Source organism: Paeniglutamicibacter psychrophenolicus (assembly GCF_017876575.1).
Classification (GTDB): Bacteria; Actinomycetota; Actinomycetes; order Actinomycetales; family Micrococcaceae; genus Paeniglutamicibacter; species Paeniglutamicibacter psychrophenolicus.
In genome coordinates, this window is record NZ_JAGIOE010000001.1 from 4,682,429 (window position 1) to 4,739,382 (window position 56,954).

Below are 56,954 nucleotides of genomic sequence, written 5' to 3' on the forward strand. Positions count from 1 at the left end.
ACGATGTCCGCCCCGGGAATCCGTCGGAGCCGGTTTCCGGCCAGGACGGAGGGCACTGCGATCCCATCGCCCATCTCGGGGCTCGGTTCGGAGGCAACGACGATGCCGTCGACCCGCATGGCCAAAAACCCCTCCAGCGGCGAGGCATCCACATGGGCGTTGAACGACCTGTCGGACACCGCCACCCGGATGCCACGTTCGGCCAGCACTTCCTGCACGCCATGCAGGAAGTCGACAAACCACAGGTTCCGGTAGTCGTCGATGATGACCCCGATGGTACCGGTGCGGCTTCCAGCCAGCGCCGCGGCAGCCCGGCTGGGCCGATAGTTCAGTTCGGCAATCGCCGACTCCACGGCCGCGCGCCGTTCCGCCGAGACGTTGGGCGAGCCGCGCAGCACCAGGGACACCAGCGACTTGGACACCCCTGCCCGCTTGGCAACGTCGTAGATGGTGGGACGCTGTGCTTCCCGGGGTCGGGCAGATGCGGCGGTTTCGGTCATTTTCAAACCCTTCGGGGAAAAAGATTGACAGGACATATGGACAACCGTAACGTTCATATGGAGCGCTCCAACAGTCTAGGGCATCATCAGCAAATGTCACCACCATCCCCCGCTTTTTAGTTTCCAAGGAGACACCCAATGTCGAATGAAATCAGGGTTGCCGTCATCGGCGCAGGCATGGCCGGCAAGGCCCACGCCGCCGCCTTCCGCAGCGCCTCCACGCTCTACTCCCCCGTCCTGCCGCCCATCAGGCTCGTGTCCATCGGGGACATGAACCCGGAATTCGGCTCGCTGGCCGCGCGCCGATTTGGCTACGAACGCACGGACAGCAGTTGGCAGGCCATTGCCGAGGCCGACGACATCGATGTTGTCAGCGTCGTCATCGCCAACTCCCTGCACCGCCAGGCCGTCGAGGGACTGCTGGCGGCCGGCAAGCATGTGCTGTGTGAAAAGCCGCTGAGCGACACCATGGAGGACGCCCGCGCCATGGCCGAGCTCGCCTCCAAGGCCAGCGGGATCGCACGCGTCGGATTTACGTTCCGCCGCACCCCCGGCATCGCCTACATCCGCGACCTGATCCGCACCGGCGTGCTGGGCGACGTCCTGCACTTCAGCGGCCGCTACTGGACCGATTACGGATTCGATGCCGCAGCACCCATGAGCTGGCGCTACAAGGGCGGGGCCGGTTCGGGCGCCCTGGCCGACGTGGGAAGCCACCTGGCATATGTCTCCGAGTTCCTCTGCGGCGACATCACCGCCGTCAGCGGCGGACGGCTGAGCACCGTCATCAAGGAACGCCCCCTGCCCCTGGGCGCCGTCATGGGCCACGACCATACCCCGGTCAGCGACACGTTCGAACCGGTGGAAAACGACGATTACGCCGCCTTCTCCGCGGAATTCGCCAACGGCGGCTCCGGCGGCTTCGAGGTCTCCCGCGTCGCCGCGGGCCACGCCAACTCCCTGATCTTCGAGGTGTTCTGCGCCAATGGGTCGGCCCGGTTCGACCAGCGCCGGCCCGCGGAAATCGAGCTCTTCCTCAACGAGGGTGCCAGCGCACAAAACGGCTACCGCCAGGTCATCCTCGGCCCGGAGCACCCCTACCTGGCCGGCGGCCTGCCCATGGATGCCCCCAGTGTTGGATTCGGCCAGAACGAGGCCTTCGCCTACCAGGCGCGCGCCTTCCTCGAAGAGGTTGCCGGAGTGTCCGAGGCGGAGTCGCTGCCGCGCTGCGCCACTTTCGAAGAGGGCGTGCGGAACATGGAGGTCCTGGCCGCGGTCGCCGCTTCGGCGCAGGCCAACGGAAAGCTCGTCACCATCTAGAACGGCCCCGGTCCCCGCGGCGGCGGGCGCAGGACCCGGCCCGCCGCCGCGAACCAACACATGACAGGCGCCAGGGCCACTGCAAACACCGAAGGGGAAGTGCCACCGGAAATGAGCGAAGAACCCGATGTCCGCATTGGACTGGTTGGCTACGGCTGGGGAGGAAGATACTTCCACGCCGCCGTCATCGAAGCCGCCGCCGGCGCCGTGCTGGCAGGTGTCGTGACAACCTCGGCCGCACGGCGAGCAGACCTGGCGATCGAGCACCCCGGGGTCCGCGCCCACGACTCCCTTGAATCCCTGGTGGCATCGGGCATCGATGTCCTGGTGCTCTCGGTGCCCGCCCCCGGGCGGGAAAAGCTGGTCAGGGAGGCCTTGGGCTCGTGCGCAGTGGTGATCCTGGACAAGCCCTTTGCCATGGATGCCGGCCAAGCAAGGGAGTTGGCCGCATGCGCCGAGGCTTCCGGGGCACGCCTTGGCGTCTACCAAAACCGTCGCTGGGACACCAACATCGCAACGCTGGGCGCGGTGCTTGCCGAGGGCCGGCTCGGTCAGGTGCAGAGCCTGGAATCGGTGTTCGACCAAAACGAACCACGATCCGTCGAATCGGCCTCCAGCGGAGGAGCCCTGCTGGATCTGGGGAGCCACTTGGTGGATCAGGCGCTGTGGCTCTTCGGCCCGGTCGACAACGTCGCGGCCGGCATGACGTGGACGCCCACCTCGTGGGGAGTCAACGACTCGGCATTCACCATTCGCCTGGACCATGCCAGCGGCGTCACCAGCTGGCTGTCCGCGAACAAGCTGGCGGATCAGGGGCAACGCCTGCTCCGGGTCCAAGGCGAGGACGGCCTGCTCACGCTCCGGGGCAACGACATCCAGGCCGAGGCCCTGCTGGAAGGACAACGCCCCGCGGACAACCCCGGCACCTGGGGCTTCGACCCGGTCGAAGCCACGCTGGTTACCGGCGGCCGAACGACGGCGGTTGCCTCGGCCCAGGGAAGGTACCACGCCTACTACGAGTTGCTGGTCGAATCCGTGCGCCACCGGACACCCTTGCCGGTGTGCGCCTGCGAGGCCGTTGCCTGCCTGCGGGTTTTGGATGCCGCCCGGCTCAGCGCCACCCTGGGCGGAACCGAGGTCCCCGTTCCCAAGGCGGAAACCCAACCATGCCTGCAGTGCTGACCCACTGACCTGAACCGACGGGGAACCAGCCTCCTCCATGAGCATCTGGGCTGCTATGCTCAACTCAAGTTAGAATGTCTTGTCAAACTATTCGTGCGGAATGCCAACGGGTTTCATGGAGGAAACAATTGAGCGTGGACCTGAATATCCAGATTGATCGTTCGTCCCCCGTGCCGCTTTACCACCAGATCGTCCAGGGCATCGAGACCGCCATCCACGACGGAACGCTGGAAGCCGGCAGCCGCCTGGAGAACGAGATCGATCTGGCGCAGCGCCTGAATCTTTCACGCCCAACCATGCGCAAGGCCATGGACGAACTGGTCCGCTCGGGGCTGTTGGTGCGCAAGCGCGGCGTGGGAACCCAGGTCGTCTCCAGCCAGGTGCGTCGGCACCTGGAGCTTTCCAGCCTCAACGACGACCTTGAACGTTCCGGGAAGACTCCGACCACCGAATCGCTGAGCTTCAGCCACGGCCCTGCCGACAAACGCGTGGCCGACCTGATGAAGCTCCCGGCCGGGGTGCAGGTCTACCACTTCACGCGCCTGCGCAGCGTGGACGGCAGCCCGCTGGCACTGATGGAAAACTGGGTGCGCGACGACATCGTCACCATCGACGAGCAATCGCTCAACGAGCGCGGGCTCTACCAGATCCTGCGTGATGCGGGCGTGAATTTCCGGCTGGCGAACCAGCGGATCGGCGCCATGATCGCCAACGACTACCAGGCCCCGCTGCTGAAGGTCGCCGAGGGCTCTGCGCTGGTGACCATGGAACGCACTGCTGTCGATGACACCGGCCGCAGCGTGGAGACCGGCAGCCACGTGTACCGGGCTGATTCATACAGCTTTGAAATGACTCTCGTCCAGCGCTAGAAATGCCGGGCACCAGGAACCTCGAAAGGGCAGAACCTTGACAGATTGGGTATATCCGGCCGGAACAGCCACCGACGGAGCATGGCAAACATCTATCGGCGCAGTTGATTCAGAACTGGATGTTCCCGGTTGGGCGCACACCGGCATCAAGATCGCGGTCCTTGCACCCGGCGAATCGCTGTCGATGCCTGCGGCGGCGGAGGAACGCATCATCGTCCCGCTGCAAGGGGCCTTTAACGCCGCGGTTGACGGCCAGGACCATGAACTTGCCGGGCGCCCCTCGGTGTTCAACGGGCCATCGGACGTCCTGTACACCGGCATCGACACCGCTGTGACGGTCTCCTCTGCGGCAGGTGGCCGCTTTGCCGTGGCGCTGGCACCGGCCCGGGCCGCCTACCCCACGCGGCTGGTCACGGCTGCCCAGACACCGGTTGAACTTCGCGGAGCGGGCAACTGCTCGCGCCAGGTCCACAACTTCGGCACGCCCGCGGCGCTGGAGGCCGACCGCTTCATCGTCTGCGAGGTCATCACCCCGGCAGGCAACTGGTCTTCCTATCCCCCGCACAAGCACGACGAGGAGAAGGACGGGGAGTCCAACCTCGAGGAGATCTACTACTTCGAGACCCGCGTGGCCAGGGATTCTCCCGCCCCCGAGGAGAGCGATCCGGTGGGCTACGCCCGCGTCTACGCCTCCGATGAGCGCCCCATCGACGTGAACGTCGAGGTGCGCACCGGCGACGTCGTGCTGGTTCCCTACGGCTGGCACGGGCCCGCCATGGCGGCACCGGGCTACGACCTGTACTACCTCAATGTCATGGCCGGGCCGGGCAGTGTGCGCGAGTGGCTGATCAGCGACGACCCCCACCACGGCTGGGTTCGAAGCATCTGGGACCAGGAGTCGATTGATCCTCGGCTGCCTTTCACGTCCTAGTCAAGCTGCAGGCTGGTGCCGTATCCGGGATTCCCGGATACGGCACCAATGCGTTAAAGCCCGCTGAGGCCATTGATCGGTAATGCACCGGGACGAAGGCACCGCCGCTGCGCATGGACTCGACCATGGCCTCACCGACGAGCGAGGCCATGGGGCACCGCCCGGATCATGGATGGCCGGTGGACGATGGCGAACCGCCTACCGGTGCGGCCCGGCAGGCATGTTGTACGGGGTGATCACGTCGATGGGCGTGGACGGGGGCGCCCAGGTCCCGGGCAGCGCCCCGTGAAAATGCATCAGCGCCCGGCAGGCCGAATGCATGTCCCCCTGCAGGTTGTGGTGCAGCACGACGCTCAGGGTTCCGTCGGAGAGCAGGAGTGCGTTTTCCGGGTTCAGGTCATGCCCGATGAACACCTTGGGCAGGTGCCCCGATTCCCGCCAGGCCCTGGCCAACCCGGGGTTTCCTCCGCCGGGCGAGTAGAGCCCGGACAGGTCCTGGTGTTCGGCGAGCGCCGCGCGCATGACCTCGTAGGCGGTGCCGTCCAGTCCGTCCGAGGCCGGCAGGTAATGCACCTCGCGCCGCCCGCCCAGGGCACGCATCGTGGAACGGAAGCCGGTCTCCCGTTCCTCCTCGCCCTGGAAGATCCCGTTGCTCAGGGTCACGGCCACCGACCCGTGGCGCCCGGCCAGCCATGAGTGCATCAGGTATGCGGCCGTGGCACCGGCGGCACGGTTGTCCATGCCCACATAGGCCAGCCGCGGGCTGCCCGGCACATCGGTGACGAAGGTGACCACGGGAATCCCGGCCCGGGCCAGTCGCTGGATCGCGGCGGCGATCTCGGGCGTATCGGGTGCCTTGAGCAGCACCCCGTGCGACCCCCGCCGGGCAATCGCATCGAGCTGCAGCACCAGTGATCCCGAACCCCAGCGCTCTCGCATGTGGAAGCGCGCCCGGAATACTGCCGGGCGAAGCAACGGCAGTTCGGCCTCCAACGCACGTCGGGCCGCCATGTGGAACCTGGCCGGGGCATCGACCACCACGTCGATCATGAACCGCCGCCCGGAGAGCTCAAGCTGCGTACTTTGCGCCTCCAGGTCCGCGATGGCCTGCCTGACCAGGCCGATGGTCGCGGGCCTGACGCCGGGCCTGGAATGGAGGACGCGGTCCACCGTGGCGTCGCTGACCCCCGCCTGCCGGGCAACTTCCCTGATGGAGAACCGGTGCGCCATGTTCCTGGCCTTCCTGAGGTGTTTTTGATGGATTCTTCCCTAGTATCCCACCGCCGCACTTCCGGAGAATAGGTGGTACCGGGAAGACCACTGCAACCCCGCCGGCCGGCACGGCACACGGCGGCGAACTTGAGGGGTTCCTGAGGTACCCGATTCGCACCGGAGCGCTTTGCGCACCGGCTTTCCGAAAGGACAAAAACATGACCACCACCTCGACCTCGGCAGGCGCCGCACGCTGGTTCCGGACCGAAGACTGCAATCTGGAGGACTTCGCGCAGATCGTCTCCACCCAGACCCTCATTCAGGACTACCCGTATGCCGACGCCGTGGAACAGAACGTGCTCATCTACGGCCCGCGGCTGCACTCCTACCTGGACGACCCGGCCGAGCGCGCCGACGTCCAGGCCGAGTTGGCCCGTGCACTCACCGAGGGCCCGGGCATCGTGGTGTTCAAGGGTGCCTTCCCCGATCTGGGCGTCGTGGACCGTGCCACCGGCGCCTTCAACCGCCTGATCGCGGCACAGAAGGCCGCAGGGGTCACCGGCGGGGACCACTTCGCCAAGCCGGGCGCCAACGACAGGGTCTGGGGTGCGCTGGACAAGCTGGCCCTGGCCGAACCGGAGGTCTTTGCCGAGTACTATTCCTCGGACGTGCTGGCATTGGTGTCCGAGGCGTGGCTGGGCCCCAACTACCAGGTGACCAGCCAGGTCAACGTGGTGAACCCCGGCGGCGGCGCCCAGCGCGCACACCGCGACTACCACCTGGGCTTCATGTCCGCCGAGCAGGCCTCCGCCTACCCTGCCCACGTCCACCTGCTCACCCCGGCGCTGACGCTGCAGGGGGCCGTCGCACACTGCGACATGCCCCTGGAATCGGGTCCCACCCTCTACCTGCCGCACTCCCACAAATACGCCCCGGGCTACGTGGCCTTCCACCGGGAGGACTTCACCGAATACTTCCAGGCCAACCACGTCCAGCTGCCCCTGGACAAGGGCGATGCCGCCTTCTTCAACCCGGCGCTGTTCCACGGTGCCGGAAGCAACGTCTCGACCGACATCAAGCGCATGGCCAACCTGCTGCAGGTCTCCTCGGCGTTCGGGCGGGCCATGGAAACGGTGGACCGCACCGCCATGGGCAAGGCCCTGTACCCGGTGTTGCTGGACCTGAAGGCCGCGGGAATCCCGCAGGCGGTCCTGGACAACGTCATTTCCGCCTCTGCCGAGGGCTATGCGTTCCCCACGAACCTGGATTCGGACCAGCCCATCGGCGGCCTGGCACCGCTGTCGCAGGCCGATGTGGTCCGCGAACACCTGGGGCGCGACGCGGCCCCGGAAGAATTGAACCAGGCCCTGGACGCCCAGGGCTCCCGACGAATGACGGAGGCAAAGTAAGTGGAAAAGCGCATATTGAGGGTCGGGCTGCTCGGCTCGGGCCGCATCGGACGGGTCCATGCGGCCAACCTGGCCGCCCACCCCGGGATTGACTTCGCCTGGGTGGCGGACCCGATGCTCGATTCGGCCCGTGAGGTCGCCGCCCTGCACGGGGCCACTGCCACCGCCGATGCGGCCGGTGTGCTGGAGGATCCGGCCCTAGACGCGCTGCTGATCTGCTCGCCCACCTCGACCCACGTGGATTTGATCATCGAGGCCTCCCGGCGCGGCATCGCGGTGCTCTGCGAAAAACCGGTCGACCTGGACCTGGCCCGCGCCCGGGCCTGCCGCGAGGCGACCGCGGGTGCCACCGCACCGATCATGATGGGCTTCAACCGCCGCTTCGACCCGTCCTTCAAGGAGGTGCGCGAGGCGGTGGAAGCCGGGGAGATCGGCACCCTGGAAAACCTGGGCATCACCAGCCGCGACCCGGCACCGGCACCGCTGGGCTACCTCGAGTCCTCCGGCGGGATCTTCAAGGACCAGTCCATCCACGACCTGGACATGGCCCGCAGCTTCCTGCCCGACATCGTGGAGGTCACCGCCCACGGATCAAACCTGTTCGACGAGGGCATCGCCGCCCTGGGCGACTACGACACGGTGCTGATCACCCTGCGTGCCGCCTCCGGCGCGCTGGTCAGCATTTCCAACTCCCGGCATTGCGCTTCCGGGTACGACCAGCGGCTGGAGGCCTTCGGTGCCTCGGGCATGTTGGAGGTCGCGAACATGACCGACACGATGGTGCGGCGCTCCACCGCCTCCGGCACCGGCACCGCCGGCGCGTTCCAGCCCTTCTTCCTGGAACGCTATGCAAGGGCGTATGCCGAGGAGCTGGACTACTTCGTGTCCTGCGTGCTGCGGGGCACCGCTCCGGTGCCCGGGCTCGAGGACGGGATCGCGGCCCTTGAGCTGGCCGAGGCCGCGTTGCTCTCGGTGCGGGAAAAGCGGACGGTGGCCGTGTCCGAGATCCGCCGGGGCGGTGGTTTCCCGGTGAGCCTTCAGAACCTGCTCGCCGGCAAGGTCCTGCTGGTCTCCGGCGGCACCCAGGGCCTGGGCGCAGCCATCGCCCGGGCCGCCGCCGCCCAGGGAGCCGAGGGCATCACTGTCACCGGGAGGAGGGCCGAGCCGGGGCGGGCACTGGCCGCCGAGCTCACGGGCGCGGGCACGCCCACCGAATTCATCGCCGCGGACCTCGCCGTCGTGGCCGAGGCACGGGCCACAGTCACAGGGACCATCGAACGCTTCGGGCGCGTGGACCTGGTGGTCAATGCCGCGGGCCTGACCACCCGCGGGACCATGCTGGACACCGACGAGGCGCTCTTCGACGCGCACGTCGCGGTGAACCTGAGGGCCCCGTTCTTCATCATGCAGGAGGCCATCGCGCACCTGGTGGAACGCGGGGCCGGCGGGAACATCGTCAACATCGTGACCATGTCCGAGCACGGCGGGCAGCCCTATCTGGCACCCTATGTGGCGTCCAAGTCCGGGCTGGCGGGGTTGGTGCGCAACGCGGCCCATGCCCACCGCTGGGACCGGATCCGGATCAACGGGCTGAACATCGGCTGGACCGCCACCGAGGGCGAAGACGCCATCCAGCGCCGCTTCCACGGAGGAGGAGACGACTGGCTGGCCAAGGCCTCGGCCTCCGTACCGATGGGCAAGCTCGGCCAGCCCGACGAGATCGCCGACTTCGTGGTGTTCCTGCTCTCGGGGCGCTCGGGGGTCGTCACCGGTTCGGTGATCGACTGGGACCAGAGCGTTCCCGGGGCCCACGATTAGGCGAATGCGTTCCTGAAACCGGCGAGGGCGGCCTCCGAGTCGCCGGAGGCCCACCCTTCAAGGCCCACGGTCCCGGTGTAGCCCAGGGCACGCAGCGCCGCGGCGATGGCCGGGTAGTTGATCTCCCCGGTGCCCGGTTCACAGCGCCCCGGAACGTCGGCCACCTGAACCTCCCCGAGGTGGTCGATCGAGTCGCGCAGCAACGCGATCAGGTTCCCCTCCCCGATCTGCGCGTGGTACAGGTCAAGCATCATCTTCACGTTCGGGTGCCCGACCCCGGCCACCAGGGCCAGGGTGTCCTTGGCCCGGGCCAGCGGGATGCCGGGGTGGTCCAGGACGGTGTTCAGGTTTTCCACGGTGAACACCAGGCCGTGTTCGGCCCCGAGCTCGCCGAGCTTTTCCAGGGTGCGGGCCGCGGTCAGCCACATCTGGCCCGTGGCCCGGAACAGCGGCCGGGCCGCCTGTCCGTCGATGAGTTCGGCCGGGTGCACCACCAGCCGTTCGATGCCCAGTTCCAGTGCGGCGGGGACCAGTTCGGCGGCGGTGCGCAGCACCTCGCCGCAACTGTCCGGGTCGATCAGGGAACCGGCGCTGTAACCGGTCATCGAGGAGAAGTTCGCGCCGGTGGCCGCCAGCGCGGCGATGTCCTTGGTGCGCGAGTCCCACATTTCCACGGCAAAGCCCAGCTCGTGGATCTTCTCGACCCGCTGGGTGAATGGCAGGTCAAGGAACACCATCTCGGCGCAGACGGCCAGCTCCAGGCTCACAGGGCACCGCCGGCGGTTTCGCGGACCAGCCGGACCGCTTCGCCGGTGCGCACGGATTCAACGCAGGCCAGCGCGATTTCCAGGGCATCACGTGCCGCCTGGGCCCCCGGGGTGGGAACGGCAGGGGCCTCGGCGTGGCCGTTGCGGGCCGCGATCAGCTGGGCAAAGTGGGCAAGTTCCGACCGGTACGCCCCGGCAAAGAGCTCGATGTTCAGCCGCTCGGTGGGGGCCTGCGCACCGGCCGCGGTGAATGTGCCGGTGGCCAGCTGCACCGGGTTCCCGGCGGTGGCCATGCCGGCGGAACCGAAGACCTCCCCGCGCACGTCATAGCCGTAGAGGGCGCTGAAGCTGGCCTCGGCCACGGCGATCGCGCCGTTGTCGTAGCGCAGGGTCACCACGGCGGTGTCCAGCAGTCCCCCGCCCTTGAAGGACGGTTCCACCAGGGCATCGGCCATGGCACGCACCTCGGTGACCCGGGCGCCCTCGTTGAACCAGTTCAGGGTGTCAAAGTCATGGATCAGCGTCTCCAGGAAGATGGTGTTGGGCTTGATGCGTTCCGCGTGCCCGATCCCGGCGGCGGTGCCCGGGTCGCGGGTCAGCGAACGCATGAGCTGCACGCTTCCGATGTCCCCGGCGTTGATGCGGTTCTTGGCTTCGGCGAAGTCGGCGGCAAAGCGGCGGTTGAAGCCGATCTGGAATTCGACACCGGCGCGGTCCACGGCATCCAGCGCACCTTCCAGCTCCACCAGGTCCAGGCCAGCGGGCTTTTCGCTGAACACATGCTTCCCTGCGGCGGCGGCCTGGGCGATCAGCGTGGCGTGGAAGGCGGAGGGCGCGGCAATGAGCACCCCGTCGACATCCGGGTCGGCGAACAGATCCGCCGGGTCTGTGGTGTGCTTGGCGATCCCCAGCTCGGCGGCCAGCGCCGCGGCAGCGCCGGGCGCCGGGTCGGCGACGGCTTCGAGCCGCACTCCGGGCAGGTGGCCGGCGAGGGAGCGGGCGTGGAACGCGCCGATCCAGCCGCAGCCGATGACCGCGATGCGGATGGGTTCCGGGATTGGCGGGGTGTTCGGGGAATAGGCCATGTGGTTCACGATCCTTCTAGAACGTTCTAGTTTCTGCTGTCCCGGCAACTATGCCACACTGTTAGTCAGTCGTCTAGATCGTTCTAGAAGAACTCCCGGAAGGCCCGAAATGAATCAATCCGCCCCGCCCCCACGCCGCACCACCCTGGCCGATGTCGCCAGGGAGTCGGGGGTGTCGGTGGCCCTGGCATCGATCGTGATGCGGGGGGCCGAAGGCGCCAGCGAAGCCTCCCGCCTCAAGGTCAAGGCCGCCGCCCAAGCCCTTGGCTACAGGCCCGACAGCCGGGCCCGGGCCCTGCGTTCGCTGCGCTCAGGCCTGCTGGGGGTCTCGCTGCGACTGGACGAACCGTTCCATGCCGAGCTCGTTGACGAGATCTATGCCGCCGCCGAGGAACACGGCTACGAGGTCGTGCTCGGGGCCGTCGGGAAACACCGAAGCGAGGCCAGGGCGCTGGAGGGGCTGGCCGATTCGGGGTGCGAGGCCATCCTGGCGATCGCAGCCTCCGGCACTCGTGCGGAACTCGCCGCGGTGGACGCCAGGCTCCCGCTCGTCAGCCTGCTGCGCGAGGTTCCGGGAATCGACTCGGTGTGCACCGATGACGCATCGGGGGTGGACCAGGCCGTGGCCCACCTGGTCGGCCTCGGGCACCGAAGGATCTTCCACCTGGACGGCGGCGGTGCGGTGGCCTCGGCCGAACGCCGGAGCGCCTACCTCGCGGCCATGGAGCGCCATTCGCTGGGCGATCTGGCACGCGTGCTGCCGGCCGGGGCGGATGAACGCGAGGGTGCCGCGGCGGCTGGACGCCTGCTGGCCGATCCACGGCACCCGGCGCCCAGCGCCCTGGTGGTGTTCAACGACCGCTGTGCGCTGGGGGTCGTGGACGCGCTGGAGCGCGCAGGCCTGGCGGTTCCTGCCGACATCTCCGTCGTGGGGTTCGATGACAGCCAGTTTGCCCGGCTGGCGCACATCGGGCTCAGCAGCGTGCGCCAGGACGTGGCGGCCCTGGCCCGCGCGGCCATCGAGCGGGCCGTGGCCCGGCTGGCGGGCCAGGGGCCGGGGCTGCAACGGCATGCCCCGGCACTGGTCGTGCGCAACAGCACCGGCATCGCACCGGCTTCCTGACCCTCGCTCCCCGCCCGGGGCCGTGGCCAGCAATGGTCAGGAGACTTCGGCGCCCTTGAAGTGCTGCTCGAGTTCCTCCAGCGTCTTGCCGCTGGTTTCGGGCACGGAGCGCTTGACCCACACGATGGCGATGACCTGCAGCGCCACGAAGATCAGGAAGGTCGGGGCTATCCCGATCCCGGCAACCAGCTGCGGGAAGAGGAAACCGACCAGGAAATTCACGATCCACAGCACGAACACGCAGATTCCCATGCCGACCCCGCGCACGTGCATCGGGAAGATCTCGGACATCGTCAGCCAGGTCACCGTGCCGATGCACGACTGCATGGAGGCCAGGAACGTCACCATGAACAGCAGCACCAGGAAGCCGCGCAACAGCCCCTCGTCCACCAGCAGGGACACCAGGGCGATGGCCGTCAACGAGATCGCGGTGCCGGTCAGCCCCATGACCAGCATCTTTTTGCGCGGCAGCCGGCTCATCATCCAGATTCCGGCCAGCACCGCCAGCACGCTGGTGACCCCGTTGAGCACATTGGCAATCAAGGCGCCGCGGTCCCCGAAACCCGAGGACGAGAGGATCGTGGTGCCGTAGTACATGATGGCGTTGATGCCGCTGATCTGGTTGATCACGGCCATGCCCAGCCCGATCACGAAGATCCGCCGCACCCACGGGACCATCAGGTCCTTGAACCCGCCCATCTTGGACTGGTAGTCCTCGCGGGCGGCCTGCCGGACCTCCTCGAACTCCCCCTTGACGTCCTCGGCCCGCCGCGTGCGGCCCAACACGTCCAGGACCGCGTCGTAGCGTCCGGCCGAGGCCAGCCAGCGCGGGGATTCGGGCAGCACCAGCATCCCGAACCACAGCACCACGGCCGGCAGCGTGGCAATCACCAGCATGTAGCGCCAGATGTGGTTCGCCTCGGGGAACATGTTCCCCAGCACCGCGTTGAAGGTGAAGGCCAGGAACTGGCCGGTGACGATCATCAGCTCGTTCTGCGTGACGATGCGCCCGCGTTGGGCCGCGGGCGACATCTCGGCCAGGTACACCGGGACGATCACCGAGGCCCCGCCCACCGCCAGTCCCAGCACGGTGCGTGAGAGCACCAGCAGCCCGACGGTCGGGGAGATCGAGCACCCGATCGTGGCCACCGCGAAGATGATCGCCAGCCCCATGATGGTCTTTCGCCGGCCGTAGGTGTCGGAGAGGCGTCCGGCAAACAGGGCCCCGAAGGCGGCGCCGAGCAGCAGCGTGGAGGTGACCAGTCCCTCGGCCATCGGGCTGAGCCCCAGGTCGCGTTGCATGAACGGCAATGCCCCGTTGATCACCCCGGTGTCGTAGCCGAAGAGCAGTCCGCCGAAGGTGGAGAACAATGCGACCTTGCGCATGAATTTCTTGGGGTTGGCCTCCGCCTTGGCAGCAATTCCTGCCTTCACGGTGGCTTTCATCTCTGTCATCATCCGAAAATCCGCTTTCACCTTCGCCCCGCGTCTACAGGGTGCTTGAAACGTAGTCCTGCATGGTGCGCAACTGGTACTTTGCGACTTCCTTGGCGTTTTCGTTCTCCGCAAAGACACACGAGACCATGACGGTTTCGTCGCGTGCGGTGAAGCCGTTTTCCGCCAGGCCGCCGAAGAACTCGTCCCAGTTCACATCCCCGTCACCGATCTTCAGGTGCTGGTGCACGCGCACCGCGTTGCCCGGCGGGTTGGTGATGTAGCGCAGCCCGTGCGAGGCCTGGTGGTCCATGGTGTCCGCCACGTGCACCACACGCAGCTTCTCGCCGACCGCCGCCATGATCTCCAGCGGCTCGTCCTTCATGTGGAAGGTGTGCGCCGCGACGTAGGCGAAGGACAGGTTCGGGGAGTTGACCCCGCGGATGACCCGCCAGCAGGCCAGTCCTTCCTCCACGAAGTCGTCCGGGTGCGGGTCGAAGGCCACGTTGATGCCCTCGGACTCGAAGAGCGGGACCAGTTCCTCCATGGAGCGGTAGAACGCGGCCTCGGATTCCTCCGGCTGCTCCGGGCGGCCGGAGAACTCGGTGTTCATCTGGTTCACGCCCAAATCCACGGTGATCTGGATGGCGCGCTTCCAGTAGCGCACGGCGGCCTCGCGCAGCACCGGGTCCGGGGAGGACCACTTGTGCACCGGCAGCACCGAGGCAACCTCGACACCGGCCTTCTTGCACGCGGCCTTCAGGTCCGCGACCAGTGCGTCGTCGGCCTTCGGGTGCTTGAAGAAGGGCAGCAGGTCCTGGTGCGGGGTCAGCTGCAGGTACTTGTAGCCGAGTTCCGCGGCCAGCGCCGGAAATTCTAGCAGCGAGTGCGTGTGGTGGAACGGTGTCGGGTCAAGGGCGATCTTCATTCTCTGGCTCCTGGGGTCTGGTGGCTAGCTGTACAGGGAGGGCTTGGCGTTCAGTTTCACGGCGACCTTCTGCCCGGTGCGCTGGGCCTCGACGCCGGCCTCGCAGCAGGCGGCGGTGGCGTAGCCGTCCCAGGCGCTGGGGCCGCCCAGCTCACCCTTGGCCGCGGCGTCGACCCAGGCCTGGATCTCGGTGTCGTAGGCGGCGCCGAAACGTTCCTCGAAGCCGGGGGTGACGTTGCCGCCCCACTTGCCCGCGGTGCGTACGTAGGGGCCCGAATCGTTGCCGATGGACACGATGCCGGTCTCGAAGGAAGCCTGGGTGGCGACCTCGTAGCCGAAGAGCGCGTTGACGTAGATCTCCACGTCCGCCAGCACCCCGGATTCGGTCTCGATCAGCACGTGCTGCGGGTCGTGCTGGCCCGCCGGCGCGTTCTTCGTGGCCTTGCCCAGGCGCACCTGCACCGAGGTGATTTCCTCGTTCGTGAAGAAGCGGATGGCGTCGAATTCGTGGACGACCGAGTCGTTGATCAGCATCTCGTTGGTGAAGCCGGCCGGGGTGTCGGGGTTGCGGTGCTGGTGGTGGAGCATCAGCAGCTCGCCCAACTCCCCGCCGGCGACCAGTGCGCGCAGCTGCGCGTATTCGGCGTCGTAGCGGCGCATGAAGCCGACCTGGATGCGCTTGCGGCCGAGTTTGGCCTCGGCCTGCACGATTTCCCAGGACGACGCAGCGTCGGGGGTCAACGGCTTTTCGCACAGGATCGGGATGTCGCGTTCCAGGGCCTTGAGCAGGATGTCGTGGTGCAGGAAGCCGGGGGTTGCGATCAGGAGCGCGTCCACGTCCGGGGAATCCAGGGCGGCCTGCGCATCGGTGAGCGCCACGGCGCCTTCGATGCCGGCGATGGCCGCGTTGGCCCGGGCCTCGTCGATGTCCACGACGGCGGCGACCTCGGCCCCGGAAATCCTGTGGTGCAGGCGCTGGATGTGGTCGGCTCCCATGCGTCCGGCCCCGATGACCGCTACGCGCAATGTTGGACTCATGCTGGTGTTCCTTTTCTGTCCGGCCCGCGGGCCGCGATGCCTGGTGGGGTGGGGTTTAGCGGACGCGGGTGCGCGAGCCGCAGGAAAGCAGGTGGGTGGCGGTGCGCTTGGCGATGGGCATCGGCACCGAGAAGTCGGCGACCGGGTACATGTCCTGTTCCACGATCCCGTAGATCGGGCGGTTGAGTTCCTCGACGGCCTCGATGACCGCGCGCAGGTCCGGCAGCCCGTTCGGCGGCTCAACCATGACCCCGGCCAGGTTGGCCGCGGCCCAGGTCAGGTTCTGCTCACGCACCGTGGCCAGCACCTCGGGGTCGATCTGCTTCAGGTGCAGGTAGCCGATGCGCTCGGGGTGCTTGCGGATCAGCTCCAGCGAGGACGCCCCGCCGTATTCGGCGTGCCCGGTGTCCAGGCAGAGGTTGGCCAGCGCCGGATCGGTGTGCTGCAGGAACCGTTCGATGTCCTCCTGGGCGCAGACATGGGAGTCGGCATGGGAGTGGAATTGCTGCTTGAGCCCGAAGTCCTCGGCCAGGATCTTCCCCAGCCGGTCGTGGCCCTTGAACAGCGCATCCCAGCCCCCGTCGGAGAGGTGCTCGTCCTCCACGGCTTGGCCGGTGACGTCGTCGCGCCACATGGCCGGGATGACCACGATGTGTTCCCCGCCCATCGCCGCGGTCAGTTCGGCGACCTTTCGTGCCGGTTCCCAGGCCTCGTCCCAGGCCGCGGCGGAGCCGTCGAGCCCGCGGTGGAAGGCGGTGAACACGGTGCCGGCGCAGACGTTCAGGTCACGGGCCGTCAGCTCGTCGGCCAGCCGGGACGGGTCGGTGGGCAGGTAGCCGTAGGGGCCCAGTTCGATGGTCTTGTAGCCGGATTCGGCGACCTCGTCCAGGAAGCGCTCCCACGGGGTCTGCTTCGGGTCGTTGGGGAACCAGACGCCCCAGGAGTCCGGCGCGGTGCCGATGATCAATTTGTTCGGTGTGTCCGGCATCAGGCGGACCTTTCTCTTCCGGGGCGTGCGGGGGTGTGGTGCCAGGTGGTGCGGCGGCGTCGGCGGCGGGAAGGCTTCCCGCCGCCGGCGCGGTTGCCGCGCAGGCGGCGGTGGTGCTAGTTGGACGGGAACGCGAAGGAGGCGTTGGAGTCTTCCTTGTGTTCGGGCCAGCGCTGGGTGACGGCCTTGCCGCGGGTGTAGAAGCGCACTCCGTCCGGGCCGTAGATGTGGTGCTCGCCGTAGAGCGAGTTCTTCCAGCCGCCGAAGGAGTGCCAGGCCACCGGCACCGGCAGCGGGATGTTGACGCCGACCATGCCGACGTGGACCTTGCGGGTGTAGGTGCGGGCGTCGGCGCCGTTGGAGGTGAAGATCGCGGTGCCGTTGCCGTACGGGTTGGCGTTGACCACCTCGATGGCCTCGGCCAGGGTGTCGACGCGGATGACGGCCAGGACGGGTCCGAAGACCTCCTCGGTGTAGGCGGTCATTTCGCGCTTGACCTTGTCGATGATGGTCGGGCCGACGAAGAAGCCGTTCTCGTGGTCGGCGACGACCAGGTCGCGGCCGTCGACGATGACCGCGGCCCCGGCTTCGGCGGCCTCGCCGACGATCTTTTCGATGCGGGTCTTGGAGGCCGGGGTGATGACCGGGCCCATGTCCGCCTCGGCGTCCAGGCCGTGGGAGACCTTGATGTCGTTGGCGCGGGCCACCAGCTTGTCCACCAGCACATCGGCGGCCGAACCCACGGCGACGGCCACGGAGATGGCCATGCAGCGCTGTCCGGCCGAGCCGAAGGCTGCGGCGGTGAGGTGGTCGGCGGCCAGTTCCATGTCGGCGTCCGGCATGATGACCGCGTGGTTCTTTGCCCCGCCAAGGGCCTGGACGCGCTTGCCGTTGGCGGTTGCCGTTTCGTGGACGTACTTGGCGATCGGGGTGGAGCCGACGAAGGAGATCCCGTCGATGTCCGGGTGGTTCAGCAGCCCGTCGACGGTTTCCTTTCCGCCGTGCAGCACCTGGAACACGCCGTCGGGCAGGCCGGCTTCCTTGAAGAGTCGGGCCATGAAGACCGCGGCGGAGGGGTCGCGTTCGGAGGGCTTGAGGATGAAGGCGTTGCCCGCGGCGATGGCGACCGGGGCCATCCACAGCGGGACCATGACCGGGAAATTGAACGGGGTGATGCCCGCGACCACGCCCAGGGGCTGGCGGAAGGAGAACACGTCGATGCCGGTGGAGACCTGGTCGGAGAATTCGCCCTTGAGCGACTGCGAGATGCCGCAGGCGTACTCCACGACCTCGATGCCGCGGCCGATCTCGCCCGCCGCGTCGGAGAGGACCTTGCCGTGCTCGGACGTCACGATGCGGGCCAGCGCGTCGGTGTTGGCCACCAGCAGTTCGCGGAACTTGAAGAGCACCGCGGTGCGCTTGGCGATGGAGGTGTCCCCCCAGGAATCGGCCGCGGTGCGGGCCGCGGCGACGGTTGCGGCCAGGTCGGCGGCGGAGGCCAGGGCCAGGTTGGCGGTGACCTCGCCGGTGGCGGGGTTGTACACCGGCTGGGTGTTGCTGCCCTCGCCGGCGGTTTCGGTCCCGTTGATGAAGTGGTTGATGGTGGTCACCGCGGTGGCCTGGGTGGTGGTGCTCATGTCGGCTTTCCTTCTGTGGTGGGGGGGAAGTTCGGGTGGGGCTGCTAGCCCAGGAAGTTGCGCTGGCGCGCCTTGTGACCGGTGTAGGTTGCGTAGGCGGCCCGGGTGGATTCGAGGTCGGATTCGCCGGAAACCGGCACGTCCCACCAGGACTCGGAGTCCGGGGCATCGAGCAGCGGGTCGGATTCGACGTGGATCAGGATCGGGCCGCTGCCCTCCGGTGCGGCCTTGGCCGTGGCAACGGCCGCGGCGAGCTTGTCGATGGCGTCGGTGCCCGGTTCGATGCGGATGACCTTCACGCCCAGGGACTCGGCGTTGGTGGCCAGGTCAATGGGCAGCTTGGCACCGGCGTCGAAGGAATGCGTTGCCGCGTCCAGCTGGCGGTATTGGGTGCCGAAGCGCTGGGATCCCAGGGATTCGGAGAGCGAGCCGATGGAGGCGTAGCCGTGGTTCTGGATCAGCACCGTGATGAGCTTGATGCCCTCGGCCACGGCGGTGACCAGCTCGGTGTGCATCATCAGGTAGGACCCGTCCCCGACCATGACCACCACGTCGCGGTTCTCAGCTGCGCCGCGGGTTGCCTCGTCGATGACCGCGCGCTTGACGCCCAGGCCGCCGGCGATCTCGTATCCCATGCAGGAGAACGCGTATTCCACGTGGTAGCCGTGGGCGTCCTTGATCCGCCACATCTTGTGCAGGTCCCCGGGCAGCGAGCCGGCGGCGCAGATGACCACGTCGCGTTCGTCCATGGCCCCGTGCACCGCGCCGATGATCTCGTTCTGGGCCGGAAGCGGGTTGTGCCGGGTGGAGAAGGCGGCATCGACGGTTGCATCCCAGCGCTGCTTCTGGGAGGCGATCGTGGTTTCCAGGTCTGCCCCGACGCGGTACCCGCCCAGGGCGGTGTTCAGCGCCACCAGGGCCTTGCGGGCATCGGCGACGATGGGCAGCGCGGTGCCGTGCTTGTAGGCGTCAAGCGGCGCGACGTTGATGTTGATGAACCGCAGCTCAGGGTTCTGGAACGCGGTGCGGGAGGCGGTGGTGAAGTCCTCGTAGCGGGTGCCGATGCCGATGACCAGGTCGGCCTCTGCGGCCAGCGCGTTGGCGGCGGTGGTGCCGGTGGAACCGATGGCGCCCAGCGAGTGCGGCGAGTCCCAGGCGATGGTGCCGACCCCGGCCTGGGTGTAGGCGACCGGGATGCCCGTTTTCTGCGCGAGTTCCAGCAGCGCGTCCTGCGCGAAGGAGTACAGCACCCCGCCGCCGGCAATGATCAACGGGCGCTTGGCGGCCTTGATCTGCGCCGCGGCGCGGGCGATGTCATCGGCCTCGGGCTCGGGGCGGCGGATCCTCCACTCGCGTTCGGCCAGGAATTCGCCTGGCACCTCGAACACCTCGGCCTGCACGTCCTGCGGCAGCGAGATGGTCACCGCGCCGGTTTCGACGGGGTCGGTGAGCACGCGCAGCCCGTTCATCATCGCGGAGAACAGCTGCTCGGGGCGGTTGACCCTATCGAAGTACTTGGACAGCGGGCGGAAGGCGTCGTTGACGGTGATGTCGTAGCCGTGGGAGTGCTCGAGCTGCTGCAGCACCGGGTCCGCCGCGCGGGTGGCGAAGGTGTCAGACGGCAGCAGCAGCACCGGAAGCCGGTTGGCGGTGGCCAGGGCGGCGCCGGTGAGCAGGTTCGAGGAACCCGGGCCGATGGAGGTGGACACCGCATAGGTGGCCCGGCGGCGGGTGTGCCGGGCGTAGCCGACGGCCTGGTGCGATTGGGCCTGTTCGTTGCGCCCCTGGTAGTAGGGCATCAGGGCGGGGTCCTTGGACTGGTACTGCTTCAGGGCCTGGCCGACGCCCGCCACGTTGCCGTGGCCGAAGATGCCGAACATGCCCGGGATCAGCCGTTCGCGGTAGGTTTCCGAACCGATGTTGTCCACGGTGTACTGCCTGCCCAGGAATTCCACGACGGCCTGGGCGACCGTCATTCTGCGTGTAGCCATTGCTTTGCGGTGCTCCTACTCGGCGGGGATGGTGTCGTGGTTCAGCAGGGAGGCTGCGGTGGCCACCGCGGCGGCGACGTCTCCGTCGGCCGGGTAGAGCAGCGTGCGCCCCACCGTCAGGCCCTGGACCCCGGGCAGCGCCAGTGCGGCCTGCCAGGAGGCGAAGACCTCGTCCGGGGAGCCCGTGGGATCCCCGCCCAGCAGCACGGTGGGCAGCGTGGTGGAGGCCATGACGCGCTCCATCTCCGGGACCACCGGGAGCTTCATCCAGGTGTAGGCGCTGGTGCCGCCGAGCCCGGAGGCGATGCCGACCGATTTGATGACGGCATCGGGGCTCAGGTCGTTGCGGACCCGCCCGTTGTGCCATTCGGAGAGGAACGGCTCGACCATGGCGTAGAGCTTGCGTTCGGCCAGCTCGTCGATGGCATGGGCGGTGGCCTCGAGGGTCACCGCTGTCGCCGGGTCGCCCAGGGCGATTCGGGTGAGCATCTTCCCGCCGTCCGCGCCGATGTCCACCAGCGCCTGGGCGGTGTGCCCGGTGAAGCGGTCGTCGAACTCGTTGACGTATCCGGACAGCCCGCCGCGGTTCATCGACCCGAAGACCAGCTTGTGATCCAGCGCGCCCAGCAGCAGCAGGTCATCGAGGATGTCGGGGCTTGCCAGCACGCCGTCGACGGCGGGGTTCTGCAGCGAGATGCGAAGGCGGTCGAGCAGGTCGCGGCGATCGGCCATGGCCAGCTGGTTCTCGCCGACCGACAGCGCGCCGCGGGCCGGGTGGTCCGCTGCGATGATGAAGTTCTGTGCTCCCGTGCGCGCCCCCTCGTGGCGGATGCGGGTGGCGGCCGCACGGGCCACGGCTCCCGGATCCTCCAGGCGGATACTGGTCAGGTGCGCGTAGCGGCGCGGGTCCTCGCGGTCGATGGATGGGCCGTTGCTCATGGGGAGACCTCGATGGTTGCTGGGCCCGGTACGGTGCGGCCGCGTTCGGCCAACAGCGCGTTGACCTCTGATGGGGTGGGCATGTCGTCGGAGCAGGCTAGGCGGGAAGCGACGATGGCGCCGGCGGCATTGGCGTAGTCCAGGATTTGTTCAAGCGGCCATCCCGAGAGCAGCCCGTGGCAGAAGGCGCCGCCAAAGGAGTCCCCGGCACCGAGTCCGTTGACGGTCTGCACGGGAACCGGAGCGGAGACCACCCGTTCGGTGCGGGTCTTGGCCATGACGCCGTCGGGTCCGAGCTTGACCACGGCGATTTCCACGCCGACGGCCAGCAGCCGGTCGGCCTGTTCGTCGGGGGTTCCCTCGCCGACAGCCACCGCGCATTCCTTGTCGTTGCCGATGGCGACGGTGACGTGGGGAAGGACCTTGGCCACCTGGGCGCGGGCCGCTTCCTCGGACTCCCAGAACATGGGGCGGTAGTCCAGGTCCAGGATGGTGAACTGGTTTGCCGCGAGCGTGTCGCGGGACCGCAGCTCGTGCGCGGCGATGTGGGCGCTGGCGCTTGGCTCCTGGCTCAGCCCGGTGACCGTGGACCAGAAGATCCGCGAGCTGCGGATGGCATCCATGTCCAGTTCGTCGGTGGCGATCTTCCAGTCCGGTGCGGTGGGGAAGCGTCCGTAGAAGTACAGCGGGAAGTCTTCCGGGGGCATGATGGCGCAGAAGGTGACCGGCGTCTGGAGCCCGGGGACGCGGCTGACATGCTTGCGGTCGACCTGGAACTTGTCCAGCTCGCGCTCCAGGTAGCTGCCGAACTCGTCGTCGCCGATCCGGGTGATGACCGCGGTGCGGCGCCCGTGGCGGGCTGCTGCCACCGCCACATTGGTTGGCGAACCACCAAGATACTTGCCGAAGCTGTTAACCTCGCTAAGGGGAACACCGATGTCGTTCGGGTAGACGTCGACGCTGATGCGTCCGATGGTGAGTACGTCGTGGGTCACGCGGATCGACGTCCTTTCTTGTCTGGTTCCTGGCTGGGCAGTTGCGCATCAGCCCCGAAGGTCTCGCTGCTGTGAGTCAAGCCACAGGAAATACTCTGCACCATAAACTTTGTCCTGTCAAAGGTTTGTACTGTCATATTTACAACGGAAGCAATATGACGACGACCGGGGTCGCCCGGCCCCGGGTCATGAAGCGTTCCGGGTATCGGGTGTGGCCAATTCGCCGGTGGAGTACTGGGCCCGGCCGAATCCGAACGACCAGTCCTCGGCGCCGTTTTCCACGTAGCCGATAAAGACATCCTCACCGGCCACGCCAACGCCCTGCAGCTCGCGTGCGATCGCGGCAAACAGCGCAGCCTTGGCCTCCCCGGAACGCCCGCGCTGGGTGAAGACCTGGATCATCACCACGCCATCACTGCGCTCGAACCCGAGCCCGGCATCCAGCGCGACGACCTGCCCGCGCGGATGCTCGGTCACGACATGGAAGTAGTCGCCCTCCGGGATGCGGTATTCCCCCACCACCGCGGCATGGATCGCCTTGCTGACCGCGGCCAGATCTTCGGGCGTTCGCCCCTGGGTGACATCAATGCGAATCATCGGCATGGAACCGACACTCCCTTCCTGTTCAGCCTGGGCGGCCCGCCGAGATTCCGGCGGGTCCTGAAAACAGTTTGTCCTGACATACTTACAAAGTCAAGGGAAGGCCACCGGAGAATCCCGAAGGCCCCGTCCCGCGCCCGTGGCGGAAGGGAATTTTTCCGTCGGAAACTTTGTATGGACAACTTGACCTTGTGTGGATATATTTTAGGTGCGCCACCATTTGGAGCGCTCCAAGAACTCGGTGCGGCCCCACGTCCAGTGTCACAGGCCGACCTCGCCACGAACCGTGGAATGCCCTTCTCCATCCAAGAAAGCAAGGAAAGCCATGAAACTCGGTGTCTACAACGCCATCCTGCACGACCGCCCACTGCCCGAGGCGCTTGTTGCCATCGCCAAGGCCGGATTGACCGGCATTGAGATCAACTCCGGCGGATTCCTTCCCCCCGTGCACATCCCGACCTTTGACGACATCCTGGCCAGCGACGTCGCCCGCGACGAATACCTGGGGATCTTCGAAGGCACCGGCGTCTCGATTGCCGGGCTCAACTGCAACGGCAACCCGCTGCACCCCAATCCCTTGATCGGCGATGCCCACGCCGAGGACATCCGCCGCTCGATCCGGCTGGCCGAACGCCTGGGCCAGGACCGAGTGGTCACCATGTCCGGTCTGCCCGGCGGGGAGCCGGGGGCCACCACGCCGAACTGGATCGTCAACGCGTGGAACTCCGCATCGCTGGATGTCCTTGACTACCAAATGGGCGTGGCCGCCGATTTCTGGAAGGACATCGACAAGCTCGCCGTCGACCACGGGGTGAAGGTTGCCCTTGAGCTCCACCCGCAAAACGTCGTCTTCAACCCGGCAGGCATTCGCGAACTGGTCGAACGCACCGGCGCCACCAACGTGGGTGTGGAGCTGGATGCCTCGCACCTGTTCTGGCAGCAGATGGATCCCGTGGCCGTCATCCGCGATTTGGGCCCGCTGGTCTTCCACGCCGCCGCCAAGGACGTGCGGGTGAACCCGTCCGCCGCGATCTACGGGGTGCTGGACAACCGCTTCCGCAAGCTGGATCCCTCCGAGCCGCGCACGAACCTGGGCGGGGACGAATGGGCCAACGAGTGGCCCAAGGATGCAGCCTGGGACTTCGTGGCCCTGGGCAAGGGACACGACACCGCATACTGGACCGAGTTCCTGCGCGCCCTGCATGAAGTCGACCCGCAGATGTGGGTCAACATCGAGCACGAGGACGTGTCCCTGGGCCGCATCGAGGGCCTGGAAGTGGCCTCGGCCGTGCTGCGCGAAGCCAACGACGCACTGGGGGTTTCGGTCCGTTGATCGCCTGGGCGCGCTACCCGTACGACGGCCAGGTCGTGCTGGTCACCGGTGCCGGGTCCGGAATCGGGCGCGGCATCGCCCAGGGGTTCCTCGAACAGGGCGCCACGGTGGCGGTGCTGGGCCGGACCGCCGACTCGTTGCGCACCACGGTCCGGGAGCATCCGGAAGACCGGTCCCTGGTACTGGCCTGCGACGTGACCGATCGCGCCGACGTCGAGCGGTCGGTGGCCGAGCTGCTGGCACACTTCGGCCGCCTGGACATCGTGATCAGCAATGCCGGCTGGTGCGAGCCCAGCGCTCTTGAGACCTTCGAGGACGATGCCTGGGCGCGGATGCACGCGGTCAACGTCGACGCCTTCCTCATCCTGGCCAGGGCAACCCTGTCCGCGCTGAAATCGAGCGCCGGCAACATCGTGGCCATTTCCTCGGTGTCGGGCATCCGCGGGGACTGGAACCAGTTTGCCTACAACGCCACCAAGGGCGCGCTGAACGCCATGGTCCAGAGCCTGGCCCTGGACCTGGGTGCCCACGGGGTGCGGGTGAACGCCGTCGCTCCCGCATTCACGGATACGCAGCTGACCCGCCAGCGGCTGGAGGATCCGCTGTTCGCCGCCCGGTTGCTGGACAGGCTTGCCCTGGATCGGCCGGCGACCCCGGCTGACATCGCCCGGGCGGTCCTGTTCCTGGCGAGCCCCGATGCCGGCTACATCACCGGTGCCATCATTCCGGTCGACGGCGGCACGACCGCCTCATCGGGAACCCCGCGCCCGCTCTAGGACACCGTTCCGGATTCCGGCCGGGTGCTGCGCCTGCGCGGCACCCGGCCTTCGGCGTTTGGGCCCCGGCAGCGTCAGCCGCGGGGCAGCCGGGCCAGGTCCGCGGCACCGACCAGGCCGGCATCCGGGCCCAGCTCGGCCCGCGCAATTTTCGCAAAGGGCCGGTACCCGCGCCCGCTCAGGGCCTTTTTGTAGGCAGCCTCTCCCACCTCGATCAGGGTGGGAGAGGCCGAGCCCAGTCCCCCGCCGATGACCATGATTCCCGGGTCCAGCACCGCGGCCAGGTTGGCCAGGCCCAGGCCCAGCCATTCGCCGGCCTCGGCGACCAGGTCGGAACACGCCGGGTCCCCGGCCTCCGCCAGGCGCGTGACCATTTCCCCGGTCACCGCGGAGGCGTCCCCGTTGGTTTCGGCCCGGAGCGCGTGGGCCACCGGCGAGTTCGAACCGGCCAGGGCCCGCCCCTCGCGTCCCAGCGCGTTGCCCGAGGCATATTGCTCCCAGCACCCGCGGTTTCCGCAGGCACAGCGGTGGCCGCCCGGCACCAGGGTCTGGTGCCCGAATTCCCCGGCCACGCCGAACCTGCCGCGCTGCAGCTTCCCGCCCAGCACGATGGCGCCGCCGATCCCGGTGCCCAGGGTCAGGCACAGCATCTCGTTCTCGCCGCGGGCCGCCCCGAAGCGGTGTTCGGCCCAGCCGGCCGCGTCGGCGTCATTGCTCAGCATCACGCTGCGCCCCAGCGCGTCCTCGAGGCGCGCACGCAGCGGCTCGTTGCGCCAGGCCAGGTGGGGGCTGAAAAGCACGGTGCTGCCGGTCGAATCCATCCATCCCGCGGCGCCGACCCCGACCGCCGCGCGCGGGGCCCGGGCGCCGAGCAGCGTCACCAGTTCGACCACCGTCGCCTCGACGGCGCGCGCATCGTGGCCGGGCGTGGAACGGCGGAGCCGCCCGAGGACCTTGCCCTCGGGGGTCACCAGGCCTGCCGCGATCTTGGTTCCACCGATGTCGACGCCGATGGCTAGTTCTTCCGCTGGCATGTGCCCTCTTCGGTCAATACGTGTGCAACTGCCTCGCGGGGACGGCCCGTTCTGGCGGGCAGGGCTTTTCGCCAAGGACATGTCGCGGATGTGGGGGAAATGATCTTCAATATCCTATCCGGTGCGCACCTCCCCGTGCGGCGTTCAGGCCAGTCCCCGGACCCCGGAGATCGAGCCGTCGTTGAGCTCCACCAGGATGCGCACCGCCTCGGCCGCATCCTCGACCAGGAAGATCTTCTCCTCCATGGCCCGGCCGCGGGCCAGTTCGGCCAGCAGCGGATAGGCCGGCAGCGTCCGGGTCCAGTGCTCGATGCCCACCAGCACCATCGGGCTGATGCTGCCTTCGGCCCCGTAATAGTTCTCGCACGCGTCCTGGAAGATTTCCTGCACGGTCCCGGCCGCGCCGGGCAGGAAGACGATGCCCCCGGAGCACTTTTCCAGCAGCACCGCCTCGCGGGTGGCGTTGGCAAAGTACTTGGCGATGTGGGTGGCGAACATGTTCGGCGGCTCGTGCCCGTAGAACCAGGTGGGGATCCCCAGGTTCGCCAGGCCAACGGGCCAACGCTCGCGCACGCGGTCCGCGGCCCGCGCCCAGCGGGTCACCGACGGGGCGAACCCCGGCTCCTGGGCCAGCATGCCCAGCGCCTCGGCCAGGTTCTCGGTGCTGCCCGATCCCAGGTAGGCGCCCAGGTTCGCGGCCTCCATGGCCCCTGGCCCGCCGCCGGTGGCGACGATGAACCCGGCGCCGGACAGGGCATGGCCCAGCCGTGCGGCCCGCTCGTACCCCGCCGATCCGCGCTGCTGGGCGTGCCCGCCCATGACCCCGACCAGCGGTGCGTGGGCCAGCGCGCCGTCGCGGATCTGCGAATCCAGCCGCGAACCGATGGCGTGGTCGTGCAGTGTGGTGGACAGTGCGGCGTTCAACGCGTCGTGGGCGCCGGCGCCGTAGCGGTGCGAGGCCCAGGCGTAGATCCGGGCATCGGGCACCGATTCGTAGGACCCGTTGCCCAGGCCCGCATAGAGCTCGCCCCCGGAATACAGCTCACCGCGGTACGGGTCGAAGGGCAGCCCGGGGATCTCGGGGAAGACCAGTGCCCCGCCCCCGCGCAACCGGCGCTCGATCTTGCCCTCGATCTCGCAGCCCATGAACACCGATCCGGCCGAGCGCAGCTTTTCCAGCACCGCGCTGCGGGCGCGCAGGTCCACCGACTGCACGTGCCAGCCGTGCATGGAGGCCGCCAGGCGCTTGTCCGTCAGCGCCAGCGCGGTGGCCGCATGCCTGTCGAAGTCACCCAGCGACGCAATCTCGATGACGCGCGGGAGCGGATGCAGGGCCGGAGTGCTGTTCATGACTCCCTAGACTAGCTACTTTCGGGGCCCCGGGCCGTATTCTTCGGCACGGTGACCCGCCCGGGTTAGGGCTGGAGGTGCGGAACGTGAAACGATGGGAGGATGACCGAATCTGCTTTTCCCATGGTCGATGCGCGTGAAATCCTGCGTGTCGTCGGCGGTGTCTCCTTCACCCGCGGCAAGGTGCTGGCCACCGACGCCGCGCTGAGCGGGTTCGCGTGGGATCCGGTCGACCAAGCCATTTCCGCCACGGTGTCCGAGGATTCCGAGCCCGCCCGCGAGGTGCGCATCGCGCTGGCCACCAAGAAGGGCGAGCGCGTCATCGACGACGCCGCCTGCCCGTGCGGGGCCGCGCCGGCGTGCCGCCACGTGGCGGCCGTGCTCATCTACTCGAACTCCATGCACCTGCGCGCCAAGGACGTGGTGTACCGCAACACCGCCGTGGCCGTCCCGGCCTGGCAGCAGGCCCTGCAGGAGCTGCTCGCCCCGGCACCTTCCACCCCCACGTCCCTGGGCGGGGCCAACTCCAAGCACCCGGTGCTGCAGATGGGCCTGCAGTTCGAGCTGCAGGACACCACGCTCTCGGCGCACCAGCAATGGGCGCCCGGGTCCGGGGTGGGGCAGCTAAAGGTCGCCTCGAGGCGCTGGCGGCTGGGCGTGCGCCCGGTGGTGCGCTCCGGGTCCGACCGCTGGGCGCGGTCGAACCTGCGCTGGAACACCATCAGCTTCAAGACCTTCGGGCTGAACCTGGACATCGAGCAGTACCGCTGGTTCTGCCAGTTCGTGCCGCTCTACCGGGCCAAGGGCGAGCTCTACTTCGGCGAGGACAACGACTGGCTCTACCTCGACGAATACGCCTCCGCGCTGCTCTGGGAACTGCTGCCCACGGCCAAGGCCCTGGGCGTGGCACTGGTGGGCATGCGCACCAACACCCGGATCCTGCTCGCCTCCCCCGCCCACGTCGCCCTGGGCGCGCAGGCCGGCGAAGACGGACTGGCGCTGGCGCCTTCGCTGTCGATGGGCGGGCACCGCTTCATCCTCGACGCGCATTCGCCGGCCGGCGCCATCGGCAACCACGGCGTCTACGCCGCCACCGAGGACCAGAACGAGATCTTCCTGGGCCAGGTCCCCGGCGGGCTGAGCCACACCGAGCGCTCGATGCTGCACCACCCCGAAACCCTCAACGTCCCGGAGGCCGAGACCGAGGAATTCTTCTCCCGCGTCTACCCGCGCCTGGCCCGCAAGCTGCGGGTCACCAGCCCGGACGATTCCGTGGCGCTGCCGGCGGTGCTGCCGCCCACGCTGGTGGCCAGGATCCGCTACGGCACCGGCGAAACCGTCGACGTGGACTGGGTCTTCGACTACCAGGGCATGGTCGTGGACGCGGCGGACCGCGACACCGCGGTGGAATCCGCGCTGGAATCCGAAGTGCTTCAAATCCTGAACCAATACCCTGCATTCGAGTCCACGGTGCTGGGCCCCAAGCACCTGGCGGGTCTTGAGGTCATCGACTTCGTGCGCCGCGTGCTGCCGGCCCTGGCCGGGATCAAGGACCTGGTGCTCAACGAGACCGGCACCCGCCCGGTGTTCCACGAGCTCACCGAGGCCCCGGAGCTGGTCATCACCACCGTGGAATCGGACCGCCGCGACTGGTTCGACCTGGGCCTGCTGATCTCCATCGGCGGCCGGCAGATCCCCTACGCCGACATCCTGCGCGCCCTGGCCCAAGGCCAGACCAAGCTCTTGATGCCCGACCGCACCTATTTCTCCCTGGAGGATCCGCTCTTCGCCAAGCTCCGCGCCCTGGTCACCGAGGCCAGCGGGCTGCGGGACATGAAGGACAAGGAAGCGGACATCTCGCTGACGCAGTACCAGTACGCCCTGTGGGAGGAACTGGACGCGCTGGCCACGCACATCGAGGGCCCCGACCAATGGGTCAGCGCCCTGAACTCGCTGGTGGACTTGAAGACCACCGCCGTCACCGACCTGCCCGAGACGCTGAACGCGACGCTGCGCCCCTACCAGGTGGAGGGCTTCGGCTGGCTGGCCACGCTGTGGCGCAACGGGTTGGGCGGGGTGCTGGCCGATGACATGGGCCTGGGCAAGACCGTGCAGACGCTGGCCCTGATGCTGCACGCCCACCAGGTGTGGGCCAACCCCGAGGCCTTCGAGGGCATCACCGCGCAGGCCAAGGTCCGCGCCCCGTTCCTGGTGGTCGCCCCGACCTCGGTGGTGTCCAACTGGAAGGACGAGGCCGCGCGCTTCGCCCCGTCGCTGCGGGTCGTGGCGGTCACCGACACCGAGTCGCGCGCCACCGCCTCGCTGGCGGCCCTGGCCAAGGAGTACGACGTCATCGTCACCTCCTACACGCTGCTGCGCCTGGACGACGACGCGTACGCGGACATCAACTGGGCCGGTTTGATCCTGGACGAGGCGCAGTTCGTGAAGAACAAGGCGACCAAGGCGCACCACGTGGCCCGGGACATGCCCGCCCGCTTCAAGCTGGCGATCACCGGCACGCCCATGGAGAACAACCTCATGGAGCTCTGGTCGATCTTCGCGATCGTCTCCCCCGGGCTCTTCCCCTCGGCGGTGCGCTTTGCGGAGAACTACCAGCGGCCGATCGAGCGCCAGGGCCTGTCCGAGCCGCTGGTGCGCCTGCGCCGGCGGATCCGCCCGTTCATGCTGAGGCGGACCAAGGACGCGGTGGTCACCGACCTGCCGCCGAAGCAGGAACAGGTCCTGCACGTTGAGCTGGGCGAGGCGCACCGGAAGGTCTACGACACGCATCTGCACCGCGAGCGGCAGAAGGTGCTGCGCCTGGTCGATGACATGGACAAGAACCGGTTCACGATCTTCCAGTCGCTGACGCTGCTGCGGATGCTGGCCCTGGACGCCTCGCTGGTGGATCCCGACTATGGCGACGTCCCCAGCGCCAAGCTGGACGTGCTCTTCGAGCAGCTCGAGGACGTGCTGGCCGAGGGCCACCGTGCGCTGATCTTCTCCCAGTTCACCTCCTTCCTGAAGAAGGCCGCGGACCGGCTGGACGCAGCCGGCGTGCCGTACGCCTACCTGGACGGGTCCACGCGCAAGCGCGCCGAGGTCATCGACTCGTTCAAGTCGGGCGTCGCACCGGTGTTCCTGATTTCGCTGAAGGCCGGCGGGTTCGGGCTGAACCTCACCGAGGCCGACTACTGCTTCCTGCTGGATCCCTGGTGGAACCCGGCCGCCGAGTCGCAGGCCGTTGACCGGGCGCACCGCATCGGGCAGACCCGCAACGTGATGGTCTACCGGATGGTCGCCAAGGACACCATCGAGGAGAAGGTGGTGGCGCTGCAGGATTCCAAGCGCCAGCTGATCTCCTCGGTCATGGACGAGGGTGCGGGCTTCGGCAAGGTGCTCAACGCGGACGACATCCGCGAGCTGCTGCGCTAAGTGGCCGCCGCCTTGGAGGCGGCCTGGAGGGCGAATCCCGCCAGCAGGATCTCCAGGCCGTACTCGAAGGTCCGCTGCGCGCGGTCCCCGGTGCCCAGGCCCGCGGCCAGCGCCTCGCGCCAGGGGCCGGCCGCATCCTCGCCGGCCTCCCACACCTGTGCCGGAGCCGCGGCGTCCAGCGCGGAGCCGAGCACGAACGAGTCCAGCACCGTGATCGCTGCCAGTGACGCCTCGGCGCCGAAACCGCCGGCGGCCAGGGCATCGGCGAGCAGTTCGTAGACCCGCAGCGTCACCGCGTCGCGCACCGTGTAGGCGGTCAGCAGCGGGATCAGCCTCGGGTGCCTGGCATAGGAGCGCATGTAGCCTGTCGCGACCTGCCGCAGCGTGTCCACCCAGTCGGTGCCCGGATCGGGCAGCTCGATTTTCCCCATCGCCTCCCCGCGCATCAATTCGATGATGTCGGACTTCGACGACACGTGGTTGTAGAGCGAGGACGGACTCACGCCCATGGCCCTGGCCAGGGCCGGGATGGTGAATTCCCCGTGCGCGTCGACCAGTTCCAGGGCCGCGGCGGCAATGGCCGAGACGGAGAGCTTGGGTGTGCTGGGCCGTGCCATGGGTGCTCCTGGAAGTGGGGGCGGGGCGGTGTTCCCAAAAGCCTAACGAATCTAATTCGTTTTACCCCTTGCGCCACGTGACGCAAGCCACCATAATAAAACGAACGACATTCATTTACTGTGACGGCGATCTCCGCGGCAACCTTCCACCCCGATCGCAGCTCACTCACCCAGCACCCCGCAGGAGTCAGACATGAACTGGATCATGCCCGCCGAGACCTCGGCCCAGAAGCGCGTGTGGATGGCCTTCCCGCACGAGGGCTACACGCTCGGCCACACCGACACCGAGGCCCACGCGGCCCGGTCGACCTGGGCCAACGTCGCCCATGCGGTGGCCGAATTCGCGCCCGTCGTCATGGTCGTGGACCCCGCTGACACGCAGATCGCCGCGAAATACATTGATGGGCGCATCGAGATCCGCACGGCCGAACTCAACGACGCCTGGATGCGCGACATCGGCCCCACCTTCGTGAAGAACGCCGCCGGAGAGCTGGCGGCAGTCGACTGGGTCTTCAACGGCTGGGGCGCCCAGGATTGGGCGGCCTGGGACAAGGACGAAAAGATCGGTGCGGCCGTTGCCGCATGGGCCGGGGTGCCGCGCATCGCCTCCACGCTGGTCAACGAGGGCGGCGCCATCCACGTCGATGGCGAGGGCACCGTGCTGGCCACCGAATCGGTGCAGCTGGACCCAGGACGCAACCCCGGAATCACCAAGGAGCAGGTCGAGGCCGAGTTCGCCCGCACCCTGGGCGCCACCAAGGTGCACTGGCTTCCCCGCGGGCTGGCCCGAGACAGCGAGGAATTCGGCACCCGCGGCCACGTGGACATCGTCGCCACGATCCCCTCCCCCGGCACCGTGCTGGTGCACTCCCAGCAGAACCCCGGGCATCCCGACCACGCCATTTCCCGGGAACTTATCGCTTCGTTCCGCGGCGCCACCGACGCCAAGGGCCGCGAATTCAACGTCATCGAGGTCCCCGCCCCCACCGTGCTGCGCGATGAGGAGGGCTTCGTGGACTACAGCTACATCAACCACCTGGTCATCAACGGCGGCGTGGTGGCCTGCACCTTCGAAGACCCGAACGACGGCTTGGCCCTCGCGATTCTCGCCGAGGCCTACCCGGGACGCAAGGTCGTGGGCGTCGACGCCCGCGAGCTCTACGCCCGCGGCGGCGGCATCCACTGCATCACCCAGCAGGAACCCGTGGCCGGGGTCCGGCCATGAGCGTGTCCACCGCCCGGCGCCCCCAGGCGCCCGCCCCGTCCTCCGACACCGGACGCATCCGCTCCAAGGGCCTGGCCTCCGGCCAGCTCGGGCTCTTCGCCGCGGTCATGATCGGGATCTCGACCATCGCCCCGGCCTACGTCCTGACCTCCTCCCTGGGCCCCACGGTCCAGGCGATCGGCACCCAGCTGCCGGCGATCTTCATCATCGGGTTCATCCCGATGTTCCTGGTGGCGCTGGCCTACCGCGAGCTGAATGCCGACACCCCGGACTCGGGCACGACCTTCACCTGGGTATCCAAGGCCTTCGGCCCGGTGCTGGGCTGGCTGGGCGGCTGGGGCCTGCTGGCCGCCAACATCATCGTGCTCTCCAACCTCGCCGGGGTGGCCGTCGACTTCTTCTACCTGTTCCTGGCCCAGGCCACCGGCAACCCGGCCCTCGCGGAGCTGACCGACAACAAGCTCATCAACGTCGCCACCTGCCTGGTGTTCGTGGCGGCAGCCGTGTTCATCGCCTGCCGCGGGCTGACCACCACGCGCATGGTCCAGTACGTCCTGGTCGGATTCCAGCTGGCGGTGCTGGCCTGGTTCACCATCAGCGCCATCTCCAAGGCCGCGGACCAGCCCGGGAACCTGGCCTTCGACGCCTCCTGGTTCAATCCCCTGCACATCGATTCCTTCTCCGCCTTTGCCGTGGGCCTGAGCCTGTCGATCTTCGCGTTCTGGGGCTGGGACGTCTGCCTGACCATGAACGAAGAGACCAAGAACGGCGAGAAGACCTCCGGCATGGCCGCGGCACTGACCGCGATCGGCGTGCTGGCGATCTACCTCATCTGCTCGATCGCCACGCTCATGTTTGCCGGCGTCGGGGACACCGGGCTGGGCCTGCGCAACCCCGAGAACGCAGAGAACGTCTTCACCACCATCGCGTCCCCGGTCATGGGACCGTTCGCGATCCTGCTCTCGCTGGCGGTGCTTTCCTCCTGTGCGGCGTCCCTGCAGTCAACGATGATCTCCCCGGCCCGCTCGCTGCTGGCCATTTCCCACCACGGGGCGCTGCCGAAGCAGTTCACCAGGATCAACAAGTTCAAGTCCCCGGCCTTTGCCACCATGGTCGCCGGAGGTGTCTCGGCCGGCTTCTACGCGCTGATGCGCGTGCTGAGCAACAACGTCCTGAACGACACCATCCTGGCCCTGGGCATGATGATCTGCTTCTACTACGGGCTCACCGCACTGGCCTGCGTCTGGTACTTCCGCCACACGGCACTGGACTCGCTGCGCAACTTCGCCCTGCGGCTGCTGGCCCCGCTGCTCGGCGGGATCGCGCTGGTGGCGGTGTTCATCCAGACCGCGGTCGACTCCTGGGACCCGGCCTACGGGTCCGGTTCCCAGATCTTCGGGGTCGGGCTGGTCTTCGTGCTCGGCGTGGGCATCATCGCCCTCGGTGCGGTGTTCCTGGTGGGAGCGGCGGCACGCCGTCCGGAGTTCTTCTCCGGCCGCTCCCTGCCCCGGCGGGCTCCTGCCTCGGAACGCGAACGCGTGTAGGGAAGGCGTTCCGGGCCCGGTCCGGCAGGTGGTTCAGGCTCCGGGGTCCGGCTCCGGCGCGCCGTGGGGCAGGGCGGCCCAGGCCCGGTGCACGATGTCGGTGCGGGGCAACGCTCCGGCGAGCGCCGCGATCCGTGCGCTGCGACTCTCCCCCAACCGTCCGCGGAGGCGTTCGCGCAATTCGGTCTGACGCATGGCGTCGGGGCCCGCCAGCGTCGTGGCGGAGGGCGCGGCGTCCGCCGCAGCCAGCAGGAATTCGGCCAGGGCGTCGCGCCCCGTGGCGGCGAACGACCCGGCCAGCATCCGCACCGTGGTCCAGAGCTGCGGCCAGTTCCCCTCCCGGAGCAGGCCCTCCAGCAGCGGCCCTGCCATGTCCAGCGCCTCGCGGTGTTCGCCGATCCGGACCAGCGCCGCGAGCCAGGCGATCCTGGCCACCAGCCCCACCTGTTGCGCCGCGATCCTGTCCGCCCGTAGCGCCGCCTCGCGGAACACCGCAGTGGCCGTTGCCGGGTCCCGCACCGCCAGCACCTCCCCGCTGGCGTAGGTGGCGAAGGCGCGGATGGACCCGTGGACGGGCCCCTCGGCCACCGACCGGGCGGCCCGGGCGGAAGCCCCCGCGGCGGCCTGGTCCCCGGCATAGCAGTGGACCAGGGCCAGCGAGGCGTGCAGCTCGGCGCGGTTCCCCTCGGTGAGGCCGGCGATCTGCAACGCCCCGGCGAAGTGCGCGGCGGCCTCCATCAACCGACCGGCATACAGCGCCGCAATGCCCGAGGCCAGTCCGGCCAGGTACGCCGACTGCACAGTGGTGGCCAGCCCGCGGGCCCGGGCGGCAAGTTCGAGTGCCTGCTCCGGCGCTCCCTGCTGGACCGCGGCCAGCGCGGCGGCGGCCAGGCCCAGTGCTTCGGCCCCTTGCCCGCGCAGCCCGGAGGCGCGGGCCACTTCTGTGGACAACTGCCACAGCTGCGGCCCCGGCATCCAATGCGGCACCAGGGCCAGCTGCCCGGTGATCGTCGCGGCCAGGGAGCACCTGCCGGTGTCCAGCGCGAAGCGCACCGCGGCAGCGAGATCCGCCTTGGCCCGGTCCAGCCGGCCGAAGCCACTCATGCCGCGGGACACGGAGGCGGTGGCGAACCTGCCGGCCAGGGCTGCGGCCCAGCGGGCATGGGCGATCCGGGCGGCATCGGTGCGGTGCGCGGCCTCCAGCCTGGCGGCGGCATGCGCCCGAACCGTTTCCAGCAAGCGGTAGCGGGTGCCGGCCGGGTCCCGGATGAGTACGAGCATCGAGCATTCCACGAGTTCGGCCAGCCGCAGGTCCGCGTGCGTGCCTCCGCCCGGCGCCATCGCCTCGGCCGCGTCCAGGTCGAATTCGCCGCCGAAGACGGAGAGTGATTCGAGCAGCTGCGCGGTCGCCGGCTCCAGCAGTTCCCAGGAGTAGTCCAGCACGCGGGCCAGCGAATCCTGCCGCCCGCCCCCGTTCCCGGCGACCAGGTCCAGGCCCCGGTCCAGGCGTTCGAGCAACGGACCGGCACCCAGCACCGCTGCCCGCCCGGCGGCCTGCTCGATGGCCAGCGGCAGCCCGTCCAGCCGCCGCACCAGCTCGGCCACGGTCTCCGCGGCGCCGTCCCGGGGCGGGTCGGTTCCGGATCGTTTGACGAACAATTGCACCGCGGCGGAGGCGTTGATTTCCCCGCGTTGGGCACCGGGGGCCGGGACGGGAAGCGGGTCCAGCACCAGCACTTCCTCGTGCGCAAGGCCCAGCCTGGCCCGGCTGGTGGCCAGCAGCGGGGAATCGGGGCAGGCGCGGGCCAGGGCGCCTGCCAGCTCGCGGACCTCGGCACGCACGTGCTCGCAATTATCCAGCACCAGCAGCCCGGGGGCCGCGCGCAGCGCCTCGGCGATAGCCTCCAGGGGGTCATCCCCGGTGCCGGGTTCCATGCCCAGTGCAGCGCAGACCGCGGTGCCCACCGCGGCGGTTCCTCCGGGTGCCGGGCGGGTCACGCCCGCCAGGTCCACCGGCACCGGGGCCAGGCCCGTGCGGTGCCCGAGGGCTCCCAGCGCCTCGGTGACCAGGCGGGTCTTGCCCACTCCCCCGGGCCCCGTCACCGTCACCAGGCGGTGGGTGGCAACCAGGTCAAGCAGCCGGGCGGTTTCCTGCTCCCGGCCCATGAAGCTGGTGACAGGCGGCCCGCTGAAAACCGGCAGGTTCCGCCGCCCCGGGTGCCAGTGCCCCGTGGTTCCGGTGTTCCCCAGGATGCGTTTTTGGAGGCCTTCGAGGTAGGGCGAGGGGTCAAGCCCGAGTTCCCGGGCCAGAATCTTGCGGTACCCGCTGTACGCCTGCAGTGCCTCCGGCGTCCGCCCGGAGCGGGACAGCGCACTCATCATCAGTCCCAGGGCCCGCTCCCGGAAGGGATGCTCCTTCACGAAGGGCAGCAGCCGCGCCAACGCAGCGTCCGCTGCCCCGAGTTCCAGGTCGATGGCCGCCCGCTCCTCGCAGGCATCCAGCCGCAGCCCATCGAGCCGGGCGGCTTCCGCCCGGGCGAAGTCACTGTCGTTGAACTCCTGGTAGGCAGTTCCCCGCCACAGTCCCAGCGCGGCATCCAACAAACGTGCCGCTGGCTCCGCTGGACTGCGTGCGGCCCTGGTGCACAGTTCCTCAAAGCGCTCGGCATCGGTGCTGCCGGGCGGGGCGTCCAACAGGTAGCCGCCGGGAACCGCGTCGAGGCATTGCCCGCCCAGGATCCCGCGCAGCCGCGAGATGACGGTGTAAAGCGCTGCCGGCGGAGACTCCGGCAGGTCCCGGCCCCACGCGGCATCGATGAGTGCGTCTGCTCCCACCATGTACCCGCGGTGCAGCAACAGGACCGCCAGCACCGCCCGGCGACGGCCCGCGGGCAAAACGACGGGGACACCGTCCACGGTGGCCCGCAGGGGGCCAAGCACCGCGAATCCAATGACAGGCCCGTCCATACCTGCCATTGTCCTGACTCACCGCGTGAAGTCCAGTGAAAGGTCGATGAAAGGCCAACCGCGCAGGCTGGGGACATGGAAGACGAATACCGCCGCGTACTACCGCTCGCCGGAAACCCCGAGTTCCTGCCCCGGAGAATCCGGCGGCCCACCCCGAAGGAGGAGCCATGAACGGCCCCGCAGAAAACACCATCACCCCGGACGCACCGGCGCATGCCGCCGGGCGGGCGGTTGAAAAGGACATCGAGGCCTTCGCCGGGCAGCTCGCCGGGGCCATGATCGGTGCGGCATCCCTGGCCGCCGTCGTGCTCGGCGACCGGCTGGGGCTCTACGCGGCCATGGCCGGCAAACCACCGGCCACCTCGGGGGAACTGGCCGACGCCACCGGGTTCGACGAGCGCCTGCTGCGCGAATGGCTGGCCCAGCAGGCCACCGCCGGTTTCCTTCGCTACGAGGACCCGACCCAGAGCTTCTCCCTGCCGCCGGCGCACGCCGCGGTGCTGGTGGACGGGGCCTCCCCGGCCTCGATGATCGGCGACATCACCATGGCGGCGACCCTGTTCCGGGACACCGAAGCGGTGGCCGGGGCCTTCGGCTCCGGGCACGGCCTGGACTGGGCACTCCATGATCCGCTGGTGTTCGAAGCCACCGAACGCTTCTGGGGCGCGCGCTACCGCGCGGGACTCGAAGGCTGGCTGGCCCTGCTTCCGGAGCTCGATGCGGCGCTGCGCACCGGCGCCACGGTGGCCGATGTCGGCTGCGGTCGCGGCTATCCCTCGGTGCTGCTGGCCGGGATGTATCCCGACGCGCGCATCACCGGATTCGATGCCCACGAACCATCGATCCAGCTGGCGCGGGAACGCGCGAATGCTGCCGGCCTCGCAGCACGGGTCGATTTCGCCCTCTCCGACGCGGCAGGCTACCCGGGCACGGGATACGACCTGATCACGTTCTTTGATGCGTTCCATGACCTGGGCGACCCGCTCGGGGCGGCCATCCATGCCCGGGACGCGCTGGCCGACGGCGGGACGCTGCTGCTCATCGAGCCGTACTCCGCCGGTTCGCTCGCGCAGAACCTGGCTCAAAATCCCGCCGCCGCCTTCGGCTACGCCGCCTCCACCTTCCTGTGCACGCCCAACTCGCTGTCCCAGCCCGTCGGTTTGGCCCTGGGTGCGATGTCCGGGGAGCAAACACTGCGCGGGGTCCTGGCACAGGCCGGATTCACCGCGGTCGAGAAGGTCGCGGAAACGCCGTTCAACCTGGTGCTGGCGGCCCAACGCCTGCACCCCGAGAAATGAAAGAGGTGCGTCACCGTGACCACCACCTGCATCACCCCCGAAACCGCCGTCCAGGTCCTGGCCAACGAACCGAGGCTGTGGCCGCCGCAATCGCCGCTGGACCCCGGTCCGCGCGGGGTCGCGATCCGCGTGCTGGTGCCCGGCAAGGCGACCGGCTACCAGTACGCGTGCGTCGAAACGGCGCTGGCCCCCAAGCTGCTGGGCCCCGATCCCCACCTGCACCACACCCTCGACGAGCTCTCGCTGGTGCTCTCCGGGACGCTGAGCGTGTACGTCGACGGGACCGTCTACGAGGTCCCTGCCGGGGGCATGCAATTGCGCCCGGCCGGACTGGTCCACACCTTCTTCAACGCCACCGACAAACCTGTCAGGTTCGCCGACATGTTCTTCAACCAGAACTTCGACGAGTACCTGGAGGAATACTTCAGGATCCTCGAGGCCGGGGACCGCAGCCCGCTGGGCCACGGAGACCCTGCCATCGTGCGGCGCTTCGCGGAACTGGACGAGCGCTTCGGCGTGGTGATGTTCCACGACCAGCGCCAGCACTTCCTCGATACCTACGGGCTCAGGGGCTAGCGCCTGGCCGGGTGCGGGTCAGTGCCGGGCGTAGCCGCCGGCTCCGGTGAAGTCCAGCAGCACGCAGGGCTCGTCCCCGAGCACCCAGCCGTCGTGCCCGGGCTCAATGACAAACACGTCGCCCGGGCCGGCGACGGCCTCGGTCCCGTCGTCCATGCGCACCGCAAGCCGGCCGGAGAGCACTGCACCGGTGTGCAGCACCCGGCAGCTGTCGGTGCCCGCCGTCGGACGCATGTGCACCGACCAGCGCCAGCCCGGTTCGAAGACCATCCGCCCCACTGTTCTCCCGGCAACCTGCACGATGTCCATATGCCCGTGCGCGAAATCGCGCACCTCATCCGGGGAGTCCAGGTTCTTCGCGGCCAGGACCGCGCCGAGGGTGCTCATGGCGCCTCTCCCGTCACCGGATCGATGATTGCGGAGACCTGCCGGATGTTGTCGCACGGGAACCCGCCGATGCGGGCGTGCTCTCGGATCATCCCCTTGTCCCTGGCGTTGTACACACAAAAGTGCCGGTCCTCGGCCACATAGCTGTGCACCCATTGGATGCCCTCGCCCAGCTGCCGCAGCACGCCGTTGGAGCCCGCCGCCAACTCCTGCAATTGACCTTCGTCCATCCGGCCGGCGCCCGGAACGGTCCGTTCGATGACAAACTTCGGCATCGTGCCCATCTCCTGTGGTTCTGCCGCGGTGTCCTTCACCGCATGCAACAACCGTAGGACTGCGGGCACCGGGTTTCATGGGGCGTTTACCCCATCACCGAACTCCTGGAGCCGGTCCAGCAGCCCGTGCCGCATCGCAAACAGGGTCGCTGCCGCGCGGCTGCCGACACCGGCCTTGGCATAGATCCGTTCGATGTGGTTCCCTGCAGTCTTGGACGCGATGCCCAGCCGTGCGGCGATCTGCCGGTTGGAGGCACCGCGGGCCAGCAGCACCAGCACCTGGACCTCGCGGGCGGTGAGGCCCGCGGGCCCGGTGGGCCTGCGTTCGGGGGCCTGCCCGGCGCAGGCCAGGACCGCGTCGACGGCCCCGGCGTCCATCCCGCCGGCGGCCACCTGGGCCACCAGCAGCCCGGCGGCCCGCTCGGCGGTGTGTGGAACCGGGCGCGGCTCGCGCAGCCGCTGGTATTCGTTGGCCGCCGCCAGGATCCGGCCCGGCAGCGGGATCATCGCCGCGTTCAGGCCGCGGTGGTGGCCGGAGCCGTCGAGTCGCTCGTGCGCCAGCGCGGCCAGTTGCCCGATCTCGCGCAGCGCCGCGGGCCGCGCGAGCATGCGTTCGGTGTAGTAGGGCAGCATCCGCAGCCGTTCGGCCTCGGTGCGGTCCAGCTCCCCGTCCTTTTCCAGGATCGCGTTCGGGATCCCGGTGCGCCCCAGGTCGTGCAGCAGGGCGGCGCGCCCCAGCAGCCTGACCTGTTCGTCCTCCAACCCCAGCCGGCGGGCCGCGGCCGCCGCGAGCCGGGCCACGGCGCGGCTGTGTCCGCGCAGCCGCGGGGCCTTCAGGTCGGCGTAGTCGGCCAGCACGCCCAGCACGGGGTCCAGCTCGGCACCGGTGACTTCGCGGTGCAGGCCCGGTTCCGCGTCGATCAGCGCCTCGAAGGCCGATCCGGCGGGAAGTTCAGCGAAGAGCTCCTCGGCGTCCCGCCTGAAGGCGGCCACCAGCTCCGGGTCGAACTGGGTGCCGCTGCGCGCCTCGGCCACCGCCAGCGCGGCGGCGGTTCCGCCCCGCCGATGGTGCACCTCCAGCACGTCGCACAGCTGCCAGAGCCGGGTGGCCACCGCGATCCTGCTCCCGCCAAGCCCCGCGGGCAGGCCGTGGCCGTCCCAGCGGGCAAAGACCTGTTGCAGCGGGCCGGAAACACCCGGGCCGAGCCCCAGCCGGCCGGCGAACTCGGCCGCCACCAGACAGTGCGTCCGCAGCGAGGACTTCACGCCTGCGGCTCCGGTGGCCAGCAGCGCGGCCCGGGTGCCGAGCCTTCGGGCGGCCGGGGCGCCGGTGCCCGCGGTGCGCAGCAGGTAGCCCAGGAACGGCAGCGGCGCCATGTCCACGTCGAACACGCCGGCCCGGTAGGCGATGTCGTCGCCGAAGCGGCGCGAGGACTCCGGGCTGTCGGCGATGCACCCCACCCAGCCGAGCAGTGCCACGTAATAGAGGTCGGCGCGGTCGGCGGGCCCCAGCCCGGTTCGCTCGCCCAGCTTGGTGGCCAACAGCGCGGAACGTGCCACGTGTTCCATGGGCTGGCCGAGTCCCAGGTCCATCGCCAGTGACAGCGTGCCCACCAGCTCGGCCAACCGGATTCCGCTTCCCGCCGCCCGATGCGCGGCTTCGCCCTCCATGGGCACCACGATACGCCCCGGGGCTGCGCACCGGCCAGCGCCGGGGCTGCTACGGCGCCGGGGTCCGGGCCTTCGAATCCATCGGGGCGCGCAGCGAGCCGTAGCGTTCCATCCGGTGCCAGCGCAGGCGCACGCCGGCCAGCGCGGTGACCACCGACTGGATCACCACCAGGTACATCAGCTGCCGGTACACGAACTGCTGCAGCGGCAGCGTCCACAGGGCGCGCAGCGGCTCGCGGTCGAGCCGGAACGCGTAGGCCGCCATGATGAACTGGATCAGCAGGAAGGTGCCCCAAAGGACGGCAATCCTGACGGGATCCAGGAACACCAGGCCGTAAATGGCAAAGATGTCGACCACGGGCGCGAAGAGCGGAAGCAGCACCTGGAAGAGCAGCAGGTAGGCCAGCCCCCGGCGCCCCAGCTTCCCGGCAGCACCCGACTGCGCGACGGCCCCGCGGTGCTTCCACATGGCCTGCAGCGTGCCATAGCACCAGCGGTAGCGCTGCTTCCACAAGGCCCCGAGGGTCGCCGGGGCCTCGGTCCAGGCCAGGGCGTCGTCCTCGTACACGACCCGCCAGCCGTCGCGGCACAGGGCCATGGTCAGGTCGGTGTCCTCGGCGAGGGTGTCGCTGCTGACCCCGCCCACCCGGGCCAGGGCCTCGCGGCGGAACGCGCCGATCGCCCCGGGGACCGTGGGCATGCATTCGGCGACGTCGAACAGGCGCCGGTCCAGGTTGAACCCGACGACGTATTCGATGTGCTGCCACGCACCGAGGATGCCGCCGCGGTTGGCGATCTTGGTGTTGCCCGAGATGGCGCCGACCCGCGGATCGGAAAAGCGCTGGATCAGCACGTGGACGGTGTCGGGTTCGAACACGGTGTCCCCGTCGACCATCACCACCAGGTCGTGGCGGGCCGCGGCGATCCCGGCATTCAGCGCCGAGGGCTTCCCGCCGTTCTCCTTGCGGATGACCTCGACGCCGGGCAGTCCGAGCGCCTCGACGATGTCGGCGGTGCCGTCCGTGGACCCGTCGTCGACGACGATGACCTGCACCGGATGGGTCGAGGCGGCGATGGACCGCACGGCCGCCTCGATGCCGGCCGATTCGTTGTAGGCGGGGACGATCACGCTGACCGGGTCGAGGACCTCGGTGCGCATCGGTGAGGTGAACCAGGCCCGGCCGCGCTCGGCCTCGCGGCTGCGCCGCACGGACCGGCTGTGCCGGAAGGCGACCACCATCACCAGCACCGCCCGCGCCAGCGTCACGACCCCGGCCGCGACCAGGCCCCAGGAGATGGCCGTGGCAACGGCATCGGTGAAGCGGACACCGAAGACGAATGCGGTCCCGATCAAGGAATCGGCGACGGACGCCTGCCGGGTGCTGTCCACGCCGATCGAGTCGCCGACCGTGGTGAAGCGGTGGCCGGGCCCGTCCTGCTTCCCCAGCGCCGCGGACAGCGCCTCGACGGTCTGGGAACGGTTCCCCCCGCCGTCGTGCATCAGGAGCACCTGGCCCCCGGCCCCGTGCAGCAGCAATTGGCCGGTGATCACCTTGGCGCCGGGGGCGCGCTCGTCTGCGCTGTTGAGTGTGCTCAGCACGGTCAGGAAGCCCTCGTCCGCTGCCGTCTCCATGGCCGACCACTGTCCGTTCGTCGTGGCCGCGTTCCCCGAGCTGTGGGGCGGGCGCAGCAGCGACGGCGATTGGCCGGTGATCCCCGCGACGACCTTCTGGGCACCCCGGATCTCGAGCTCGCGCCGCCACGAGGGGGCCCCGGAGAGGTCGGCGTGCGTGAGGGTCTGGATGCCGATCTCGTGGCCCTCGGCGGCCATGCGCCGCAGCAGCCCGGGCTGCCGGATCGCCGAGGTGCCGGTGACGAAGAAGGTGGCATGGACCCCGTGCTCCCGCAGGACATCGAGGATCTTCGGCGTCCAGACCGGGTCGGGCCCGTCGTCGAAGGTCAGGGCCACGGTGCGGTCGGAGGGGCCGGCCGTGCGGACATCCTGCCCGCGGGCATCAATGATCGGGCCACCGTCCAGGACTGCCTCCGGGACATTCCCGGCGGCGCGGCTCACGGGCGCGGGGCGATCGCCGATGCCTGCCAGGTGGTTCATGTATCCCTGGATGGCCAGCGACAACCCCAGTGTCAGGACGACGACAACCATGAGGAACCAGTGCGCCGCGATGCCGCCGGTGCGGGCCACCCGGCGTCCGCGGCTCACGGAAGGGGCTCCCGGGTGGGCTTGGCCGGGCCGGTGCCGCCGTGTCCGGGGGCGGTTGCATTGCGGCCCGGTGCGTCCTGGCTCCTTCCCGGGGTGGTCGGCTCGCTGCCGGGGCTCGGCGCGGCACTCGCGGGAGCAGTGCTCGGTGCTGCTTGCGGGGCCGTGGTTTCACGGGGAACGGCCGAGCTGGAAGGGGCAGCGGATTCGGTTGCGGAAGAAGGCGCGGCGGTGGGCGCGGTTTCTTCAGGGGCGCTTGTGGCCGCCTCGGTGCCGGCGGTCGCATCGGGTGCCGCCACGGGTGGTTCCTCGGCGCGTTCGGATGCCGGGGTCGGGGTTGGTGTTGGCCGCGGTTTCGTCGAGGCTTCGGGCCCGGCCGCGACCGCTGGCTGTCCCCCTGAAACGGGCAGCCTCGGTGCCGCGGTCGTGGAGCCGCCCAGGAAGGCGACCAGGAGCAGTGCCACGTACAGCGCCATCAGGCCCACGACCACCATGCCGGCCTTCTTGAGTCGCTGCAGGCGCCTGCCGGAGGGGTCGACGAAGACGGGGTCGCTTGCGGCGGTGGACGATCCTCGGACGGGGGCTTGGGTAAAAACAGGCATTGTTGACCAACGATAACGCACGCCCGCAAAGGTCACAAAATGGTCACGATGACAAGTCCCGAGGCTCGTCGCCCTTGAATTGCGCGGCGCACGGGACTAGGGAAAAAACCTTCCACAGTGTGGTCCGACGGGTTTCCGGGCCGCACGGCGGAAGGGGGCGTCAACCCAGCTTGAGCATGACCTTGATGGAGTTTCGCTCGTCCATGGCCCGGTAGGCCTCGGGCGCCTGCTCCAGGCCCATGACGGTGTCGAAGACCAGGCCGGGGTTGATGAGGCCGGCCAGCACATCCTCGAGCAGCTCGGGCAGGTACGCCCGGGTGCTGGCGGCACCGCCGGCGACCGAGATGTTCTTGGAGAAGAGCACCGAGATCGGCAGCCCGTCCTGGCCGTGCGGAACGCCCACGAAGCCCAGCGAGCCGCCGGGCCTGGTGCAGCGCAGTGCCTGGTCCATGGCCTCGGCGGTGCCCACGCATTCGAGCACCGAATCCGCCAGCACTCCCCCGAGCAGTTCGCGCACCTTCACGGCGGCCTCGGCCCCGCGCTCGGACACCACATCGGTGGCCCCGAATTCGCGGGCCAGCGCCGCGCGGTCGGCGTGCCGGGACATCGCGATGATGCGCGTCGCCCCCAGGCGCTTGGCGGCAAGGACCCCGCACAGGCCCACGGCGCCGTCGCCGACGACCACGACGCTGCGCCCGGGCGCCACCCTGGCCCCGAGCGCGGCGTGGTGCCCGGTGCCCATCACATCCGAGAGCGCCAGCAGCGACTTGGACAGCGACTCGTCCGGTTCGCTGACGCCCGGGACCGGAACCAGGGTGCCGTCGGCGTTGGGGACCCGCACCGCCTCGCCCTGTCCGCCGTCCACCGGCAATCCGTTCTCGTCGTTCCCGCCCCAGGCAGCCCGGTGTTCGCAGGCGACCTGGACGCCGTTGCGGCACGGCGGGCAGGTACCGCAGCTATTGGCCCAGGGTGCCACCACGAAGTCGCCGACCTTCAAGGTGGCGACCTTGCTCCCGAGCGCCGTCACGGTCCCGATGAACTCGTGGCCGATGCGCCGGGGCTCCGGTGTCGGGTTGATCCCGCGGTAGGGCCACAGGTCCGAGCCGCATACGCAGGCGGCGGCGACCTTCACGATCGCGTCGGTGTCGGTGAGCAGGACGGGATCGGGGCAGTCCTCGACGCGGATGTCCCGCGGTCCGTGGATCAGGGTGGCGCGCATTTTTTCCTCCGCAAACTTGGTCTGGTGCTGTCTTTTCCCAGCCTATGCTTCCCGGCCGGGCATGGCCCCTTCTGCGATGCCGTGACGGTTTGTTGCGCCAGCCCCAGCCCCGGTGGTGGCAATGTGTCCCCGATTCAACGTAGGGTTGAAACAGCTTCACGAGTTCTGGTCGCTTCTAGCAAAGCTCCGACTGACCAGGCACCAACCCCATAGTTGCACGGTGGGTGGTTCGGATGACGAAGTGGCCCCTTCACGCATCCCGCGCCCAGGGGCAAGGACAACGAATATCAAGGACGTGTGCATCATGTACAGCCCCACCCTGGCCACCGCTTCTCCCGCCAATCCGCTGCCGCGCTTTTCCGGCGACTGGATCACCGCATGGCTCGATATCGACAACGACACCAGCCTGCTGCACGTGGGCGCCGGACCCGAGGAGTGGGTCCTCGAGGCACTCGCCCCGCACAAGCTCTCGGCCGTCCTGGAAGGCCGCGGACCCGTCGAGGTCCAATTCAACCCCGAGCTCCTGGTGGTGCTGCTGCCCGGGGCCCACGAGCTGGTCGGGGACTCGTTCTTCCGCCTGCGCGCCTGAAGTTCCAGGACCCCCCGGCCGTTCTGGAACCCCAGCCGCGCGACGCCTCGCTAGATGTCCAGGATCATGCGCAACCCCTTGCACCGAGACACGCAGATCATCATGGTGTCCCCCGCCTGGCGTTCCTCCTCGGACAGCAGCGAGTCCCGGTGATCGATATCGCCCGAGACCACCGGGGTCTCGCAGGTCCCGCAGATGCCCTCCCGGCAGGAGTTCAGCACCGGCACCCCGGCCTCCGCGAGCGCATCCAGGATGCTGGTGCCCACCGGCACCTGCACCGTCACGCCGTCGGTGGTTTCCACGGTGAACTCGTGGTCCCCGTCCGCCGGGGCGGTGGCGGCCGGGTCGGCCACGAACCGCTCGGAGTGGAACCGGGTCTTGTCCTCCCAACCGGCGGCCAGCGACGCAATGAAGTCCAGCAGCGGGCCCGGGCCACAGGCATAGGTGTGGAACGCTGCCTCCGCGTCCCCCAGCAGCTCCTTCAGCGGGTAGAGACCGGCGGTGTCGTCGGCATGCACATGCACCTTGTCCCCGTAGCGGGCCAGCTCGGCGGTGAACGCCATCGATTCCAGGCTCCGGCCCAGGTAGACCATTCGCCACGGGATCCCGGATTCCTCGGCCGCGGCGAGCATTGGCAGGATCGGGGTGATCCCGATGCCCCCGGCAATGAACAGGTATTCCGGGGCCGGCTGCAGCCCGAAGTTGTTGCGCGGTTCCCGGACCTTGACCCGGGCACCGGGCCGCAGGTCGTCGTGCACGTAGGCGGAGCCGCCGCGGCCCGCCGGCTCGCGCAGCACCCCCAGCCGCCAGCGCCGGGCCCCGGCCTCGGAACACAGCGAGTACTGGCGCAGCAACCCGTTGGGCAGCAGCACGTCGATGTGCGATCCCGGGGTCCAGCCCGGCAGCGGCAGGGCCGCCGGGTGCGCCAGGTGCAGGGAAAGCACGCCAGAGGATTCGGTGCGGATCTCGGCGACCTCCACCTCGAAGAAGCCGTCCGTCCCGATGCCCAGAAGGGCCCTGGAATCAGGATCCAGTCCGGTGTCGATGGTCATGGTCACGATGCACCTCCAGTGCTGTGATGTGTTTCCGCGGACGATGCCGCGCTATGCAAAACCGGGATGCCCGGCAGGGATGGATCCAGCGAGTCGACGGCGTCCAGCACCGCGTCGGAGGCCTCGCGCACGGAGATGGTCACCCGCACCCCCGAGCCGGGGAAGGCACGCACCGAGACGCCGCGGGCCACGCAGGCGGCCTCCAGCTCCAGCGAGCGCGGTCCGGCGGGGATCCACAAGAAGTTCCCGCCGCTGGGCGGGACCGGCAGGCCGCGGGCAAGCAACCCCTCGTGCAGGTACGCGCGCTCGGCCACGACCCCGGACACCGTGGCGGCCAGGTGGGCGGTGTCGGACCAGGCCGCGACAGCGCCGGCCTCGGCCAGCGAACTGAGCCCGAAAGGCGGGGCCACGGCACGGATGTTCGCCGCGATTCCCATGCCGGTGAGCAGGTAGCCGGCCCGGGCCCCGGCCAGTGAGTAGGCCTTGGAGAAGGTCCGCAGGATGACGAGGTTCGGGTGGGACTCCAGCAGGTGCCGCGAGTCGGTTTCGGTTTCGGCGAACTCCCGGTAGGCCTCGTCGAGCACCACCAGCACGTGCCGCGGCATGCGGTCCAGGAATGCCGTGAGCTCCGCATTCCCCAGCACGGTCCCGGTGGGGTTGTTCGGGTTGCACAGCAGCACCATGCAGGTCTTTCCGGTAACCGCCTTGCCCATGGCGTCCAGGTCGTGCCGGTGGGCCGGGTTCAGGGGCACGGGCAGCGATTCGGCGCCGGCCAGGGCAATGAGTATCGGGTACGCCTCGTAGCTGCGCCAGGCATGCACCACGGTGGATCCGGCCGGTGCGTAGGCATTGAGCACCTGTCCCAGCAGGGCCAGGGAACCGCCGCCCACCACTATCTGTCCCGGGTCCAGGTCCAGCCCGGAAGCGATTGCCGCGACCAGCTTGTCCCCGGCGATGCCCGGGTAGCGGTTGGCGCCGGCCGCGGCGGCGGCCATCGCGGCAACGGCCGCCGGGGACGGGGCGGTGCACGATTCGTTCGAGGACCCCACCCAGCGCACGGTGTCCAGGCCCGCTGCCCGCGAGTACCTCGGCAGCGTGGCCACGATCGCGCGCGGCACCGGGCCGGCGCACATGCCGGTATGCATGCTCACTGTATTGCTCCGTTCAGGGGGGTTGTCTTGGTGATGTGCCCGGGCGGGCTAGGCCAGGACCTTGGATAGGAACGCCTGGGTGCGTGGTTCACGCGGATTCTCCAAAACCTGGGTCGGGCTGCCGGATTCGACCAATTGCCCGTCGGCCATGAAGTGCACGACGTCGCCGACCTCCTTGGCGAAGCCCATTTCGTGGGTGACCACGATCATGGTCATGCCGGAGGCGGCCAGCGAACCCATCACGTCCAGCACTTCCCCGACCAGTTCCGGGTCCAGCGCGCTGGTCGGCTCGTCGAAGAGCATCAGTCGCGGCTTCAGGGCCAGCGCGCGGGCGATCGCCACGCGCTGCTGCTGGCCTCCGGAGAGCTGGGCGGGGTAGTGCTTGTACTTGTCGGCCAGCCCGACGCGGTCCAGCAGCTCCATGCCCTCGCGCAGCGCCTGGGCCTTGTTGCGCTTCTGCACCACGACCGGTCCCTCGATGACGTTCTCCAGGGCCGTGCGGTGCGGGAACAGGTTGAACTGCTGGAAGACCATGCCCACTGCGGCGCGCTGCTTCGCCGTCTGGTTTTCCTTCAGTTCGTGCAGCTTGTTGCCGGAACGGCGGTAGCCGATGCGTTCCCCGGCCACCCACAATTCCCCGTCGTTGATCTTCTCGAGGTGGTTGATGCAGCGCAGGAACGTCGACTTGCCCGAGCCCGAGGGGCCCAGCAGGCACGCGACCTGCCCGGCCTGCACCTCCAGGGAGATGCCCTTGAGGATTTCCAGGTGCCCGAAGGACTTGTGGACGTTGCGTGCCCGCAGCATGGGTTCGCTCATTTGGTGGGCTCCAATTCCGGTTCGTTGGTCGGGGCCGCGGCGGGTTCCGCGGCGGACGGAACCACGGCCGCGGCGGTTCCCGGGGTGGGCGGCTTCTTGCCCTTCATCGGGGTGAAACCGCGTTCGAAGTGCCGTTCGATGAAGTGCTGTCCGACCGAGAACACCGCGGTGACCGCCAGGTACCAGATGGCCGCCACGATCAGTAGCGGGATGGTCTGGAAGTTGCGCGAGTAGATGATCGAGACGCTGGTCAGCAGTTCCGAGTAGCCGATCACGATGACCAGCGAGGTGTACTTGAGCATGCCGATGGTCTCGTTGCCGGTCGGCGGGATGATCACCCGCATGGCCTGCGGCAGCACGACCCGGCGCATGGTCTGCAGGCGGGACATGCCGATGGCCTTGGCGGCCTCGGTCTGCCCCGGCGGAATGGCCCGGATCCCGGAGCGCACGATCTCGCCCATGTAGGCGCCCTCGTTCAGGCTCAGGCCCAGCAGGGCCGCGGTGAACGGGGAAATGACCGAGTTCGTGTCAATGCTCAGCAGCTCGGGCCCGAACGGGACGCCGAGCACGATGGTGGGGATCAGCGCCGCCAGAAAGAACCAGAACAGCAGCTGCACCATTAGCGGGGTGCCGCGGAAGAACCACGAGTATGCCCAGGCGGCCGAGGACAGGATCGGGTTGCTCGAGAGCCGGCACACCGCCACCACGATGCCCAGCAGGACGCCGATGAGCATCGAGACCCCGGTGAGCATCAGCGTCTTGGCCAGGCCCGAGAGCACCGGTGCGGCGAAGAGGTACTCGCCGACCACATCCCAGTGGAAACGCTCGTTGGTGAACATCGCGTAGATGGCCATCGCCAGGATGCCCACCACGGCCACGGCCGCCACCCAGCGGCCCACGAAGCGGGCCGGAACGACCCTCAGATCGGGTTCCTCGTTGCGTCGGCGTTCGGCGACGGCTGCCACCTGGGTCATTCCTTGACCCCGTTGACCTCAAAGGTTTCCATGGAGTGGTCGGCCATGTCGTAGTCGGCCAGGATCTTGTCGTAGGTCCCGTCGGCCTTGATGGCCTCCAATCCCTTTTGGATGGCACCCATCAGCTGTTCCTGGTCCTTCGGGAAGACGATGCCGAAGGCCAGGTCCTGGTAGCGCTCGCCCATCGCCAGCGCACCCTTGGATTCTGCGGCGATGACCGAACCCGAGGTCGAATCGACCAGGAAGGCATCCACGCGGTTGGACTGCAGGGCCAGCACGGCTTGGTTCTGCCCGGCGAAGATGGTGACTTCGACCTTTTCCTTGCCCGCTTCCTCACACTTCTTGGAGGCACCTGCGGCGTCGGCGTCCTCGGTGGTTCCCTTGACGATGCCGACGTGGGCGCCACACAGGTCATCGAGCGTCTTGAACTTCTCGGCGTTGGCGGTCGAGGTCATGACCCCGCCGCCGGCGGAGAAGTAGTCCAGGAAGTTCACGGCCTTCTGGCGTTCAACGGTGTCCGACATCGCCGACATCGCCATGTCGTAGCGGGCGGAGGAAAGCCCGGGGATGATCGCATCGAAGGAGATGTTGTCGAAGTCCATGGTGACCCCGAGCTGCTTTTCCAACGCGTCGGCGATCTCGCGGTCGATGCCGATGATGGTGGTGCCGTCGGTGTCGTAGGACTCGAACGGCGGGTATTCCACGTTGCTGGCCACATTGATGGTCCCGGATTCCTGGACCTTCTGGGGCAGCTCCTTGAACAGCGGGGCCGAGGTGTCGGTGGCGACGGGCTTCTCGGCGTCGGCTGCTCCGCCGCAGGCGCTGACGCCAAGCAGGGCGGCAATGGCCAGGGCGCCGAGGGCGGTGGAACGGATGGTGCGATTCGTGTTCTTCATGATGCGAACTCCCTTGTGCTTGCTGCTCGTGGAACTTCTTTTCAGGGGTCCCGTCGTCTTTGGCGGGATGTTTTTGGGTGCACCGATCCAACCCACCGGCAAGGTGCCGGTGGACCGGTGTGGGTTTTTTGTTCGGTGGCGTGCTTCCGGCGTCAGCCGGCGAGCGCCTGGTTGACCGTGTCCACCACGGTTCCGTCATGGACCAGTTCCAGTGCCTTGCGGATCCTGGGGTACATGACGACGTCGGCGCGGATGTGGTCGATGGGCCGCCCGTCGTCCGAGGAGGTGCCGCGGACCAGGGCCAGTGCCGCGGCGGCTGCCGGGCTCAGGCGGGCATCTGCGGTGGCTTCGAGCCCCAGGCGCAGTTCGAGGGCCTGGGCAGCCATGAGCAGTTCGATGCCGACCACCGATTCGATGTTCGCCACGATCTGCCGGGTGTGGCGTCCGGCATTGTTCGCCATCGACACGTGGTCTTCCTGGTTGGCGCAGGTCGGGATGGAATCCACCGAGTCCGGGTGGGCGAGGGTCTTGCAGTCGGAGACCAGGGCCGCGGCCAGGTACTGCGGGAGCATGTAGCCGCAGTCCATGCCGGTCTGCTCGGAGTCGATGAGCATGTCCGGAAGCCCGCGGTTCAGTGTGCCGTCATCCAGGCGGAAGAGCCGGCGCTCGGTGATGGAGCCGATCTCGGTGACCGCGATCGAGATGAAGTCGGCGGCGAAGGCCACGTATTCGGCGTGGAAGTTGCCTCCCGACACGGCCTTGAGCTTTCGGGTGTCGGGCAGCGAGGGGAAGATCAGCGGGTTGTCGGTGGCCGCGTTGATCTCGTTTTCCAGGATGCCGGCGGCGAAGGCCAGCGTGTCCTTGATGGGGCCGAAGACCTGCGGGACGCAGCGCAGCGAGTAGGCGTCCTGCGGTGGCTGGCGCACCGGGTCGGTGGTGGCGTTTCCGTCGATCAGGGTGGAACCGGCGAGCAATTCGCGGATGCGGGCGGCCACCTCGATCTGGCCGCGCTGGCCGCGGGCCTGGTGCAGTTCGTCGATGAATGCGTCCCCGAAGCCCATCAGCGCCTCGATGCTCATGGCCGCGGTGATCTGTGCGGTCTCGAGCAGGTTCTGCGCGTCATAGAGGGCCAGTGCTGCCTGGGCGGCGGAGAAGGAAGTGCCGTTGAGCAGTGCCAGCCCGTCCTTGGCCCCCAGCGGCAGGCGTTCGATCCCGGCCGCTGCCATGGCCTTGATCCCGGAGACGACCTTGCCCTCGAGCATCGCCTCGCCCGAGTCCAGTTCGATGTCCTCGCCGGTGTGCGGGCGGGACATCACGATGGCCACGTGGGCCAGCGGGATCAGGTCCCCGGAGGCACCTAGCGAACCATACTCGGGGATGGCCGGGCAGACCCCGGCGTTGAGCATGTCCACGAGCGTGGTGACGATTTCCGGGCGGATGCCGGAGAAGCCCTGGGTGAGCGAAACGATACGGATGAGCATGGTCGCGCGGACCACTTCCTCGTCGACGTAGCGGCCCACGCCGGCGGCGTTGGAAAGCACCAGGCGGCGCGAGAGCTCGGCGGCGTCGGCCGGTTCGGCGAAGGCGCGGCGTCCCGCCAGGGAACCGAAGCCGGTATTGATGGAGTAGATCGGCGGGGTGTCCTTGCCCGGGCCCATCGAATCCACGACGCCCTGCAGCCAGTTTCGGGACGGTTCCATGACCTCGAAGACCGCCTCGTCGATGACCACCGGGCGGCGGTGGCGGGCGACCTGGATCAGGTCCTCAAGGGTCGTGCGGTGGATACCGATCCGCACCGGTGCGGTCTCAGGCAATACTGCTGTAGTCATCAAGGGTCTCCCTGGTTGATTTGTTCGGGGTGCTGGCTTGCAGCAAGTCTGTGAGGTTTGCGGCCGCGTCGCGCATGACCTTCAGCGTCGAAGCGATCCACAGCTTGGATCCGCAACGGCCCTCGGGGCCGGCCACGTTCAACGAGCAGACCACTTCGCCGCGGCTGAACACCGGGATGGCGACGGACACCGATCCCTCGTCGAGCTCGCCCCTGGAGAGGACAACCCCGGAGGAGCGGATCTGCGGGATGCTGGACAGGATTTGTTCCGGGCCCAGGGTGTTGGGGGTGAAGCGCGTCATCGGTCCGGCGAGGACCTGGCGCACAACCTCCGGGGGCGCCCAGGCGAGCACCATGCGTTGCCCGGCCCCGGCGTGAAGGGGCAGCAATTCGTTGATCGCGAACGTGTACTTCAGCGATTTGTCCGGTTCGGCACGGCGCAGGCACATCGCATGGTCCCCGATGCGCACGATCATCACCGCTGTTTCACCGACCTTCTCGACGATCGAACGCAACACCGCGTTGCCGACCTCGGCCAGGTAGGACTGGGCCAGGTGCTGTCCGGACATGTGCAGCAGCACACGGCCCGGGCGGTAGCGCCCGTCCTCCTCGGACACGAACTCCTGCTCGCGCAGGACCTTGAAGTACCGATATGCGGAGCTGGAGGGAATGCCCAGCTTGAGGGACACGGCATCGACCGTGGTCTCGCCGCTGGCGGTGATCTCCGCCAGAATTTTCAGCCCGCGCTCAAACGAGGATGACATGTTCGCTCCCTTCCCCCAATCGAATGTGATGGTCCGCACATTCCGGCGCCACGGGATAGATATTCCATGGTTCATCCGGGGAGGACAATCTTGATTCTCGCATAATGGGAATCGGATTAACTCGCGTTCCCGCGCCTCGCTAGGTTGGGTGTCATTCACCCCTACCCGCAGGAGGCACCCATGGAATCCGTCCTTGCCGCATCGACGGTCCCGGTCTTCACGCAAGACCCCTACGCGCCGGAGCACCTGGCCGACCCGTATCCGCTGTTCGCGAAGATGCGTGCCGCGGGCCCGGTGGTCATGATGCAGGAGCATTCCCTGCACGCGGTCACGCGTTTCGCCGAATGCAAGGAGGTCCTGGACGACTACCGCACCTACATCTCCGGGGCCGGGGCCGGGCCGAAAAACCTGCACCACGAACCCAGCTGGCGCGCCCAGGGCATCATGGAGTCCGACCCGCCGATCCACACCGACATGCGCCACGCCATGGCCGGGGTCATTTCCCCGCGCGGGGTCCGCTCGCTGCGCGCCGGCTTTGAGGCCTACGCCACCGAACTGGTCGATTCCCTGTTGGAGGCCCGCAGCTTCGACCTGATCAAGGACATGGCCGAGGTCTTCCCGCTGCGTGCCTTCGGCGACGCCGTCGGCATCCCGCGCGAGGGCCGGGCCGAGAACCTGCCGGCGCTGGGGGCGGCGAACTTCTCCACGTTCGGTCCCGACACTGCACTGGCCCGCGAACACTTCGCGGCCGGATCCGGGATGAACGACTGGGCCATGGCCAACACCGCCCGTGAGAACCTGTCCCCCGGTTCGCTCGGCGCGCAGATCTGGGAGTACGCCGACCGCGGGGAGATCAGCGCCGACCAGGCCGCGTTGCTGGTCAGGGCGATGCTGTCGGCCGGGCTGGACACCACCATCTTCTCCCTGGGTGCCACGTTGCTGGCCCTGGTTTCCAACCCCGGCGAATACGCCAAGGTCCACCAGAGCCCGAAGCTGGTGAAGTTCGCCATCGACGAGGCCTTCCGCTACGAGTCCCCGTTCCAGTCCTTCTACCGCACCACCTCGCGGGACACTGTGCTGGGCGGGGTGGAACTGCCGGCGGACACCAAGGTCGCGGTTTTCGTCGGCTCGGCCAACCGCGACGCCGAACGTTGGGGTCCGAGGGCCGACGAGTACGACATCACCAGGTCCGCCGGCGGGCACCTGGCTTTCGGCATGGGCATCCACCAATGCGTCGGACAACCGCTCTCCCGCCTGGAAATGGAGGTGCTGCTCACCGAGTTCGCCAAGCGTGTGAAGTCCGTGGAGCTCACCGCCGAGCCCGAGCAGTTCCTGCACACCACGCTGCGCGGCTGGAAGTCCATTCCGGTGAAGATCACCGCGGCCTGATCCGCCAACGCGCCGCATGCACGCGAAAATCGTGCGTTGTTCCCCCTGATGCGGGGAAACAACGCACGATTTTGCGTTTGGAAGGGGTCATCCCCCTACGCGTCCGCTGTGCCAAGGCGCACGTGCCGGGGGCCAAACTCATCAAGGGTACGCACGCCCAGCAGCGCCATGGTTTGCCGGATCTCCCGCTCGAGGATCTCCAGGGTGCGCTCAACCCCGGCCTGTCCCCCGGCCATCAGTCCGTAGAGGTAGGCCCTGCCGATGAGCGTGAAGTTTGCGCCGGCCGCCAGCGCCGCCACCACGTCGCCGCCGCTCATGATTCCCGAATCCGCAATGAGGAGCTTCTCCGGCCCGACGGCGGCGCGGATCGCCGGCAACTGCATCAACGGCACCGGCGCCCTGTCCAGTTGGCGTCCTCCGTGGTTGGAGACCACCACGCCGTCGGCGCCGTGTCCGAAGCACTCCAGCGCGTCCTCCGGCCCTTGGACGCCCTTGACGATCAGGGTGCCCGGCCAGGCCTCCCTGACCCAGCCCAGGTCGACAAAGCTCAGCGAGGCGTCGAACATGGTGTTGAACTGTGCGCTGACGTTTCCCGGGTCATCGGCAAAGTTCGCGAATTCCAGCGGCGGCGTGGTGAGGAAGTCCAGGCACCACCCCGGGCGCCGGAGGGCATCGAGCATGGTCCGCACGCCGAGCGTCGGCGGCAGGGTCATGCCGTTGCGTGCATCGCGCACGCGCGTCGAGGTGACGGCGGTGTCCACCGTCAGGACCAGCGCGTCGTAGCCGGCGGCCCGGGCCCTGCGCATCATCTCCAGGGACAGGGCGCGGTCCTGGCGCAGGTACAGCTGGAACCATCGGGTTCCCAACGGCGCCGCGGCGGCGGTTTCCTCGATGGACATGGTGCCCATGGTGGCCAGGGTGAAGGGAATGTTGTACTTGGCGGCGGCCGCGGCCCCCGCGCGTTCGCCGTCCGCGTGCATGAGTCGGGTCAGTCCCGTGGGCGCGATGCCCACGGGCAACGAGAATTTCGTCCCGGCCACGGTTGTGCCCGGGTCCACCAGACTCACGTCGCGCAAGATCCCCGGGACAAGCTCCACATTCCGGTACGCGCGGTAGTTGCGGTCCAGCGTCTCCTCGGAATAGGAGCCGCCGTCGGCATAGTCGAAGGCCGCGGTGGGTGTGCGGCGCCTGGCCAGCAGCCGCAGGTCGTCCATGGTGAGTGCCCCTGCCGCAGGGTTTTTGCCCGGTTTCGGGAATGGCTTGAAGTTCAGTTGAGCGAGCGCTGCGGGGATCCGCGTGAGGGAACGTTTCATGACGCGAGGCAGCCTGCCTTTCGATGCCGGGAACACTTTCGTCCCCGCATCCTAGTCATTGCCCCGGCGCTGCCCACAAGCGGTACTCCCGCACCGCGGGGATCGGCCGTGCCGGGACGGGCTGCACTTAAAGACCGACGGCGGTCGGCCTCCCGGGTTACCGGGGAGGTCGACCGCCGTCGGCGGATGCTGATTGTGCCTTAGAGGGCGGCGTAAACTTCGCGCAGCAGCGTTGCGGTTTCCGACGGGGTCTTGCCGACCTTCACGCCGGCAGCCTCGAGTGCTTCCTGCTTGGCCTGTGCCGTACCGGCCGAGCCGGAGACGATGGCGCCGGCGTGGCCCATGGTCTTGCCCTCGGGAGCGGTGAAGCCCGCCACGTAGCCGACGACCGGCTTGGTGACGTTGGCCTTGATGTACTCGGCGGCACGTTCTTCGGCGTCGCCGCCGATTTCGCCGATCATGACGATGGCCTTGGTCTCCGGGTCCGCCTCGAACGCAGCCAGTGCGTCGATGTGGGTGGTTCCGATGACCGGGTCGCCGCCGATGCCGATGGCGGTGGAGAAGCCCAGGTCGCGCAGTTCGTACATCATCTGGTAGGTCAGGGTGCCGGACTTGGAGACCAAGCCGATCGGGCCCTTCTGGGTGATGTTGTTCGGGGTGATGCCGACCAGTGCCTCGCCCGGGGTGATGATGCCGGGGCAGTTCGGGCCGATGATGCGGGTGACCTGGTTGCCGTCGGCGTCGACCTTGGACTGGGCCAGGGCCCAGAACTCGGCCGAGTCCTGTACCGGAACGCCCTCGGTGATGACCACGACCAGGCCGATGCCTGCCTCGATGGCTTCAACGACTGCATCCTTGGTGAAGGCAGGCGGCACGAAGACGATGGAAA

The 56,954-nt window shown here is 68.5% G+C and carries 48 protein-coding genes and 1 riboswitch (2 of these 49 running past the window's edge); of the genes, 16 read left to right on the forward strand and 32 right to left on the reverse strand.

The genetic code is table 11. The features are described 5' to 3' along the window. Nucleotides 1-500 carry the 5' portion of a LacI family DNA-binding transcriptional regulator gene (locus JOF46_RS21045; RefSeq protein WP_209911099.1) on the reverse strand. The gene continues 526 nt to the left of window position 1, outside the view, so only the first 500 of its 1,026 coding nucleotides appear in the window; the start codon lies at nt 498-500; its stop codon lies off the left edge, out of view. 138 nt (nt 501-638) lie between these two features. Here JOF46_RS21045 and JOF46_RS21050 point away from each other — a divergent pair, with 138 nt between their 5' ends. The 4 genes from JOF46_RS21050 (at nt 639) to iolB (ending at nt 4,802) form a co-directional block, all read left to right on the forward strand. Beyond that, the gene (locus JOF46_RS21050; RefSeq protein WP_209911102.1) at nt 639-1,820 is read left to right on the forward strand and encodes a Gfo/Idh/MocA family protein; all 1,182 of its coding nucleotides are present in this window, start codon (nt 639-641) and stop codon (nt 1,818-1,820) included. 111 nt (nt 1,821-1,931) lie between these two features. After that, nucleotides 1,932-3,002 carry a Gfo/Idh/MocA family protein gene (locus JOF46_RS21055; RefSeq protein ID WP_209911104.1) on the forward strand — a complete coding sequence of 357 codons (1,071 nt, stop codon included), beginning with the start codon at nt 1,932-1,934 and terminating at the stop codon, nt 3,000-3,002. 128 nt (nt 3,003-3,130) lie between these two features. Continuing rightward, the gene (locus tag JOF46_RS21060) at nt 3,131-3,871 is read left to right on the forward strand and encodes a GntR family transcriptional regulator (protein WP_209911107.1); all 741 of its coding nucleotides are present in this window, start codon (nt 3,131-3,133) and stop codon (nt 3,869-3,871) included. Nucleotides 3,872-3,908: 37 nt separating this feature from the next. Beyond that, complete coding sequence (iolB, locus tag JOF46_RS21065) at nt 3,909-4,802, forward strand: 5-deoxy-glucuronate isomerase (RefSeq protein ID WP_209911110.1); 894 nt, start codon at nt 3,909-3,911, stop codon at nt 4,800-4,802. Nucleotides 4,803-5,000: 198 nt separating this feature from the next. Here the strand turns inward: iolB and JOF46_RS21070 are convergent, their stop codons facing one another. Further along, nucleotides 5,001-6,032, reverse strand: a complete 1,032-nt coding sequence (locus JOF46_RS21070) for a LacI family DNA-binding transcriptional regulator (protein ID WP_209911112.1) — start codon at nt 6,030-6,032, stop codon at nt 5,001-5,003. A 200-nt stretch (nt 6,033-6,232) separates the two neighbouring features. Here JOF46_RS21070 and JOF46_RS21075 point away from each other — a divergent pair, with 200 nt between their 5' ends. Both JOF46_RS21075 and iolG read left to right on the forward strand, forming a co-directional pair. Next, entirely contained in the window at nt 6,233-7,423 is a 1,191-nt protein-coding gene (locus JOF46_RS21075; protein ID WP_209911114.1) for a phytanoyl-CoA dioxygenase family protein, read from the forward strand. Further along, nucleotides 7,424-9,241 carry an inositol 2-dehydrogenase gene (gene iolG, locus JOF46_RS22790; RefSeq protein WP_342592525.1) on the forward strand — a complete coding sequence of 606 codons (1,818 nt, stop codon included), beginning with the start codon at nt 7,424-7,426 and terminating at the stop codon, nt 9,239-9,241. It begins immediately after the preceding gene. Here the strand turns inward: iolG and JOF46_RS21090 are convergent. Continuing rightward, complete coding sequence (locus tag JOF46_RS21090) at nt 9,238-10,008, reverse strand: TIM barrel protein (RefSeq protein WP_342592526.1); 771 nt, start codon at nt 10,006-10,008, stop codon at nt 9,238-9,240. The genes iolG and JOF46_RS21090 overlap by 4 nt on opposite strands. Continuing rightward, nucleotides 10,005-11,093 carry a Gfo/Idh/MocA family oxidoreductase gene (locus JOF46_RS21095; RefSeq protein ID WP_209911117.1) on the reverse strand — a complete coding sequence of 363 codons (1,089 nt, stop codon included), beginning with the start codon at nt 11,091-11,093 and terminating at the stop codon, nt 10,005-10,007. The genes JOF46_RS21090 and JOF46_RS21095 overlap by 4 nt, the downstream gene beginning before the upstream one ends. 109 nt (nt 11,094-11,202) lie before the next feature. On the opposite strand from JOF46_RS21095, the gene JOF46_RS21100 reads away from it, so the two are divergent. Beyond that, nucleotides 11,203-12,216, forward strand: a complete 1,014-nt coding sequence (locus tag JOF46_RS21100) for a LacI family DNA-binding transcriptional regulator (RefSeq protein ID WP_209911120.1) — start codon at nt 11,203-11,205, stop codon at nt 12,214-12,216. A 36-nt stretch (nt 12,217-12,252) separates the two neighbouring features. On the opposite strand, the gene JOF46_RS21105 is transcribed toward JOF46_RS21100, so the two are convergent. The 9 genes from JOF46_RS21105 to JOF46_RS21145 form a co-directional block, all read right to left on the reverse strand. Next, on the reverse strand, nt 12,253-13,671 hold the full coding sequence (locus JOF46_RS21105; RefSeq protein WP_281070119.1) for a sugar porter family MFS transporter: 1,419 nt from the start codon (nt 13,669-13,671) through the stop codon (nt 12,253-12,255). Nucleotides 13,672-13,705: 34 nt separating this feature from the next. Then, nucleotides 13,706-14,578: a sugar phosphate isomerase/epimerase family protein gene (locus JOF46_RS21110; protein ID WP_209911123.1), complete on the reverse strand. Its 873-nt coding sequence runs from the start codon at nt 14,576-14,578 to the stop codon at nt 13,706-13,708. Between the two features lie 24 nt (nt 14,579-14,602). Then, nucleotides 14,603-15,616 carry a Gfo/Idh/MocA family protein gene (locus JOF46_RS21115; protein ID WP_209911125.1) on the reverse strand — a complete coding sequence of 338 codons (1,014 nt, stop codon included), beginning with the start codon at nt 15,614-15,616 and terminating at the stop codon, nt 14,603-14,605. A 55-nt stretch (nt 15,617-15,671) separates the two neighbouring features. After that, nucleotides 15,672-16,604, reverse strand: coding sequence for a sugar phosphate isomerase/epimerase family protein (locus tag JOF46_RS21120; RefSeq protein WP_209911128.1), 933 nt, complete (start codon nt 16,602-16,604; stop codon nt 15,672-15,674). A gap of 116 nt (nt 16,605-16,720) precedes the next feature. Beyond that, on the reverse strand, nt 16,721-18,241 hold the full coding sequence (locus JOF46_RS21125; RefSeq protein ID WP_209911131.1) for a CoA-acylating methylmalonate-semialdehyde dehydrogenase: 1,521 nt from the start codon (nt 18,239-18,241) through the stop codon (nt 16,721-16,723). A 44-nt stretch (nt 18,242-18,285) separates the two neighbouring features. Further along, nucleotides 18,286-20,217, reverse strand: a complete 1,932-nt coding sequence (iolD, locus tag JOF46_RS21130) for a 3D-(3,5/4)-trihydroxycyclohexane-1,2-dione acylhydrolase (decyclizing) (RefSeq protein ID WP_209912111.1) — start codon at nt 20,215-20,217, stop codon at nt 18,286-18,288. 30 nt (nt 20,218-20,247) lie between these two features. Further along, on the reverse strand, nt 20,248-21,171 hold the full coding sequence (locus JOF46_RS21135) for a Cgl0159 family (beta/alpha)8-fold protein (protein ID WP_209911132.1): 924 nt from the start codon (nt 21,169-21,171) through the stop codon (nt 20,248-20,250). After that, entirely contained in the window at nt 21,168-22,166 is a 999-nt protein-coding gene (gene iolC / locus JOF46_RS21140) for a 5-dehydro-2-deoxygluconokinase (RefSeq protein ID WP_209911135.1), read from the reverse strand. The genes JOF46_RS21135 and iolC overlap by 4 nt, the downstream gene beginning before the upstream one ends. Nucleotides 22,167-22,352: 186 nt before the next feature. Beyond that, complete coding sequence (locus JOF46_RS21145; RefSeq protein WP_209911138.1) at nt 22,353-22,769, reverse strand: tautomerase family protein; 417 nt, start codon at nt 22,767-22,769, stop codon at nt 22,353-22,355. Between the two features lie 322 nt (nt 22,770-23,091). Here JOF46_RS21145 and JOF46_RS21150 point away from each other — a divergent pair, with 322 nt between their 5' ends. After that, nucleotides 23,092-24,099, forward strand: a complete 1,008-nt coding sequence (locus JOF46_RS21150; RefSeq protein WP_209911140.1) for a sugar phosphate isomerase/epimerase family protein — start codon at nt 23,092-23,094, stop codon at nt 24,097-24,099. Beyond that, nucleotides 24,096-24,875 (forward strand): meso-2,3-butanediol dehydrogenase, encoded by a 780-nt coding sequence (budC, locus tag JOF46_RS21155; protein WP_209911143.1) that lies wholly within the window; start codon nt 24,096-24,098, stop codon nt 24,873-24,875. The genes JOF46_RS21150 and budC overlap by 4 nt, the downstream gene beginning before the upstream one ends. Nucleotides 24,876-24,949: 74 nt before the next feature. Here the strand turns inward: budC and JOF46_RS21160 are convergent, their stop codons facing one another. Then, nucleotides 24,950-25,909, reverse strand: a complete 960-nt coding sequence (locus JOF46_RS21160) for an ROK family protein (RefSeq protein WP_209911146.1) — start codon at nt 25,907-25,909, stop codon at nt 24,950-24,952. A 144-nt stretch (nt 25,910-26,053) separates the two neighbouring features. Next, nucleotides 26,054-27,259 (reverse strand): LOG family protein, encoded by a 1,206-nt coding sequence (locus tag JOF46_RS21165; protein ID WP_209911149.1) that lies wholly within the window; start codon nt 27,257-27,259, stop codon nt 26,054-26,056. A gap of 102 nt (nt 27,260-27,361) precedes the next feature. Between JOF46_RS21165 and JOF46_RS21170 the strand changes: the two genes are divergently transcribed. Then, entirely contained in the window at nt 27,362-30,694 is a 3,333-nt protein-coding gene (locus tag JOF46_RS21170) for a DEAD/DEAH box helicase (protein ID WP_209911151.1), read from the forward strand. On the opposite strand, the gene JOF46_RS21175 is transcribed toward JOF46_RS21170, so the two are convergent. Further along, on the reverse strand, nt 30,691-31,311 hold the full coding sequence (locus tag JOF46_RS21175; protein WP_209911154.1) for a TetR/AcrR family transcriptional regulator C-terminal domain-containing protein: 621 nt from the start codon (nt 31,309-31,311) through the stop codon (nt 30,691-30,693). The genes JOF46_RS21170 and JOF46_RS21175 overlap by 4 nt on opposite strands. Before the next feature lie 193 nt (nt 31,312-31,504). Between JOF46_RS21175 and JOF46_RS21180 the strand changes: the two genes are divergently transcribed. Together JOF46_RS21180 and JOF46_RS21185 are read left to right on the forward strand one after the other, a co-directional pair. Further along, a complete protein-coding gene (locus tag JOF46_RS21180) occupies nt 31,505-32,536 on the forward strand; it encodes an agmatine deiminase family protein (protein ID WP_209911157.1) in 1,032 nt (343 codons plus the stop codon). Then, nucleotides 32,533-34,080 carry an APC family permease gene (locus JOF46_RS21185; RefSeq protein ID WP_209911159.1) on the forward strand — a complete coding sequence of 516 codons (1,548 nt, stop codon included), beginning with the start codon at nt 32,533-32,535 and terminating at the stop codon, nt 34,078-34,080. Before JOF46_RS21180 ends, JOF46_RS21185 begins: the two co-directional genes overlap by 4 nt. A gap of 33 nt (nt 34,081-34,113) precedes the next feature. On the opposite strand, the gene JOF46_RS21190 is transcribed toward JOF46_RS21185, so the two are convergent. Then, nucleotides 34,114-37,047 carry an ATP-binding protein gene (locus JOF46_RS21190; protein ID WP_209911162.1) on the reverse strand — a complete coding sequence of 978 codons (2,934 nt, stop codon included), beginning with the start codon at nt 37,045-37,047 and terminating at the stop codon, nt 34,114-34,116. A gap of 167 nt (nt 37,048-37,214) precedes the next feature. Here JOF46_RS21190 and JOF46_RS21195 point away from each other — a divergent pair, with 167 nt between their 5' ends. Beyond that, nucleotides 37,215-38,345, forward strand: coding sequence for an SAM-dependent methyltransferase (locus JOF46_RS21195; RefSeq protein WP_209911164.1), 1,131 nt, complete (start codon nt 37,215-37,217; stop codon nt 38,343-38,345). A gap of 15 nt (nt 38,346-38,360) precedes the next feature. Continuing rightward, entirely contained in the window at nt 38,361-38,921 is a 561-nt protein-coding gene (locus tag JOF46_RS22430) for a cupin domain-containing protein (protein ID WP_209911167.1), read from the forward strand. An 18-nt stretch (nt 38,922-38,939) separates the two neighbouring features. On the opposite strand, the gene JOF46_RS21205 is transcribed toward JOF46_RS22430, so the two are convergent. The 6 genes from JOF46_RS21205 to JOF46_RS21230 form a co-directional block, all read right to left on the reverse strand. Further along, a complete protein-coding gene (locus JOF46_RS21205) occupies nt 38,940-39,308 on the reverse strand; it encodes a cupin domain-containing protein (protein ID WP_209911170.1) in 369 nt (122 codons plus the stop codon). After that, complete coding sequence (locus JOF46_RS21210; RefSeq protein ID WP_209911173.1) at nt 39,305-39,622, reverse strand: DUF4242 domain-containing protein; 318 nt, start codon at nt 39,620-39,622, stop codon at nt 39,305-39,307. Before JOF46_RS21210 ends, JOF46_RS21205 begins: the two co-directional genes overlap by 4 nt. Before the next feature lie 36 nt (nt 39,623-39,658). Then, the gene (locus tag JOF46_RS21215; protein WP_209911175.1) at nt 39,659-41,254 is read right to left on the reverse strand and encodes an HD domain-containing phosphohydrolase; all 1,596 of its coding nucleotides are present in this window, start codon (nt 41,252-41,254) and stop codon (nt 39,659-39,661) included. Nucleotides 41,255-41,303: 49 nt separating this feature from the next. Next, nucleotides 41,304-43,475 carry a bifunctional polysaccharide deacetylase/glycosyltransferase family 2 protein gene (locus JOF46_RS21220; RefSeq protein ID WP_342592527.1) on the reverse strand — a complete coding sequence of 724 codons (2,172 nt, stop codon included), beginning with the start codon at nt 43,473-43,475 and terminating at the stop codon, nt 41,304-41,306. Further along, nucleotides 43,472-44,074, reverse strand: a complete 603-nt coding sequence (locus JOF46_RS21225; protein WP_209911177.1) for a hypothetical protein — start codon at nt 44,072-44,074, stop codon at nt 43,472-43,474. The genes JOF46_RS21220 and JOF46_RS21225 overlap by 4 nt, the downstream gene beginning before the upstream one ends. A 160-nt stretch (nt 44,075-44,234) precedes the next feature. Beyond that, a complete protein-coding gene (locus JOF46_RS21230; RefSeq protein ID WP_209911180.1) occupies nt 44,235-45,293 on the reverse strand; it encodes a zinc-dependent alcohol dehydrogenase family protein in 1,059 nt (352 codons plus the stop codon). A gap of 154 nt (nt 45,294-45,447) precedes the next feature. Continuing rightward, a riboswitch (SAM riboswitch) is annotated at nt 45,448-45,577 on the forward strand. 20 nt (nt 45,578-45,597) lie between these two features. On the opposite strand from JOF46_RS21230, the gene JOF46_RS21235 reads away from it, so the two are divergent. Beyond that, nucleotides 45,598-45,882 carry a hypothetical protein gene (locus JOF46_RS21235; RefSeq protein WP_209911182.1) on the forward strand — a complete coding sequence of 95 codons (285 nt, stop codon included), beginning with the start codon at nt 45,598-45,600 and terminating at the stop codon, nt 45,880-45,882. 50 nt (nt 45,883-45,932) lie between these two features. On the opposite strand, the gene JOF46_RS21240 is transcribed toward JOF46_RS21235, so the two are convergent. The 7 genes from JOF46_RS21240 to JOF46_RS21270 form a co-directional block, all read right to left on the reverse strand. Further along, entirely contained in the window at nt 45,933-46,934 is a 1,002-nt protein-coding gene (locus JOF46_RS21240; protein ID WP_209911185.1) for a PDR/VanB family oxidoreductase, read from the reverse strand. Between the two features lie 2 nt (nt 46,935-46,936). Next, complete coding sequence (locus tag JOF46_RS21245; protein WP_245348759.1) at nt 46,937-48,079, reverse strand: aminotransferase class I/II-fold pyridoxal phosphate-dependent enzyme; 1,143 nt, start codon at nt 48,077-48,079, stop codon at nt 46,937-46,939. Between the two features lie 54 nt (nt 48,080-48,133). Beyond that, entirely contained in the window at nt 48,134-48,901 is a 768-nt protein-coding gene (locus JOF46_RS21250; RefSeq protein WP_281070120.1) for an amino acid ABC transporter ATP-binding protein, read from the reverse strand. Continuing rightward, nucleotides 48,898-49,875, reverse strand: coding sequence for an amino acid ABC transporter permease (locus JOF46_RS21255; protein WP_245348216.1), 978 nt, complete (start codon nt 49,873-49,875; stop codon nt 48,898-48,900). Before JOF46_RS21255 ends, JOF46_RS21250 begins: the two co-directional genes overlap by 4 nt. Beyond that, nucleotides 49,872-50,771: an ABC transporter substrate-binding protein gene (locus tag JOF46_RS21260; protein ID WP_209911191.1), complete on the reverse strand. Its 900-nt coding sequence runs from the start codon at nt 50,769-50,771 to the stop codon at nt 49,872-49,874. Before JOF46_RS21260 ends, JOF46_RS21255 begins: the two co-directional genes overlap by 4 nt. Nucleotides 50,772-50,923: 152 nt before the next feature. Further along, entirely contained in the window at nt 50,924-52,600 is a 1,677-nt protein-coding gene (locus tag JOF46_RS21265; RefSeq protein ID WP_209911194.1) for an HAL/PAL/TAL family ammonia-lyase, read from the reverse strand. Beyond that, the gene (locus JOF46_RS21270; RefSeq protein ID WP_209911198.1) at nt 52,578-53,363 is read right to left on the reverse strand and encodes an IclR family transcriptional regulator; all 786 of its coding nucleotides are present in this window, start codon (nt 53,361-53,363) and stop codon (nt 52,578-52,580) included. Before JOF46_RS21270 ends, JOF46_RS21265 begins: the two co-directional genes overlap by 23 nt. A gap of 180 nt (nt 53,364-53,543) precedes the next feature. Between JOF46_RS21270 and JOF46_RS21275 the strand changes: the two genes are divergently transcribed. Beyond that, on the forward strand, nt 53,544-54,752 hold the full coding sequence (locus tag JOF46_RS21275) for a cytochrome P450 (RefSeq protein ID WP_209911201.1): 1,209 nt from the start codon (nt 53,544-53,546) through the stop codon (nt 54,750-54,752). Nucleotides 54,753-54,847: 95 nt separating this feature from the next. On the opposite strand, the gene JOF46_RS21280 is transcribed toward JOF46_RS21275, so the two are convergent. Together JOF46_RS21280 and sucD are read right to left on the reverse strand one after the other, a co-directional pair. Then, nucleotides 54,848-56,065, reverse strand: a complete 1,218-nt coding sequence (locus JOF46_RS21280; protein ID WP_209911203.1) for an alpha-hydroxy acid oxidase — start codon at nt 56,063-56,065, stop codon at nt 54,848-54,850. 200 nt (nt 56,066-56,265) lie between these two features. Further along, on the reverse strand, nt 56,266-56,954 hold the 3' portion of the coding sequence (sucD, locus tag JOF46_RS21285; protein WP_209911206.1) for a succinate--CoA ligase subunit alpha. It continues 214 nt past the right edge of the window; only the last 689 of its 903 coding nucleotides appear in the window; the start codon falls outside the window, past its right edge; the stop codon is at nt 56,266-56,268.

Bases quoted from the DNA above. Each gene is read 5' to 3' on its own strand.
- JOF46_RS21050 (WP_209911102.1), top strand. From the start codon at position 639: ATGTCGAATGAAATCAGGGTTGCCGTCATCGGCGCAGGCATGGCCGGC.
- JOF46_RS21055 (WP_209911104.1), top strand. From the start codon at position 1,932: ATGAGCGAAGAACCCGATGTCCGCATTGGACTGGTTGGCTACGGCTGG.
- JOF46_RS21070 (WP_209911112.1), bottom strand. From the start codon at position 6,032: ATGGCGCACCGGTTCTCCATCAGGGAAGTTGCCCGGCAGGCGGGGGTC.
- JOF46_RS21075 (WP_209911114.1), top strand. From the start codon at position 6,233: ATGACCACCACCTCGACCTCGGCAGGCGCCGCACGCTGGTTCCGGACC.
- JOF46_RS21095 (WP_209911117.1), bottom strand. From the start codon at position 11,093: ATGGCCTATTCCCCGAACACCCCGCCAATCCCGGAACCCATCCGCATC.
- JOF46_RS21100 (WP_209911120.1), top strand. From the start codon at position 11,203: ATGAATCAATCCGCCCCGCCCCCACGCCGCACCACCCTGGCCGATGTC.
- JOF46_RS21105 (WP_281070119.1), bottom strand. From the start codon at position 13,671: ATGACAGAGATGAAAGCCACCGTGAAGGCAGGAATTGCTGCCAAGGCG.
- JOF46_RS21110 (WP_209911123.1), bottom strand. From the start codon at position 14,578: ATGAAGATCGCCCTTGACCCGACACCGTTCCACCACACGCACTCGCTG.
- JOF46_RS21115 (WP_209911125.1), bottom strand. From the start codon at position 15,616: ATGAGTCCAACATTGCGCGTAGCGGTCATCGGGGCCGGACGCATGGGA.
- JOF46_RS21120 (WP_209911128.1), bottom strand. From the start codon at position 16,604: ATGCCGGACACACCGAACAAATTGATCATCGGCACCGCGCCGGACTCC.
- JOF46_RS21125 (WP_209911131.1), bottom strand. From the start codon at position 18,241: ATGAGCACCACCACCCAGGCCACCGCGGTGACCACCATCAACCACTTC.
- iolD (WP_209912111.1), bottom strand. From the start codon at position 20,217: ATGACGGTCGCCCAGGCCGTCGTGGAATTCCTGGGCAGGCAGTACACC.
- JOF46_RS21135 (WP_209911132.1), bottom strand. From the start codon at position 21,171: ATGAGCAACGGCCCATCCATCGACCGCGAGGACCCGCGCCGCTACGCG.
- JOF46_RS21145 (WP_209911138.1), bottom strand. From the start codon at position 22,769: ATGCCGATGATTCGCATTGATGTCACCCAGGGGCGAACGCCCGAAGAT.
- JOF46_RS21150 (WP_209911140.1), top strand. From the start codon at position 23,092: ATGAAACTCGGTGTCTACAACGCCATCCTGCACGACCGCCCACTGCCC.
- JOF46_RS21160 (WP_209911146.1), bottom strand. From the start codon at position 25,909: ATGCCAGCGGAAGAACTAGCCATCGGCGTCGACATCGGTGGAACCAAG.
- JOF46_RS21165 (WP_209911149.1), bottom strand. From the start codon at position 27,259: ATGAACAGCACTCCGGCCCTGCATCCGCTCCCGCGCGTCATCGAGATT.
- JOF46_RS21170 (WP_209911151.1), top strand. From the start codon at position 27,362: ATGACCGAATCTGCTTTTCCCATGGTCGATGCGCGTGAAATCCTGCGT.
- JOF46_RS21175 (WP_209911154.1), bottom strand. From the start codon at position 31,311: ATGGCACGGCCCAGCACACCCAAGCTCTCCGTCTCGGCCATTGCCGCC.
- JOF46_RS21180 (WP_209911157.1), top strand. From the start codon at position 31,505: ATGAACTGGATCATGCCCGCCGAGACCTCGGCCCAGAAGCGCGTGTGG.
- JOF46_RS21185 (WP_209911159.1), top strand. From the start codon at position 32,533: ATGAGCGTGTCCACCGCCCGGCGCCCCCAGGCGCCCGCCCCGTCCTCC.
- JOF46_RS21190 (WP_209911162.1), bottom strand. From the start codon at position 37,047: ATGGACGGGCCTGTCATTGGATTCGCGGTGCTTGGCCCCCTGCGGGCC.
- JOF46_RS21195 (WP_209911164.1), top strand. From the start codon at position 37,215: ATGAACGGCCCCGCAGAAAACACCATCACCCCGGACGCACCGGCGCAT.
- JOF46_RS21205 (WP_209911170.1), bottom strand. From the start codon at position 39,308: ATGAGCACCCTCGGCGCGGTCCTGGCCGCGAAGAACCTGGACTCCCCG.
- JOF46_RS21215 (WP_209911175.1), bottom strand. From the start codon at position 41,254: ATGGAGGGCGAAGCCGCGCATCGGGCGGCGGGAAGCGGAATCCGGTTG.
- JOF46_RS21225 (WP_209911177.1), bottom strand. From the start codon at position 44,074: ATGCCTGTTTTTACCCAAGCCCCCGTCCGAGGATCGTCCACCGCCGCA.
- JOF46_RS21230 (WP_209911180.1), bottom strand. From the start codon at position 45,293: ATGCGCGCCACCCTGATCCACGGACCGCGGGACATCCGCGTCGAGGAC.
- JOF46_RS21235 (WP_209911182.1), top strand. From the start codon at position 45,598: ATGTACAGCCCCACCCTGGCCACCGCTTCTCCCGCCAATCCGCTGCCG.
- JOF46_RS21240 (WP_209911185.1), bottom strand. From the start codon at position 46,934: ATGACCATCGACACCGGACTGGATCCTGATTCCAGGGCCCTTCTGGGC.
- JOF46_RS21245 (WP_245348759.1), bottom strand. From the start codon at position 48,079: ATGCATACCGGCATGTGCGCCGGCCCGGTGCCGCGCGCGATCGTGGCC.
- JOF46_RS21250 (WP_281070120.1), bottom strand. From the start codon at position 48,901: ATGAGCGAACCCATGCTGCGGGCACGCAACGTCCACAAGTCCTTCGGG.
- JOF46_RS21255 (WP_245348216.1), bottom strand. From the start codon at position 49,875: ATGACCCAGGTGGCAGCCGTCGCCGAACGCCGACGCAACGAGGAACCC.
- JOF46_RS21260 (WP_209911191.1), bottom strand. From the start codon at position 50,771: ATGAAGAACACGAATCGCACCATCCGTTCCACCGCCCTCGGCGCCCTG.
- JOF46_RS21265 (WP_209911194.1), bottom strand. From the start codon at position 52,600: ATGACTACAGCAGTATTGCCTGAGACCGCACCGGTGCGGATCGGTATC.
- JOF46_RS21270 (WP_209911198.1), bottom strand. From the start codon at position 53,363: ATGTCATCCTCGTTTGAGCGCGGGCTGAAAATTCTGGCGGAGATCACC.
- JOF46_RS21275 (WP_209911201.1), top strand. From the start codon at position 53,544: ATGGAATCCGTCCTTGCCGCATCGACGGTCCCGGTCTTCACGCAAGAC.
- JOF46_RS21280 (WP_209911203.1), bottom strand. From the start codon at position 56,065: ATGAAACGTTCCCTCACGCGGATCCCCGCAGCGCTCGCTCAACTGAAC.